Origin of the sequence: Ensifer sp. ENS09, from assembly GCF_014852425.1 — a bacterium.
In the GTDB taxonomy this organism is placed as follows: domain Bacteria; phylum Pseudomonadota; class Alphaproteobacteria; order Rhizobiales; family Rhizobiaceae; genus Ensifer.
The window spans coordinates 115344-173014 of the sequence record NZ_JACVBP010000003.1 but is presented as its reverse complement, the minus strand read 5'-3'; the positions used below and the strand labels follow the sequence as shown (position 1 = coordinate 173014).

At 62.5% G+C, this 57671-nt stretch carries 49 protein-coding genes and 1 riboswitch (1 of these 50 only partly in view); of the genes, 18 read left to right on the top strand and 31 right to left on the bottom strand.

What is annotated here, in order from left to right; translation table 11 throughout:
• The 4 genes from cysT to IB267_RS15775 all read right to left on the bottom strand — a co-directional run.
• On the bottom strand, window positions 1–741 hold the 5' portion of the coding sequence (gene cysT / locus IB267_RS15790) for a sulfate ABC transporter permease subunit CysT (RefSeq protein ID WP_192448458.1). Its footprint begins 81 nt before the window's first position; 741 of the gene's 822 nt are visible here — the first part of the coding sequence; the start codon lies at window positions 739–741; its stop codon lies beyond the left edge, outside the window.
• Window positions 742–824: 83 nt separating this feature from the next.
• Window positions 825–1811 carry a thiosulfate ABC transporter substrate-binding protein CysP gene (gene cysP / locus IB267_RS15785; protein WP_192448457.1) on the bottom strand — a complete coding sequence of 329 codons (987 nt, stop codon included), beginning with the start codon at window positions 1809–1811 and terminating at the stop codon, window positions 825–827.
• 180 nt (window positions 1812–1991) lie between these two features.
• Window positions 1992–2321 carry a type II toxin-antitoxin system RelE/ParE family toxin gene (locus IB267_RS15780; protein WP_192448456.1) on the bottom strand — a complete coding sequence of 110 codons (330 nt, stop codon included), beginning with the start codon at window positions 2319–2321 and terminating at the stop codon, window positions 1992–1994.
• Window positions 2318–2557, bottom strand: a complete 240-nt coding sequence (locus tag IB267_RS15775) for a type II toxin-antitoxin system ParD family antitoxin (RefSeq protein ID WP_192448455.1) — start codon at window positions 2555–2557, stop codon at window positions 2318–2320. The genes IB267_RS15780 and IB267_RS15775 overlap by 4 nt, the downstream gene beginning before the upstream one ends.
• An 18-nt stretch (window positions 2558–2575) precedes the next feature.
• Here IB267_RS15775 and IB267_RS33700 point away from each other — a divergent pair, with 18 nt between their 5' ends.
• The 3 genes from IB267_RS33700 to IB267_RS15765 are packed head-to-tail and all read left to right on the top strand — an operon-like array spanning window position 2576 to window position 3663.
• Window positions 2576–2698 (top strand): hypothetical protein, encoded by a 123-nt coding sequence (locus IB267_RS33700; RefSeq protein WP_256436944.1) that lies wholly within the window; start codon window positions 2576–2578, stop codon window positions 2696–2698.
• A 34-nt stretch (window positions 2699–2732) separates the two neighbouring features.
• Window positions 2733–3185 carry a hypothetical protein gene (locus IB267_RS15770; protein ID WP_043612036.1) on the top strand — a complete coding sequence of 151 codons (453 nt, stop codon included), beginning with the start codon at window positions 2733–2735 and terminating at the stop codon, window positions 3183–3185.
• Window positions 3186–3216: 31 nt separating this feature from the next.
• Complete coding sequence (locus tag IB267_RS15765; RefSeq protein ID WP_043612039.1) at window positions 3217–3663, top strand: MEKHLA domain-containing protein; 447 nt, start codon at window positions 3217–3219, stop codon at window positions 3661–3663.
• A 43-nt stretch (window positions 3664–3706) separates the two neighbouring features.
• Here the strand turns inward: IB267_RS15765 and IB267_RS15760 are convergent, their stop codons facing one another.
• The 4 genes from IB267_RS15760 to IB267_RS15745 all read right to left on the bottom strand — a co-directional run bounded on the left by IB267_RS15760 (window position 3707) and on the right by IB267_RS15745 (window position 12894).
• Entirely contained in the window at window positions 3707–5149 is a 1443-nt protein-coding gene (locus tag IB267_RS15760) for a TRAP transporter large permease (protein ID WP_192448454.1), read from the bottom strand.
• Entirely contained in the window at window positions 5146–5685 is a 540-nt protein-coding gene (locus tag IB267_RS15755) for a TRAP transporter small permease (RefSeq protein WP_192448453.1), read from the bottom strand. Before IB267_RS15755 ends, IB267_RS15760 begins: the two co-directional genes overlap by 4 nt.
• 39 nt (window positions 5686–5724) lie before the next feature.
• Window positions 5725–6780, bottom strand: a complete 1056-nt coding sequence (locus IB267_RS15750) for a TRAP transporter substrate-binding protein (protein WP_192448452.1) — start codon at window positions 6778–6780, stop codon at window positions 5725–5727.
• A 357-nt stretch (window positions 6781–7137) separates the two neighbouring features.
• The gene (locus tag IB267_RS15745; protein WP_192448451.1) at window positions 7138–12894 is read right to left on the bottom strand and encodes an alpha/beta fold hydrolase; all 5757 of its coding nucleotides are present in this window, start codon (window positions 12892–12894) and stop codon (window positions 7138–7140) included.
• Between the two features lie 315 nt (window positions 12895–13209).
• Here IB267_RS15745 and IB267_RS15740 point away from each other — a divergent pair, with 315 nt between their 5' ends.
• Complete coding sequence (locus IB267_RS15740; RefSeq protein WP_192448450.1) at window positions 13210–17220, top strand: AAA family ATPase; 4011 nt, start codon at window positions 13210–13212, stop codon at window positions 17218–17220.
• On the opposite strand, the gene IB267_RS15735 is transcribed toward IB267_RS15740, so the two are convergent.
• The 4 genes from IB267_RS15735 to IB267_RS15720 form a co-directional block, all read right to left on the bottom strand.
• Window positions 17221–17706 (bottom strand): NUDIX hydrolase, encoded by a 486-nt coding sequence (locus IB267_RS15735; protein WP_192448449.1) that lies wholly within the window; start codon window positions 17704–17706, stop codon window positions 17221–17223.
• A 219-nt stretch (window positions 17707–17925) separates the two neighbouring features.
• The gene (locus IB267_RS15730; RefSeq protein WP_043612049.1) at window positions 17926–18879 is read right to left on the bottom strand and encodes a substrate-binding domain-containing protein; all 954 of its coding nucleotides are present in this window, start codon (window positions 18877–18879) and stop codon (window positions 17926–17928) included.
• Between the two features lie 63 nt (window positions 18880–18942).
• Complete coding sequence (locus tag IB267_RS15725) at window positions 18943–19953, bottom strand: ABC transporter permease (RefSeq protein ID WP_043612051.1); 1011 nt, start codon at window positions 19951–19953, stop codon at window positions 18943–18945.
• 73 nt (window positions 19954–20026) lie between these two features.
• Complete coding sequence (locus IB267_RS15720; protein ID WP_043612053.1) at window positions 20027–21553, bottom strand: sugar ABC transporter ATP-binding protein; 1527 nt, start codon at window positions 21551–21553, stop codon at window positions 20027–20029.
• A gap of 162 nt (window positions 21554–21715) precedes the next feature.
• On the opposite strand from IB267_RS15720, the gene IB267_RS15715 reads away from it, so the two are divergent.
• Window positions 21716–22738, top strand: coding sequence for a LacI family DNA-binding transcriptional regulator (locus IB267_RS15715; RefSeq protein ID WP_043612055.1), 1023 nt, complete (start codon window positions 21716–21718; stop codon window positions 22736–22738).
• A gap of 138 nt (window positions 22739–22876) precedes the next feature.
• Window positions 22877–23176 carry a PRC-barrel domain-containing protein gene (locus tag IB267_RS15710; protein ID WP_043612058.1) on the top strand — a complete coding sequence of 100 codons (300 nt, stop codon included), beginning with the start codon at window positions 22877–22879 and terminating at the stop codon, window positions 23174–23176.
• 157 nt (window positions 23177–23333) lie between these two features.
• Here IB267_RS15710 and IB267_RS15705 read toward each other — a convergent pair whose 3' ends face one another.
• Complete coding sequence (locus IB267_RS15705) at window positions 23334–23726, bottom strand: helix-turn-helix domain-containing protein (protein ID WP_192448448.1); 393 nt, start codon at window positions 23724–23726, stop codon at window positions 23334–23336.
• A 215-nt stretch (window positions 23727–23941) separates the two neighbouring features.
• Here IB267_RS15705 and IB267_RS15700 point away from each other — a divergent pair, with 215 nt between their 5' ends.
• Window positions 23942–24391 carry a GFA family protein gene (locus tag IB267_RS15700; protein WP_192448447.1) on the top strand — a complete coding sequence of 150 codons (450 nt, stop codon included), beginning with the start codon at window positions 23942–23944 and terminating at the stop codon, window positions 24389–24391.
• Between the two features lie 72 nt (window positions 24392–24463).
• Here the strand turns inward: IB267_RS15700 and IB267_RS15695 are convergent, their stop codons facing one another.
• Window positions 24464–26050 carry a TolC family outer membrane protein gene (locus IB267_RS15695; RefSeq protein WP_192448446.1) on the bottom strand — a complete coding sequence of 529 codons (1587 nt, stop codon included), beginning with the start codon at window positions 26048–26050 and terminating at the stop codon, window positions 24464–24466.
• Between IB267_RS15695 and IB267_RS15690 the strand changes: the two genes are divergently transcribed.
• Both IB267_RS15690 and IB267_RS15685 read left to right on the top strand, forming a co-directional pair.
• On the top strand, window positions 26034–26243 hold the full coding sequence (locus tag IB267_RS15690; RefSeq protein ID WP_192448445.1) for a DUF2892 domain-containing protein: 210 nt from the start codon (window positions 26034–26036) through the stop codon (window positions 26241–26243). The two genes, IB267_RS15695 and IB267_RS15690, sit on opposite strands and share 17 nt — an antisense overlap.
• A complete protein-coding gene (locus tag IB267_RS15685) occupies window positions 26240–26758 on the top strand; it encodes an RNA polymerase sigma factor (RefSeq protein WP_192448444.1) in 519 nt (172 codons plus the stop codon). The genes IB267_RS15690 and IB267_RS15685 overlap by 4 nt, the downstream gene beginning before the upstream one ends.
• Before the next feature lie 47 nt (window positions 26759–26805).
• On the opposite strand, the gene IB267_RS15680 is transcribed toward IB267_RS15685, so the two are convergent.
• The 8 genes from IB267_RS15680 to IB267_RS15645 all read right to left on the bottom strand — a co-directional run bounded on the left by IB267_RS15680 (window position 26806) and on the right by IB267_RS15645 (window position 35482).
• Window positions 26806–28194: a HAMP domain-containing sensor histidine kinase gene (locus IB267_RS15680; protein ID WP_192448443.1), complete on the bottom strand. Its 1389-nt coding sequence runs from the start codon at window positions 28192–28194 to the stop codon at window positions 26806–26808.
• Window positions 28191–28862 (bottom strand): response regulator transcription factor, encoded by a 672-nt coding sequence (locus tag IB267_RS15675; protein ID WP_192448442.1) that lies wholly within the window; start codon window positions 28860–28862, stop codon window positions 28191–28193. The genes IB267_RS15680 and IB267_RS15675 overlap by 4 nt, the downstream gene beginning before the upstream one ends.
• A gap of 150 nt (window positions 28863–29012) precedes the next feature.
• Window positions 29013–29207, bottom strand: coding sequence for a hypothetical protein (locus IB267_RS15670; RefSeq protein WP_192448441.1), 195 nt, complete (start codon window positions 29205–29207; stop codon window positions 29013–29015).
• Window positions 29208–29296: 89 nt separating this feature from the next.
• Window positions 29297–30142 (bottom strand): DUF3313 domain-containing protein, encoded by an 846-nt coding sequence (locus IB267_RS15665; RefSeq protein ID WP_246810731.1) that lies wholly within the window; start codon window positions 30140–30142, stop codon window positions 29297–29299.
• A gap of 507 nt (window positions 30143–30649) precedes the next feature.
• Entirely contained in the window at window positions 30650–30997 is a 348-nt protein-coding gene (locus IB267_RS15660; protein ID WP_371742546.1) for a DUF1801 domain-containing protein, read from the bottom strand.
• 71 nt (window positions 30998–31068) lie between these two features.
• Window positions 31069–31920, bottom strand: a complete 852-nt coding sequence (locus IB267_RS15655) for a GyrI-like domain-containing protein (protein WP_192448438.1) — start codon at window positions 31918–31920, stop codon at window positions 31069–31071.
• 340 nt (window positions 31921–32260) lie between these two features.
• The gene (locus IB267_RS15650; RefSeq protein WP_192448437.1) at window positions 32261–34375 is read right to left on the bottom strand and encodes a carboxy terminal-processing peptidase; all 2115 of its coding nucleotides are present in this window, start codon (window positions 34373–34375) and stop codon (window positions 32261–32263) included.
• Between the two features lie 150 nt (window positions 34376–34525).
• Window positions 34526–35482, bottom strand: a complete 957-nt coding sequence (locus IB267_RS15645) for an AraC family transcriptional regulator (protein ID WP_210335889.1) — start codon at window positions 35480–35482, stop codon at window positions 34526–34528.
• 658 nt (window positions 35483–36140) lie between these two features.
• Here IB267_RS15645 and IB267_RS15640 point away from each other — a divergent pair.
• From IB267_RS15640 to IB267_RS15630, 3 genes are all read left to right on the top strand, one after another.
• Complete coding sequence (locus IB267_RS15640; RefSeq protein WP_192448436.1) at window positions 36141–41360, top strand: putative Ig domain-containing protein; 5220 nt, start codon at window positions 36141–36143, stop codon at window positions 41358–41360.
• A gap of 112 nt (window positions 41361–41472) precedes the next feature.
• A complete protein-coding gene (locus tag IB267_RS15635; RefSeq protein ID WP_192448435.1) occupies window positions 41473–43122 on the top strand; it encodes a SulP family inorganic anion transporter in 1650 nt (549 codons plus the stop codon).
• Window positions 43119–43736 carry a ParB-like protein gene (locus IB267_RS15630; protein WP_192448434.1) on the top strand — a complete coding sequence of 206 codons (618 nt, stop codon included), beginning with the start codon at window positions 43119–43121 and terminating at the stop codon, window positions 43734–43736. The genes IB267_RS15635 and IB267_RS15630 overlap by 4 nt, the downstream gene beginning before the upstream one ends.
• Window positions 43737–43767: 31 nt before the next feature.
• On the opposite strand, the gene IB267_RS15625 is transcribed toward IB267_RS15630, so the two are convergent.
• From IB267_RS15625 to IB267_RS15600, 6 genes are all read right to left on the bottom strand, one after another.
• Window positions 43768–44574: a class I SAM-dependent methyltransferase gene (locus tag IB267_RS15625; protein WP_192448433.1), complete on the bottom strand. Its 807-nt coding sequence runs from the start codon at window positions 44572–44574 to the stop codon at window positions 43768–43770.
• Window positions 44571–45008 carry a pseudoazurin gene (locus IB267_RS15620; protein WP_192448432.1) on the bottom strand — a complete coding sequence of 146 codons (438 nt, stop codon included), beginning with the start codon at window positions 45006–45008 and terminating at the stop codon, window positions 44571–44573. The genes IB267_RS15625 and IB267_RS15620 overlap by 4 nt, the downstream gene beginning before the upstream one ends.
• Window positions 45009–45019: 11 nt before the next feature.
• On the bottom strand, window positions 45020–45781 hold the full coding sequence (locus IB267_RS15615; protein WP_192448431.1) for an ABC transporter ATP-binding protein: 762 nt from the start codon (window positions 45779–45781) through the stop codon (window positions 45020–45022).
• Window positions 45778–46830 (bottom strand): iron ABC transporter permease, encoded by a 1053-nt coding sequence (locus IB267_RS15610; protein WP_192448430.1) that lies wholly within the window; start codon window positions 46828–46830, stop codon window positions 45778–45780. Before IB267_RS15610 ends, IB267_RS15615 begins: the two co-directional genes overlap by 4 nt.
• Window positions 46827–47843, bottom strand: a complete 1017-nt coding sequence (locus IB267_RS15605; protein WP_192448429.1) for an ABC transporter substrate-binding protein — start codon at window positions 47841–47843, stop codon at window positions 46827–46829. Before IB267_RS15605 ends, IB267_RS15610 begins: the two co-directional genes overlap by 4 nt.
• Before the next feature lie 149 nt (window positions 47844–47992).
• Window positions 47993–48186, bottom strand: a riboswitch (cobalamin riboswitch).
• Window positions 48187–48378: 192 nt separating this feature from the next.
• Window positions 48379–48702 carry a helix-turn-helix transcriptional regulator gene (locus IB267_RS15600; protein WP_192448428.1) on the bottom strand — a complete coding sequence of 108 codons (324 nt, stop codon included), beginning with the start codon at window positions 48700–48702 and terminating at the stop codon, window positions 48379–48381.
• Window positions 48703–48874: 172 nt separating this feature from the next.
• On the opposite strand from IB267_RS15600, the gene IB267_RS15595 reads away from it, so the two are divergent.
• Both IB267_RS15595 and IB267_RS15590 read left to right on the top strand, forming a co-directional pair.
• Window positions 48875–49576 (top strand): DUF899 domain-containing protein, encoded by a 702-nt coding sequence (locus tag IB267_RS15595; RefSeq protein WP_192448427.1) that lies wholly within the window; start codon window positions 48875–48877, stop codon window positions 49574–49576.
• Window positions 49577–49776: 200 nt separating this feature from the next.
• Window positions 49777–51255 carry a S41 family peptidase gene (locus IB267_RS15590; protein WP_192448426.1) on the top strand — a complete coding sequence of 493 codons (1479 nt, stop codon included), beginning with the start codon at window positions 49777–49779 and terminating at the stop codon, window positions 51253–51255.
• Window positions 51256–51327: 72 nt separating this feature from the next.
• Here IB267_RS15590 and IB267_RS15585 read toward each other — a convergent pair whose 3' ends face one another.
• Window positions 51328–51828, bottom strand: coding sequence for a DUF1801 domain-containing protein (locus IB267_RS15585; protein WP_192448425.1), 501 nt, complete (start codon window positions 51826–51828; stop codon window positions 51328–51330).
• A gap of 222 nt (window positions 51829–52050) precedes the next feature.
• Between IB267_RS15585 and IB267_RS33900 the strand changes: the two genes are divergently transcribed.
• The 4 genes from IB267_RS33900 to IB267_RS15565 all read left to right on the top strand — a co-directional run bounded on the left by IB267_RS33900 (window position 52051) and on the right by IB267_RS15565 (window position 56379).
• A complete protein-coding gene (locus IB267_RS33900; RefSeq protein ID WP_371742582.1) occupies window positions 52051–52599 on the top strand; it encodes a hypothetical protein in 549 nt (182 codons plus the stop codon).
• 684 nt (window positions 52600–53283) lie between these two features.
• Entirely contained in the window at window positions 53284–54372 is a 1089-nt protein-coding gene (locus tag IB267_RS15575) for a porin (RefSeq protein WP_192448423.1), read from the top strand.
• Between the two features lie 197 nt (window positions 54373–54569).
• A complete protein-coding gene (locus IB267_RS15570; RefSeq protein WP_192448422.1) occupies window positions 54570–55373 on the top strand; it encodes a GntR family transcriptional regulator in 804 nt (267 codons plus the stop codon).
• A gap of 376 nt (window positions 55374–55749) precedes the next feature.
• Window positions 55750–56379: a flavodoxin family protein gene (locus tag IB267_RS15565; RefSeq protein WP_192448421.1), complete on the top strand. Its 630-nt coding sequence runs from the start codon at window positions 55750–55752 to the stop codon at window positions 56377–56379.
• 30 nt (window positions 56380–56409) lie between these two features.
• Here IB267_RS15565 and IB267_RS15560 read toward each other — a convergent pair whose 3' ends face one another.
• Together IB267_RS15560 and IB267_RS15555 are read right to left on the bottom strand one after the other, a co-directional pair.
• Entirely contained in the window at window positions 56410–56847 is a 438-nt protein-coding gene (locus tag IB267_RS15560; RefSeq protein ID WP_246810669.1) for a helix-turn-helix domain-containing protein, read from the bottom strand.
• Window positions 56848–56959: 112 nt separating this feature from the next.
• Window positions 56960–57568, bottom strand: coding sequence for a substrate binding domain-containing protein (locus tag IB267_RS15555; protein ID WP_371742581.1), 609 nt, complete (start codon window positions 57566–57568; stop codon window positions 56960–56962).
• Window positions 57569–57671 lie beyond the last annotated feature (103 nt).

Genomic DNA, 57671 nt, shown 5'->3' with positions numbered 1-57671 from the left:
CACGGACGCGATCGCCGCCGCCGCCTGGTAATCGTATTCCTCCAGCCGAATGAAGATCAGCAGCGCGGTGATCTCGGTCGACATCGGCTGATTGCCGGCGATGAAGATGATCGCACCGAACTCGCCGAGCGAGCGGGCGAAGGACAGGGAGACGCCGGCGAGAAGTGCTGGTGTCAAGAGCGGCAGGATGACCTTGCGGAAGATCGCGATATCCGAGCCGCCAAGCGACTGTGCCGCCTCCTCAAGCGCCGGATCGAGATCCTCCAGCACCGGCTGCACCGTGCGCACGATGAAGGGCAGCGACGTGAAGCACATGGCGATCATGATGCCGATAGGGGTATAGGCGACCTTGATGCCGTAGTCCTCGAGGATCGAGCCGAACACGCCGTTGGTCGTGAACAGTGCGGTCAGCGAAATACCGGCAACGGCCGTCGGCAAAGCGAACGGCAGGTCGACCATGGCATCGACGATGCGGCGCCCCGGGAAGCGGTAGCGCACCAGCACCCAGGCGAGCGCCAGGCCGAAGAAGAGATTGAAGAGCGTCGCGCCAAGCGCGGCCGTCACGGTGACGCGATAGCTTGCGAGCGCCCGCGGCGACGAGACGATCTGCCAGTAATCGAGAGGGCCGAGGCTCGCCGCCTTGAACACGAGGGCTGCCAGCGGCAGAACGACGATCAGGCTCACATAGAGCAGCGTCACCCCCAGCGACAGGCGTAACCCGGGCAGGACATTGCGTCTCAAGCGTTCATTTCCTTGTCATGTCATGGTGAAACCCGGCAGACGGTTCGTCTGCCGGGCTGATTGATTGCGAGGTCAAAGAGCGATCAGCGGCTGCCGTAGAGCTTGTCCAGGATGCCGTCGGACGCGAAGTGCTCGGACTGGATCTTGCTCCATCCGCCAAAGACGTCGTCGACATTGACGAGGCGAATATCCGGGAACTGCGCCTTGAATTCGCCGGCAACCTTCTCGTTGCGGACGCGATGGCCGAATTCGGCGGCGATGCGCTGGCCTTCCTCGGTATAGAGGAAGTCGAGATAGGTCTTGGCGAGCGCCTGCGTGCCGTGTTTCTCGGCAACCTTGTCGACGACCGCGACCGGGAATTCCGCGAGCAGGCTGACCGACGGGATGACGGCTTCGACCTTGTCGGCGCCATACTGCTTGGCGATGCTGCGGGTCTCGGCCTCGAAGGTGATCAGGACGTCGCCGGTTTCGCGCTCGACGAAGGTCGTGGTCGAGGCGCGGCCGCCGGTGTCGAACACCGGAACGTTGTCGAAGATCTTGGTGATGTAGGCCTCGATCTTCGCCTCGTCGCCCTCATAGGCCTCCTTGGCCCAGGCATAGGCCGCCAGATAGGTGTAGCGCGCATTGCCCGAGGTCTTCGGATTGGGGAAGACCGCGTGAACGTCGTCACGGGCCAGGTCGGACCAGTCCTTGATGTTCTTCGGGTTGCCCTTGCGCACCAGGAAAGACGGGAAGGAATAGAACGGCGAGGCATTATTCGGGAACGCCTTCGCCCAGTCCTTGGAGACAAAGCCGTTCTTGGCCAGGAATTCGATATCGGTGGTCTGGTTGAAGGTGACGACGTCGGCTTCCAGGCCTTCGAGGATCGAGCGGGCCTGCTTCGACGTGCCGGCATGCGACTGGTCGATCGTCACGCCCGGATGCTGCTTGATGAAGGCCTCGTTCTCGGCCACGAAGAGTTCGCGCGAAACGTCGTAGGAGGCGTTGAGAAGCTTCGTCGGCTCCTGTGCCAGCGCAGGGGTCACAAAATGCGCGACAAGGGTGGCGCCGAGAATGAGGAGGCGTTTCATGCGGTTCTCCGGTGTTGATGCTGCCCCAGAACCTATCGGCAGGCGTGTGGGAGCGCGAGGGAACGCGGACCCTGGTTGTGCCAAGCCTTAGAAATTTCGTCTCGTTTCCGCTCAGTTTAGCGGAGTTTTTGCCTCAGCTTTCCAAAGGCAACCAATAGCTTATAGTCGGCGACTGACGTATCAGGACCCGTCGGGGCCTTGCATCCATTGCGGGATATCCCGTTTGGCATGCAGAACGCGCCACACGTCGATATGGTCGGCCTGCGGACGGTAAAAGACGATGTAGGGATATGTCCTCAACCCGATGCTGCGCAGATCGGGGAGTGTCAATTCGTAGGCATATCGCAACGATCCGGCCTCCGGATGGGTGCCGATCAGGTCGTACGCGGCCTGAAGCGCGTCGATAAATCCGAGAGCGACGTCCGGCCCCGCCTCGGTTGCGTAAAAATCGATGGCCGCGTCGACATCGTTGCGGGCCAGTTCGCGTGGAATGATCGGCTTGCCGCTCACTTCGGCCGTCGGCCGCCCACCCGGTCACGCAAGCCGGCAAAATAGTCGGCGTCGGCAGGCTCGGCCTGCGCGGAAGCGGCGCCGTCGAGCAACAGCCGGCGCAGATTGAGCCGATCCTGATCCCGGCGGATCAACTCCCGGATATACTCGCTGCTCGTCCCATAGCCTCGCCCGGCGACCTGCTCATCGACGAAGCTTTTCAGATGGTGCGGAAGGGATATGTTCATCGTGCTCATGGGGGAAGATTAGCGACCATGGCAAAATTTGGCAAGGATGACGGCTTTGTGGTCCTTCTCAAGCTCGCGCTCGCGACGGAAAGTCATTCCGGCGCCACCGATCTGGCATTCTGGGGACTAGATACATCCCTGGCGCTTTGACTAGATAGGCGTTCAAGGCAGGGTTGGCGATTCGATGACGATATACTTCAAGGCAGGAATTTCCGATGAAACGGCGCTCGGGATGATCGAGCGGTGTTTCTCCGATGCGAACGACTATGACGGCTATCTCGACATTTTTGCCGACTACACCGAAAAGACCGTCTCGTGGAGCAAGGGCAGATCCGTCGAGGAGTTCAAGGACCAGATCACCGAGGCGCTGCGCGCGGCCTGGGAAGCTTCGCCCTTCTGGCAGGTCTATGAGCGCCGCGAAGAGCGGGACGACGCTGGCACCAACGAAATTCGAAGGGCAGCGATCGCGCTGACCCGCACTTATGGCGGCGTGGTCGTGATCACCCTCAGCCTGCTTGGAAGGCGCAGCAGCGCGAATGACCTCGAACTGGTGTTCGTCTGTTTCCAGGAAGATGCGCAACGCCGGAATTTCCGGGTGCGTTATGACGGGAAGTTCATTCCGTCCCTGAATGCCTGACGCCACCCCCGGGTCATGGAGACGAAGGGCGATGACAACCGACTATGATGCCGATGACGCCTTCGCCCTGATCGTTGCAAGCTTCCGCCAGGTGACCGGCAAGGCGCTGGTCGACCATCCGTTCGACGGCCGTTGGCTTTACGAGAGCGCACCCTTTGCGCTTTTGGCGCACGACCGATCGGAGGACCCGCGTTTCTTCTACGCCAACAAAACCGCGCAGGCCTGCTTCGGCTACACCTGGCAGGAGTTCATCGGCATGCCGTCGCGCCTCTCGGCCGAGGCGCCGAACCGCGAGGAACGGCAGCGTCTTTTAGACAGCGTCTCCACCAAGGGCTTCATCGACAACTATCGCGGCCTTCGGATCGCGAAATCCGGACGCCGCTTCTGGATCGAGAACGCCATCGTCTGGCAGTTGGTGCGCGCCAACGGCGAACATGCCGGCCAGGCCGCCATGTTCCACAGCTGGAAGGATCTGTAAGCGCGCCGCCCCGAGGCGGAGGGTGCGCCTCGTCTGCTTCTTCTCAATTCAACAGCCGGACCAGTGCCAAAGCAACACCGGGCGACAGCGTGATGATCGCCAATCGGATGAGGTCGGCAATGACGAAGGGCATGACGCCTCGGTAGGTCTGCACGATCGGGACATCCGTCGCCAGCTTGTTGATGATGAAGACGTTGAGGCCGATCGGCGGGGCGGAAAGACCGATGCCGACGACGATGAGGACGAGAATGCCGAACCAGATGGCGACATCCTCGGTCGGCATGCCCAGATCCAGTGTCAGGATGATCGGAATGAAGACCGGCAGCGTCAGCAGGATCATCGCCAATTCGTCCATGACGGCGCCAAGCACGAGATAGGTGACGAGCATGCCGCAAATGACGACATAGGGCGGCAGGCCCGACTGTCCGACCATTGCGGCAAGCGTCGCCGGCATCTGCGTCAGCGCCAGAAACGCGCCGAAGACTTCCGCGCCGAGCAGGATCAGGAAGATCATTCCGCTGGTTTCGGCCGTCTGCAGCAGAGCGTTTTTCAGGGCGCCGAGGCTCAAGGTCCTTTGCAGCAGGCCGACCAGCAGCGTTACGGCAGCCCCCACCGCGGCACCTTCCGTCGGCGTGAACACCTCGCCATAGATGCCGCCGACCACCGTGACGGCGACGACCGCCGCCGGCACGATCGCAAAGTCCGCAGCCAGCAGCAGCAGGCCGAATATCGCCAACAGGATCCCGCCGACCGTCCCGAGCGAGCCGAGCAACCAACCGATGACACCACCGGCCAGGATGATCAGACCCAGCGGCCTCGCCCAGAACGGACGAGGCGTTCGAACCGTCTCGGTCGCCGTCACCGGCGGCGCGAGATCGGGCCTGCGCCGCACGACGATCGCAATCGCGATCAGGTAGAAGGCGGCCGCCAATAGCCCCGGCACCAGGGCTGCCTGAAACAGCTTGGCGATGTTCTGCTCGGCGGTGATCGCATAGACCACCAGGATCACGGATGGCGGAATGAGGATGCCGAGGGTGCCGCCGGCGGCAATCGTCCCGGTGCCAAGCCCGACGTCGACCCGGGCTCGGCGCAGTTCCGGCAGCGCCGCGCGTCCGAAGGTCGCCGTGGTTGCGACCGACGAGCCGCAGATCGCGCCGAACCCGGTGCAGGCGGCGATGACGGCCATCGGCATTCCGCCCTTGAAGCGTCCGAAGCCCCGCTCGGCGACGCGAAACAGCGTTGCGGCAATGCCCGACTGCTCGGCGAGCGCGCCCATCAGGATGAAGAGCGGGATGACCGAAAGCGTGTAGCTGGCAAACTGGCTATAGGTGTTGGTCTGCAGATAGTAGACCAGCGCATGCGGGCCGGAGAGATAGGCATAGCCGGCAGCACCGACCGCAAGCATGGCAAGAGAGATCGGCATCCGGATGGCGATCAAGAGCAGCATGGCCGCAAAGCCGACGAAGGCAATGGCAAAACCGCTCATCGGCCGCCTCCAATTTTCAAGAGGGAAACGGAAAGTCCGATGACGGCCGCGAGCGCCGCGAGCGCGGCACAGGTCAGATAGACCGGCCAGATCGGCCAGGGCAGCTGGATGAGGGTCGTCCCGTATCCCCTCGCCTCCAGGCCACCGGTAAACAGCCCCCAGGCAAAAAACGCCAGGCAGCCGGCCAAAAGCAGGTCCCACAGGCCGTCGATGACCCGGGTGACGCGTGCAGGAAGAGCCATCGTGAAGGTATCGACAGCAATATGGCCATTGCGGGCCTGCGTGTATGCGAGAAAGGAGAAGGCGGCGACACCGACCGCCACCTCCACCAGTTCGTAATCGGCCGGCACCGGCCGATTGAACAGCCAGCGGCCCAGCACGCTGACGGTGACCAGTCCCGCCGCAAGGCAAAGAAGCGTGCCGCCGATGAGTGCCAAACCGGCCGCGAGGCGTTCGACTTCCCTGCGTCGCGGCACCCTCACCGCATCCTCGTATCCTACGTCTTCCATTGTTGAGGCCCCGAGCTGTTGGTTCATGCAGCGGCGCGTTCAGGCGCCACGTTCACGGCAGTGCGCTCAGGCGCCCGAATATTTCTGGACGAGCGCTTGCGCTGCGGCGATCAGCGCCTTGCCGTCGAGGTCCTTGGCCTTCATGTCCTCGATCCACTTGTCGTGGACGGGCCTGGTCGCCTCCACCCACTTCGCTTTTTCGTCCTCGCTGATCGTGCTGATTGTGCCTTCTCCGGATGCCTCGATCGCGGCGCGCACTTCTGCGCCGACACTGTCCCACATCTCGCCGGCCTTCTTGGCGAAGGCCATGCCGCTGTTGGCGTCCAGCACGGCCTTGAGGTCGGCCGGCAATGCCTCGTACTTGCTCTTGTTCATCGCCAGGAAGAAGGTCGCGGTATAGAGCGTCGGCGAGCCCGGGATCTCGGTGTGGAACTTGGTAAGCTCGTTCACCTTGATCGAAGGCACCACTTCCCACGGGAGTACGCAACCGTCGATAGCCCGCTGCGCCAGTGCTTCCGGCACCTGCGGAATGGGCATTCCGACCGGCGTCGCACCCAGTGCCGCCAGTGCCTCACCGGCAAGGCGTGTGGGATTGCGAAGCTTGAGCCCGGCGAGGTCCGCACTGGACGTCACTTCCTTGTTGGTGTGGATCAGGCCTTGGTCGTGCGCCCAAAAGCACAGGAGCTGGGTGTCGCCGGTTTCCTTCAGCACATGCGTCTGGCCATATTCCTGGCAGGCCTGTGCGTTGACGGTCGCCTCCTTGGCGGCGACGAACGGTAGTTCGAACACTTCGGTGGATGGGAAGCGTCCAGGCGTGTTGCCGGGCAAGGTCCAGACGATGTCGACGACGCCGTTCGACGCCTGATCGTAGAGCTGCGGCGGCTTTCCGCCGAGCTGCATGGCCGGGAAGATGTCGACCTTCAGCGCGCCACCGCTTTGGTCTGCCAGCGATTTCGCCCACGGCGTCAACAGCCGCTGATGAACGTTGGATGCCGGCGGCAGGAAATGGTGCAGTTTCAGCGTGATAGTTTCCTGGGCGCCCGCCACACCCATTTTCAGAACGAAGGGCGCGGCAAGCAAGGCACCGCCGGTCTTCATCATATTCCGTCTGCTCAGTTTCATAGGTTCCTCCCTGTCGACCCCATATTCACGCGCGGCGAACATCGCATGCCCGCGCCTGATCCTTCACGTCACATGAAGGTTATCCGGCGGGCAGATCTCCCCGGTCGCTTGAAACTTCCCTTTGCTCCTCATCGGAAAGCCTCAATCCATTAACATGTTAAGTTTATTTTGAACCGACTGTCAAGCGACGGCATCGGGCGACAAGGCCGCATGAAGTGACCGCACGGACACGTCCTCGTGAACGTGCCGGGTCGAGCTTTCGTTTAAGGATTCAAGCCTGAAGCACGCAAGCACACGGCGCCCGCGAAAAGGCGCTCTGAAGGTGCCGATCGCACACCTTTGCACCTGGAGATGCGATCAGAGCGTGAGCGTCTGCACAGTCCCCGCATATTCGCAGTCGAGCTTCCAATCGGCGCCCTCCTGCCGGACGCGCAGGAACGTCGCCCCATCGCCGGGATCGGGCCTCGTCGCATTGACGATGCAACGATAGCGCGTGGCGTTGTAGTCGAACTCGAAGGTCTCCTGTTCGACGATGTCCTCGTCGATGCCGTTTGCAAAGGGATAGGGCGCATACATCGCCGCCGTATGGATCGAATGAACGGTCGTGATCGGTGTCCCGTCCATTTCCGTCAGCTTCGCGGTTGCGATGCAGCCCCGATGCTCATCACCGGAGAGCAACACGACATGCTTGATCTTTCCGGCGGCGATAACCCCAAGCACGTCGCGCAGGCTGTTTGGATACCCGTCCCAGCCGTCGGAGCGCAGCGCGCTCAGATTGTCCGGACTGAGACTTGTGTCCCGTTGAACCGCACGGCGATGACGCGGCAGGAACATCGATGGCGACGCGATGAATTTCGGGCCTGCGGCCGCAAGCCACGCCACAAGCTTGCCCATCGTCTGGCCGACGGCCAGCCCCGGGTCGAACAGGGTCGCGTTGGCAAGCCCGGCGCCGACCTTGCGGTGCGTTCTTTCTGTCCGGGTGTCGAGCAGGAAAAAGTGAAAGCCGTCGTAGTCGAAGGTGTTGTGCTGAACGTTCAGCTTGGTGTCCAGTCCACGCTGGTACTTCTCGAAAGCCGCAAAACCATCCTTCTTCAGCGTTGCATTCGAATCGATATCTTTCGGAGACGCGAGCGGCTCCCAATTGTCGTCAATCTCGTGGTCGTCCAGAAGCATGAACGACGGAATGCGGCGCAACACCTCGCGCACGTTGCGTTCGCGCAGCCACGCCTCGTAAGGCAGCCGATATCGGTCGTCGTTTGTCGCCGGATCATAGAGCCCGGCGGTCGGATCGACATAGACCTGATCGCCGACGAAGAGAGCAAACTTCGGCTGGATCCCCGCCCCTGCCCCGATCCTGTCGGCAACGCGCCCGTAGGAGCGATAGGCAACCTTGCCGTCGATGAAACCGGCCGGGTACTGGCACGAGCCCAGAATGAAGCTGGTACCGGCGGGCGAAGGGAGCGCCGCAGGAACGAGCGGAGAATCATAAGGGATCACGCCGTCCATCAGCCCCCGATCCTGCTCGATCAGGTTTTCCAGCGCCGCATCGCCCATCAGGAAGTTGAGCGTCATCGACGTACTGGCAGACGCCGTTGACTGCGGAACCGCGTCAACCGTCAAATTCGTCGTCGGTGTCATGCCCTTGTAGACAAGGCGGTTCGGCGAGAATTTTGTCACCTTGCCCGGATTGATGTCGGGCAACGGCGCCTTCATCGCATCCGATATTGCGCTCGATATCTGTTCGAAGCGCTCGTAGCGCAAATCTTGCAGCTTCTCTTCCGGGTTCGCGTTCGAATGCCGAAGGGCTGCTCGGTAGACGATACCGTCCTTGGCTAGTGCATAGTATTGGGCTTTTACCGCCCCGGGAGGCGCCAGAGTATCTTCCTCCGCGTAGGCGAGCAGGACGAGCAACGCGTTTCCCGGATAGTTCGGATCATACCCCGGCATTGACGTCGGGAGGGGAGCCTGGAACGCGTCCCAGCGATTGTCGCGCAACTCGGGCGACCAATAGACCATCATGTGGCTGAGGGCATAAGGCAGATCCCAGGGCAGGCCATCGGGACGAAGAATATCGTCGCCACTTACCTGAACACGCAGCATGATCACGCCCTCGGTCTGGCGGAGCGCCGGCAGCGAGCCGACGCGAATGACAAGATCTCCGAATTCCTCAGTGATGATCGGCCCGATCCAGGGCGGGTAGGCCGTCATCGTGGTGGCCGCGGCGACCGGCTGCTGCGTTATGTTCTTGTCGAGAAATGCTTCGATCTTCTGCAAGGTCGCGTATCGCGTCGTTCCGATAAGCGCGTCCTGGTGGCCGGCACCCGGGTTGAGATAGGGTTCCAGGTAGACACGCCCCGCATCGTCGAAGACGCGGCGCATGCGGTCGACGGTCGCGGGATCCGTCAGACCGTTGCCCGATCCGTGGACGCTGAAGGTGGGGAATTTCCAATTATCCCGCAGGAGTTCCCGCGACACCAGCCGGTTTTGCCCCCTGTAGTCGGTGAGCATGGCGTTGCGCACGAAATGCACTGTCGTGGAAACCGTATTGAGGCTGAGCGCGCCGAAATGCTCGTTGATGAAGCGCAGCATCTCCGGCTCCATGTTGGCGACGTTGAAGTCGCGTCCATAGAGCGCGTCCATCCGGTGCCGGGTCCTTGTCCACGGCGTCCGCTTCCAGGGCCAGACCGGGTTTTCCACGTCGAATTCCTCGACCGGGTAAGGAAGCGTTGACAGCACGCGGTCCCAAAGGTCGTCGGCGAGCGTCGGTTTATCCGGATTGAAGCTATAGCTGTCAGGCAGGAAGCCGAGAAGGTAGCGCACCGCATAGGCGCGGAAGATGTTGGCGGGCGTAAAGACCACCAGCGGACCGACCTGTGTGAAGGCCACCCGATCGACGAGATCGGTAATCTTGCCCTCCAGCGTGGCGATGCTGAAAACCATCGTGCCCATGCAATGGGCGATGACGTCGAGCTTCGGCGCGCCGGTCTGTGTGGCGATCGTCCGCAGGACCAAGGGCACGTCTTCCTTGCCAATTTCGTCGAAGCTCCAGGCAGCACTTGCGGTCGGGTGCGCCGGGCTGGTCCTGAGGTCGGCGATCCAGACCTCGCGCCCCGTCTTCCAGAAATGGCTCGCGAAGTTGGGATTGACGGCGTGGTGGGCAAAGGTTGTCCCGCCGGCGCTGTATCCGTGGATCATCACCAGCGGCCGCTTCGTCGTGCCGGGATGGGGATAGCGGGTCAGCAGGACTTTCCCGAGAACCGGCGGGCCGCCGAGTTGAGGCTTGGTCGTTCCGACGACGAGCGTCTGTCGCTGCGCTGCGACCGTGCCGCCTCCCTTGATCTTCAACTGCGCCGGCGGGCGGAAATCCACCACGTCGTTCGCCGGGTCCTTGTCCTTGTCGGGTGCACGGAAACTCCAGATATGCATGCCCAAAAGCAGCCGGAGAAAATACCCGAGGAAAGTCAGAAGCGCTCCGATCGCGGCGACGCCGTCGCGCTGTTCCGTGATGCGCACGAGCGGCACGCCGATGCGGGCGAGATAGTCGAGGTCGAGCGTCAGCACGCGGCCGCCGGACGCGGCCTCCAACCCCGGAAATTGCTCCAGCGCGACCTCCATGAGCTGACGCCAGGGATTGGAGCGCCGATCATAGGTGAAGCGCTTGGTGCCGACGATCCGGTCGCCCACAAGGGAGATGCCGCCGGTGATCGGGTCCGGCGTGCCGATCTTCAGATCATAGACAAAGGCGCGGACTTCGCCGGACCGGCTGGCGATGGCAAGACCCGAGCGGACGCGCTCAAGGAAGCCGGGCCCACCATCGCCATCGACGATCGCCTGATAGCTGTCGCGCAGGCCGCGATTGAGGACCCAGGCCTTGCCGGCACGCCAGATCCTGCCGCCGACCCACGTCGACTGGCGTTCGAGGACCCGCAGGCTGCCGGTCAGGGGCGCGGTAAAGGTGGCGATCGCCTCGAGCTTCTGCTCCTTCAGGCCGGCAGGCGCCCATGTCTGATGGAGATTGTCCCACTGATCCGCAGGAAAGATGCGGACCATGCTCCGGGCCAGCGGCGCTGTGGCATCGGTCGCGACCTCAAGCGTTCCATCGCCACCATTGCTTGGCGCGAGATCGGCCAGCGCCTTCGGTTTGAAACGCAGCGTGAGCTCGACAACTCGAGTTTCAACGGCTGTCCCGGCCGCCGAAAACCTGACCCGGCCGGCAAGGCGCTCGATGATCTCGGCATCGGCATCAGGGGCAGATGCGGCGGCATCGGTTTCACGAAACACCGGGCGAACCAAAGCAAGGCCGGGCGCAGCAGGAGCCGGGGCGACATAACCCCAGGCTGCTGCGAGCGTCTCCGAGGCGCGCAGGGCCACTGCCGCAATGGTGAGCGCCGGATTGGTGCCAAGCGCCGTCGGAATGATCGAGCCGTCGAGAATCACAAGACCATTGTGGAAGTCGTTCGGGAACTCCGATTTGAAGACGCGCCCCAGATGGTCGACGACGCCCGTCGCACCGGTGTTGCCCATTACGCAGCCGCCGAGCGGGTGCACGGTCGTAAGCGGACCGCGCTTGTTCTGTAGCAGCCAGTTCAGGCTGGCTGGAAGTAGCTTCCAGACGGGATTGGCGATAATGCGACCGCCCGTATTCTTCGCCAGCCGCGCCAGCGCCTCGACCTCGGTGTCGAAGACCGGCAGGGACGGCAGGTCGTCCCAGCGCATCCGCGCGGTGCCGTCGTTGTCGTCGGAAGCCGAACCATCCAGTTCCATACGCCCGGCGGCACCGTCATCGGCCATGACGGCATAGACAGCGGAATGTTCTATCCTGCCGGTCGGCGCCACATAGGCGTCATCGTCCGGGAAGCCCCGCGTATGCGTCGACCAGTCGATCCGGTCGAGGCCGTGAAGCGTGTTGAGCGTCGCAAAGATCTCGGTAAAGGCAAGGCGCAGGCCGGCTGGAACAGAGAGTTCCTCGATCAGGACGCCGGCCGTCTTTCGAAGATCGAGCACGCCGGTGATGGTGGGACCGATCGCGCGCCTGGAGGGCTGCACGGCCTCGTCCGAGACGGTATTGACTGGATTTGATGTGGCATAATCGGTCACCAGCATGTCGCCATTGGTCGAGCAGTGATTGCCGAAATGCACGGAGAGGCTAAGGCCCTTGGCCTGTGAGCGCTTCAGAATTTCGAACGAGCCGAGCGTGCCCGCCGCCAGCACGACCTTGCCTGCGCGCACCTGCAGCACCTCGCGGTCGCGTCCGCGAAGGGCCGCGTCGGTATAGACGCAATCGACGATCCAGTTGCCGCCGTCCGGCTTGACGCTGAGCACGGTCGCGCCGCTGAAGATTTCCGCCTCGTTGCGCAGCGCCGTCACGAGCAGGTTGACGTCGAGCGAGTTCTTTGCGCCGAAATTGCAGCCTGTCGCACAGTCGCCGCAGCGCACGCATTTGTTAAGCTGGACATTTCCCGAGCTTACCGTGTCGGTCATGGCGACCGTAATCGCCGCCTCGCGGAAACCCGTCGATGCGATGTTGCGGAAGGATTTGTGTTTCTGGGGTATGCCGTCGGGATGGTTCGAGATGGAGTTCGGGACACCGTTTGCGGTGCCACCCAGAAGCTCGCTTGCACGATCATAATACTGCCGCCAGGTCGTCAGGTCCTTGAGGTCATCGGGCCAGCGCGTGTGAAACACGTTCTCGTCGGGAACCTCCATGACGCCGGCATTGATCAGCGAACCGCCACCGACGCCGTTTGCGACCACCGTGACGACCTCCGGGCCGATCCGTACGTCGACCAGCCCCTCCTTGTTGCGATCGCGACGGATATGGCGGGGCAGCTCGGCAAGGCCCGTCGGAAACGAGCCCGGCAGATACTCCTTGCCACGTTCGAGCACCCCGACCTTGACCGGGGCGCCGCCCTTCGTGCGGCCGGCCATAGTGGCGGCAGCAATCGCGCCGCCATAGCCACTGCCGACGATGAGGACGTCGAAGTGGAGTGCGGCCGGCGCCTTTCGAACCCGGTCGACCAGCCTTTCGAACCCCTGGGAAATCCAGGCTGTGTGCGAGGTGTTGTCGAAATCAGCGCCGGCCATGGTCGCCTCCGGGACGTTGGTCTCGGGCACAAGGCGGGTATCCGTAGTTCCAATCGGACATAACGCTCTCCATAAGATGCGTCTGACGCCTGAACTCGGTGTGCGAGCCGCGATGGCTCATGTCTTTCGGTGCCCCCAATAGGAGGCGTCGACATCCGGGAAGAATGCAAAAATCCGAAGCGTGTGCGGTTTCCGCCAATGCCGATCCATCGAAGTCGGCTAGCCCTCTTAGCGATTGCTAAATAATATGCGAGAGTCAGCAAATCGGCGAGGGATAAATGCACTTCTGCGCGAAAAGAGCCCCTGTTTCGCGCATTTCGTGATCAATCACCGCGCGAAGGAAACATGGAGAAGGTCGCAAAATCGCTCGAAGGGTTTTTGCCGCTGAACCTGCTTGGCCGACTTTACGGCTCTGACGGAGAGCGGCCGGCGGCGGTCGAGTTTCCGGCTGCCGTGATCTTTGTCGACGTGTCGCGCTATACGGCCCTCGTCGAGCAACTGGCGCGACGCGGCAAGGAAGGGCTGGTGCAGATCCCGAAGCTGCTCGGCCTTTCCTATGCGCGCTGTGCCGACCATATCTGCGACCGCGGCGGTGAAGTCCTCCTCTTTGCGGGCGACTCGCTGCTGGCCTATTGGCCCGCCGACGAAACGGGTCTGGCGCGCGCGGTCAAAAATGCGGCCGAGTGCGCCGAGGCTATCTGCAAGGAGAGCCGCGAGCGGCGAGATCCGGGCGCAGGCGAAATCGGACCGACGCTGCATATCGGTATCGGCGCCGGGCAACTCTGGGCGGCTGCCATCGGCGGCCAGCCGGTATGGAACCTTGTCGCCGGGGGTGATGCCGTCGTCCAGGCGGCAAGCGCGCAGACACTCGCCCACCGCTGGGAAGTCGTTCTGTCGCCAGAGGCGGCAAAGACGCTGACTGATGACGACGAAACGCGTGCGCCCGTCGTCGCACCAGCGCACGCGCTAATCGCGCACGAATGGCTCGTCGCGTTCCTTCCGATGCAGCTTCAGGAATTGCTTGGCCCCTCGCCGACGAACCCGGCAAGAGAACCCCCATCCCCCAAAACCTCGGCCGAAGGCAATCTCCGTCGCGATGCGCGGCTCGACACGCTTGCGGAGATCAGGCCGGTGTCCGTCGTTTTCGTGCGGATCATCGGTCTCCAGCACCAGGATGCCCAGGCGCTCGTCCGGCACCAGAACCTCTGCGTCACGCTTCAGGCGATTTCGCACCGGTGCGGCGGCCCGCCGGGCGAGCTGCTCTTCGACGACAAGGGGCTCGTCTATCTCTGTGTTTTCGGGACACGCGGGACGTTTCACCGCGACGACCCGGCCCGCGCCGTGGATGCCGCCCGCGCCATCGGTCGCCACATCGCCGAGATGGGGCTTGCCGTCTCGGTCGGCGTGGCGACGGGCGAGGCCCTGTTTCGCGTGGTCGGCAGCGCGCGCCGTCGGCAGCTGATGGTTCTCGGCACGCCGGTCAATCGCGCCGCGCGCCTCGTCACGACCGTCTCCAATGATGTGCTGTGCGATGCGCCGACCGAAAGGGCAAGCCGGACATCCTTCGATTTCGAGCAACGCGGAACCGTCCAATTGGCGGGCCTGGGCGACGTGGCGCCCGTCTTTCGTCCCCTCGAACCGCGGTCGCGGGCCCTGCCCGCAACAACGCTGATCGGCCGCGAGCGGGAACTCGCCTTCCTGCAGCATGCTTTCGAGGAGACGCGCGGCGGATCGAGCCGCCTTGTCGTCATCCTGGGCGAACCGGGCATCGGCAAGAGCAGGCTGGCGGCCACCTTTACCGACAATCTTCACGCAGCCGGCGTTGCGATCGCCGTGACGCTGGCCGAACGGGACGACCGGCGAAGCTCGCTTCTGGCCTGGCGGCGCGTCCTTGAAACGCTGTTGGGACTGCCTGCCGAAAGCGATGGCATCGTCCTGCTCGAAAGCATCACCGCGCGCATCCGCACGGCGTCATGGATCGCCGACCGCCTGCCCCTCCTCAACGACCTGCTCGCGATCGAGATCGAGCAGAACGAGGGAACGCGCCACCTGGAGGGCGCCCACCGCGCCGATGCGACCATGCGCCTTCTCGGCGATATCCTCGGCGTCCTGGCGCCTCGCCCGTTCGCCCTCGTGCTCGAAGACAGCCAGTGGCTGGATTCTGCCTCCTGGCGACTGGTCGAATGGGTGCTCGGCTCCGTGCCGTCGCTGCTGCTGGTGCTTTGCGTGCGCTCCGAAGAGGTGCCCGAGGATCTGAAGCAATTGCGCCGACGGGTCGAGGCGGCAGGCGAGACCGGGACCGAGGCGGAGGAGCCGGCCCGACGCTACCGCATCCTCGAACTTGAAGAACTCGACGATGGTACCGTTTGCGAACTCGTATCGCGCACACTTGGCGAGGTGCCGCCGCAACAGGAACTCGCGCGCAGGGTCGCCGCCCTCGCCGGAGGCAACCCCTTCTTTGCCGAGGAGATCGCGCTGACGCTGAAGAGCGAAGGCCTGATCGCCGTGCGCGACGGCCTCTGGCGCTCGATCCGCCCGCTCGAGGACCTGCAGTATTTCGAGGGCGTCGAGCGCGTCATCCGGGAGCGGGTCGATCGCCTCGACTCGATATCGCAGGACGTGATCAAGGCGGCGGCCGTCATTGGGCGCTCGTTCACCTTTGCCGAGTTGGAGGCGTTGCTGAAGGACGAGCTGAACGCAGAAGGGCTCGGCTCCGCCGTCGAAAGGCTGGTCGATGCCCATCTTGTGCGCCGGCTCGGTCAAGCCGGAAGCTACGAGTTCCGCCACGACCAGACGCGCGACGTGGTCTACGGATCGATGCCGGGCGACCTGCGCAGCCGTCTTCACGCATCGCTCGCCCACTGGCTGGAGCGCAGCCGCATCGAGGCGATGGGTGGGGATCTGGCCGTTCTCGTCCAGCATTTCGAGGCGGCGGACAACAAGGAGAAGGTCGTAAAATATGCGGATCTGGCGGCGGCCAGAGCGCTGCAGGTCGGCGCCTTCCGGGAGGTCGAGTCCTTTCTCGGCATTTGCATGGCGCACGAGCCGAAGCCGCAGGACTGGACGCCGGAACAGCGGCTGCAGGCGGTTCGCTGGCGGCGCAAGCTGGCCGAGGCGCACTACAGCCGCGGCGACATTCACGCACAGGGCATTGCCGTCAGGAACGCGCTGAAGGCAGCCGGCCAACCGGTCCCTGTCTCTTCGTCCGCGACCCTGATGCGGCTTGCCGCCCGCAGCCTGCGGCTTGCGGTGCAGCAGATGCTGCCCGAAACGGCGAAGCTTGCCCACCGCGAGGACCGGTTGTCCTGGGAGAGGGAAATGGCGCGTTGCCTGAACCAGGCAGCGCTGGTGGATTACTTCGAGCTGCGCTTCACCCGCGGAATGTGCAATCTCGTCGGCGCGGTCGCGCGCGCGGAACGGACCGGACGGACGATCGAAATGGCGGTTGCCGCCTCGCAGCTCGGCTGCGGCTTCGGGATGATGGGCTGGCGCTCGGGGTGCCGCTATTTCATGGAAAGGGCCGAGCGGATCGCGACCGAGCTGGCAGACACCGCCATCCATGCGCATGTCTGCAATCTCGACGCGCTCTGGCAGCTCGGGCGCGGCGAATGGGCGGGGGTGGACGCAAGGCTGGAGCAGGGCCAGCAGTTCTGCCTTCGGGCCGGCGATCAATTGCGGTGGTGCAATGCCCAGGGCATGCGCTTCTGGTCCCTCTATTATCGCGGCGAGCAGGCCGCGCTCGAACCGACGACGACCGCCCTGCTCTCGCGCGCGCAGAATGCCGGCAACATCCAGCAGGAAATCTGGGCGTTGCGCTGCAAGGCGTTGTGCGTGCTGCACACGGATCAGCCGCGCGAGGCGGTCGACATTCTCCGACTAATCACCTCGGCAATGCTCGGGTCGGTCGATCTGGCGGCACAAATATCGGCGAAAGGCGCCCTTGCACTGGCGCTCGCGCGCACCGGACGGCATGCGGAGAGCGTCCAGGCGGCCGCTGAAACCTTGCAACTGGTAAAATTGATGCGCCGGCCCTCGTCCCACAGCACCTTGGTCGGCATCTCCGGCGCCGCCGAGGTTTTCCTGCGCGGCCGGGAAGCCGGGCTCGCCCATGCTTACGAGGAATGGCCACGATGGGAGGGCCAAGCGCTGCGCGAGCTCAAACGTTATGCCCGAGCTTTCCCGATCGGCGTGCCGCAGCTTGCGCTTTGGTCGGGCGTATCACTCTGGCTGGAGGGCAAGGAGGCGGGCGCGATGTCCGTGTGGAAGGACGGCATGACGGCCGCGCAGCACCTCAGTCTTCGGCGCGACGAGGCCATGATCGCCGCCGAACTGCGCCGCAGGCGGGACCGCACGTGACTAACCGGCGCAACGCGCGAGGTTGTCGTCTCCACGCTCGCCCAGCCGTTCGGTGAGGAGGGTTCTAAGGCCAGGCTGTCCGACAAGCGACGCCGCAAGGGATGCCGGCACCCACCGCATCGTGCGCGCACCTTTTTCCGGAAAGTCGGGCGCCATCGACGCAACGGCGATCAGGTGAACCTGGACGTGATAAACGGCGGTCTTGCCGACCTTGCTGTAGGTGTAGCCGCCGATTTCGCCGGTCAACGCCGTTCCGATGACGCCAGCCTCTTCGAACGCCTCCCGGACGGCAGCGCGAAGGGTGTCTTCGCCATATTCCAGGTGCCCTTTGGGAATGCCCCAGAGCCCGGTGGTGCGGCCGCAAATGAGCAGCACTTCAAACCGGTCCCCATCCGCTTCCTTGCGAAAGCAGATCGCACCAGCCTGGTCGACGACGACCGGCTCAGCGTCGGAAACGGCAATCACGTCAGATGACAGACGTGACACAGCGCATGTTTGCATCATCGTTCACATATTGAACTGACTGGAGGCCAAGTGAGGGTTAGGCGGCTATGTGACAGTTTTATGACGAGTGAGGGTGAAATTCAACAGGACGCTAATGCAATTAAACGGCCGGAAAGACAGCATTCCGCGAGGCAACATTTTTAGAGTTTGTGAAGCTGATGACGGCCCGCAAATCGCGGGCCGCCTTCGCATGAAGCTTAATCAGAACGGCGAATCCGGGAAGTAGAAGTCCTTCGCATTGTCCTTGGTCACGAGCGTTGCATCGATCGTGTAGACGCCGCGAACCGGAACCTGGCCGTAGAAGTTGGCGACGGTCATTTCGAGTGCCGTGCCGACCATTGCCGGCGGATAGAGCACGTCGACCGGGATCATCTTGTCGCCGTCCATGACCTTCTTGATCATTTCCTTCGAGCCGGCGCCGGCAACGACATACTGGATGTCGGTGCGCTTGGCCTGCTCGATCGCCTGCAGCACGCCGACGGCCATGTCGTCGTCCTGGCACCAGACAACATCGATCTTCGGGTACTTGGTCAGGTAATCCTGCATGACCTTGAAGGCGTCGTCGCGGTTCCAGTTGCCGTACTGGCGGTCGAGAACCTTGACCTTGGAGCCTTCGATGCCCTTGTCGAAGCCGTCCTGGCGCTGCTGGTCGATCGGGATCGGCAGGCCGCGGATGACGACGACTTCCGCTTCCGGCGTCGTAGCCTTGATGTATTCGCCGGCAACCTGGCCAAGCGCCGGGTTGTTGCCGGCAACGTAGAGGTCACGCACCGAGTTGTCGTTGACGCTCGGCGCACGGTCGACGAGAGCGACGAAGGTCCCCTTGCCCTTCACTTCCTTGATGGCGTTGACCAGCGGATCCGGATCGGTCGGCAGGATGACGAGCGCGTCGATCCCCTGCGTCTCCAGATCCTGCACGGCATTGGCTTGGCTTGCCGGATCCGGCGAGGTCTTGACGATCACATTCAGGCCGGGATTGCGCTCCATCAGGATCTTGGCGACCCGTTCGGCATGGAATACCACACCGGCCGTCCAGCCATGGTCGGCAGCCGGGATCGACACGCCGATGGTTACCTTCTTTTCCTCCTGCGCGTGCGACACGCCGGCAAAGGCGGTCATCGCCGCAAGGGTCAGGCCGAATAGCTTCTTGTTCATTAAGTTCCTCCCAAATTTCAGGTCAGCCTGTTCAAGGCCGGGAGACCTGTAGGCCCGGCCGTCTCACGACTTCCGCACCAGCGAGCGCTGGACGAGCATCGCAATGATGATGATCGCGCCCTGGATGGCACCGATCAGGTATTCGCTGATGAAGTTGGAGAGCAGCATGATGTTGCCGACCAACTCGAGGATGAACGCGCCGCAGATCGTACCCCAGACGCGGCCCGCACCGCCTTTGAGCGCCGTGCCGCCGACGACGACGGCGGTGATCGCCTGCAGCTCCCACAGAATGCCTGTCGTCGCCGAAGTCGAGCCGAGGCGCGGCACGTAGAGGAGAACGGCGACCGCCACACAGAGCCCTTGAATGACGAAGGCGATGGTGCGCACGCGATTAACGGAGATGCCCGAGTAGCGGGCAACGTCGCGATTGGAGCCAACGGCAACGACGTGGCGGCCGTAGCGCGTACGGTAGAGGATAAAGGCAGCAACAGCAGTCACCGCAAGGATGACGACGATCGGAACCGGCACGCCGGCGATCGTGCCGAAATAGGCCGGCCGATACATTTCCTGAAGCTCAGGTTCCTTGAGCGTGATGGCGCCGCCCTGCGAGAGCCAGGTCGTCAGCCCGCGATAGATGCCCATGGTGCCGAGTGTGGCGATGAAGGGCTCGATTTTGCCGACGGTCGTGATGAGGCCGTTGGTGAGGCCACAGAGTGCACCAGCGACGATGGCGAAGAGAATTGCCGCCAGGAGCATGAGCACCGGATCGGCGATGACGCCGGAGTTCATGAACAGGATCATCAGGCTGGCGATGAAGGCGACCATGGCGCCCACGGAGAGGTCGAGATCCCCGGATGAAATCACGAAGGTCGCGCCAACCGCGATAATGGCAATGAAGGCGCTTCGGGTCGCGACATTGGCGAGGTTGGTGATGCTGATGAAGTTGGGATTGACCAGCGCGCCGACCAGGAGAAGCAACGCCAGCGCAACGAACGGCGCCACGGCCCTCAGATCGATGTCACGCCAGCTGCGGCGGCGGATGGCTTCCTGGCTGCCTTCCTGGTTCACGCTCATGTCCAATCGAACCTCCCCCATCTGTCGGGATTCTTGTTGTTGTCGTTGCCGGCGGCCGCGCCGCTGACGCGGCTCAAGCCGCCGTCTTTTTCTTCAAACCTGCGGCGTAGCGCATGATCTCCTGTTCGGAGATCTCGTCGCCTTCGAGAATGCCGGCTATATGGCCTTCCCGCATGACCGCGACGCGACTGCAAAGACCGATGATCTCCGGCATCTCGGAGGAGACGACGATGATCGAGCGGCCGTCCCGGGCGAGCGCCGAGATGAAATGATAGATCTGCTGTTTCGTGCCGACGTCGATGCCCCGCGTCGGCTCATCGATGATGATGATGCTGGGGTCGGTTTCCATGACCTTGGCGAGAAGCAGCTTCTGCTGATTGCCGCCGGACATGCGCCCCGCGACGATCCTGTCGTCCCGCACGCGAATGTCGAAACGACGGCGCGCCTTGACGAGGGCTGCCTCTTCGCTGCCGGGGTCGAGATAGCCAAGACGGCTGTGCCGGCCGAGCGATTGCAGCGTCAGGTTCGCCATCATGCCGGCATTGAGCAGCAGACCCTTGGCCTTGCGGTCCTTGGTCATATAGGCAAGACCGGCCTTGTTGGCCGCATGGACGTCACCGGATGGCACAGGCTCGCCGCGAACCAGCACCTCGCCGGCCGTGCGCGCACGCAAGCCGACAATCGCCTCCATCAGCTCCGTCCGGCCCGAGCCGATCATGCCGGAAAAGCCAAGGACTTCGCCGCGACGGACATCGAAGCTTGCGTCGCGAACATAGCCGGTCGAAATGGCATCGACCCGCAGAACCACCTCTTCGTCGACATCGGGCTCGTTCTTGGCGGGATAGAGGCTCGACAGTTCGCGCCCGACCATCAGCTGGGCAATTGCCTCGCCATCGAGAATGGATGTCGGCGACGTCTTGATCCACTGGCCGTCGCGCAGCACCGTCACGCGATCGGTCAGTTCCATCACCTCGTCGAGCTTGTGAGACACGAAGACGAAGCTCGTTCCCTTGTCGCGCAGCTTGCGCACCAATCGGAACAGGAAGTTCGTCTCCTCGCGCGACAGTACGGCCGTCGGCTCGTCCATGAACACGACGCGCGCATCGCGGCTGATGGCCTTGGCGATCTCGACCATCTGCTTCTCGGCGATCGACAGCGACCCGATCATCGCGCTCTCATCGACATGCGAACCGAGGAGATCGAGCACACGACGGGTCTCGGCGCGCATGAACTTGCGGTCGAGCACGCCGAAACGGGTTACCTCGCGGCCGAGAAACAGGCTCTCTGTGACGGTCAGATGTTCGGCCAGATTGAATTCCTGGTGGATGATGACGATGCCGAGCGCTTCGGCCGCACCATTGGCCGGCAGCTTCGTCGACTTGCCGTCGAGAAGGATCTCTCCCGAGGTCGGCTGTTCGAATCCCGACAGGATCTTCACCAGCGTGGATTTGCCAGCGCCGTTCTCGCCCATGAGCGCATGAATCTCGCCCTGGCGAAGCTCGAAATCGACGCTGAAAAGCACCTGCACGCCGCTGAACGACTTGCTGATGCGGCGCGCCGACAGTACGACGGGAGCCCCGTCGACATGCTCCGTGCTCATTATCCCCTCCCTGCGGCCTCCACCGCTATTTCAATGATGTAAACCTTTACACTCGCCGATGTAAAGGTTTACATCATGCTTGCTCGACAATTTTTTTGGCTTCTTCGTTTGACCGTCGGGCGAACCTGTGTAACGTCCACGCAGCAAATTCCGAGGCCAAGCGTGTCCAATTCCCAGCCCGCAACCATTGAAGACGTCGCACGCATCGCCGAGGTGTCGATCGCGACCGTATCGCGGGCCATCCACATGCCGGAAAAGGTTGCCAAATCGACCCGCCTCAAGGTTAACCAGGCGATCGCGATCACCGGCTACACACCCAATGCGATGGCGCGCAGCCTGCGGCTCGGCCGCTCGAACATGATCCTCGTGGTCGCGCCCGATATCGGCGACCCGAACTTCTCCAGCATTCTGGTGGGTCTCGAAAACGAAGCGCGCGCCCATGGTTACGGCGTGCTGATCGGCCACACGCAGAACGACGCCCAGCGTGGCCTCGAATATCTGAAATTCTTCAATTCCAACCAGGCCGCGGGCATGATCCTGTTTACGGGTATCCTTCCCTTTGGCCATCAGACGCTGACGGCCCGCCTGCCGCCGACGGTCGGCGTCTTCGAGCCGGTCTTCAACGGCGGCATCCCCTATGTCGGGGTCGATGACGTCGAGGGTGCGCGCAAGGTCGTCGACCTGCTCATCTCCGAAGGGCACCGGCGCATCGCTTTCATCGGCGATTCCAACACCCGCCTCGCCTATGGTCGGCGGCGGCAAGGATATGAAGCCGGGCTTGCGGCCGCCGATATCGCCATCAATCGGCGCCTGATCATGGAAGGGGACGGCACCGTGGAAAGTGGCAGGCTGGCGCTCGAGCAGCTGTTCATGCGCGACGACCTGCCGACCGCCTTCATGTGCGTCAACGACCAGACCGCGCTTGGCGTGACGCTTGGCCTGCGCGCCCGCGGCTACGATATCCCCGACGATTTTTCCGTCACCGGCTTCGATGATGTCCCGCAAGCAAGTTTCATGACGCCTTCGCTGACAACCATACGCCAGCCCCGCACCGCCATCGGCAAGCACGCAATGGCGCTGCTTCTGGAGCTGCTCTCGGACCGCGCAGCCTCCGAAACGGAAATCCTGCTGCGACCCGACCTGGTGATCCGCAACTCCGTCGGCCCGCCGCCGGCACGGCGATGACGCGACATTCCCATCCGTTCTGAAAACGGCTGCCCGCGCTTTCGACGATGATCCACTGCCCCCGCGCCTGTGACGTCGCGATGGAACCGTTTGCGCTCAAATCGGTTCTCCCCGTGTGAAGTCAAAGGAGCAACGAAGATGGATCACACTGGTCACGTACGCCTCGCAGCCACCGAACTGACGCCGGCGATTTTGGAAGGGGCGACCGTTTACGGAGCGGACGACGATAAGGTCGGCACGGTCGACCACATCCACGGCGTCGGTACGGCGAGCACCGTCATCATCGACGTCGGCGGCTTCCTGGGCATCGGCGCAAAACCCGTGGCCGTGCCGCTTGCCGATCTCGATTTCATGCGTGACGAAGACGGCGACGTCCACGCCGTGACGACGTGGACCAAGGATCAACTCAAGGAAATGCCCGAGCATTACGACTCGTAGCTTGGCTCATACACACAGGCCTGGCAGGGAGACCTGAGCTTTCCAGCCTGTGGAGTTGTACAAGGAGTGCGGCGGCGGTCAAATGCATCCCTGGCCGCCGCATACGGCAGGACACTCCATCCCGCAGCGCGGTCTCCGCTGGAACCGACCCACCTCATCACGCAACGATAACAGTCTCATCGTCGGCGGGGATCCGTGAACCGACGTCGCCGCGTCCTTCGCCCTTTGCGGCAAGCCTTGCCTCATGTTCCCTGCCCCAGGCCGACAGGACCGTGACCGCGTCGTTGAGGGTCTTGCCAAACTCCGTCACCGAATACTCGACCCTTTGGACGGCGCCCGGGAAAGCTTCGCGGCGAACCAGGCAATCGGCTTCCATTTCGCGAAGTTGCTGCGTCAGCACCTTTTCACTGATCCCCGGGAGGAGCCGTCGCAATTCGCCGAACCGGCGCGGCTCGATGTTGACCTCCCACAATATGAGCGTCTTCCATTTGCCGCCGATGGCATTCAGCGCCGATGCAAAGCCACATTCATCCTGCTGCAACCGTTTCACGCGCCATGCTCCACTTCCGGCTTACCGCTTACTTTAAAGTGCGTAATTTACAGGCTCCGAAAACCGCTCCTATTAGACGGCAGCTTTCAATCGGAGTTGTCGTTCATGATCAATATAGGTGTTGCAGGCGGTGGGCGCACTGGCCCCGCGCGCGCCCGGATATTTGCAGCAAGTTATCCGCTGGATGAACTCGTGGTCTTGGCGAGGTATGCGCCATGACCACAAGCGAGCGCCGGCAAGACAATGGACGGCCGCAGGACACGGAACGCGCCGGCAAGAGAACGGCAAGCTGTGCCTGCGGCGGTCTGAAGGTGACCGTTAGCGACGCCCCTGCCCGCGTTTACGCCTGCGCGTGCCTGGAATGCCAGCGCGCGACGGGATCGGGCTTCGCCTACCGCGCCCGATATTCCAGGGCGACCATCGCCATCGAAGGGGAACGCCGGGTATGGCGACGCGGCAGCGACGCCGGCCGCTGGGTGGACCAGACCTTCTGCCCGACATGCGGAACGCTCGTCTACATGGAAGCGGAGGCACTGGCGGACGCGGTGGTGATCTCCGCGGGCTGCTTTGCCGATCCGGACTTCCCGCCGCCGGCCGCCATCTTCTGGGCCTCGCGCCGGCACAGCTGGTATGATCTGACAGAGGGTATCGAGACATTTGGATAGGCGGTCGATCACGAAACACGCGTCCAGCCCGTCCGCCGCGGCCAAGGCCACGGCGTAACATCGGCGAGCCGTTCAGCGCGCCTCGGTATCCGCACGTCGGGCCACAAGCCCTAAGTCCTTGGCGCCGAGCTTGCCGATGGCGGAAAGGATTCGGTAACCTCCGACCACCGTGTCGCGCTCGGCATTGGCGAGTCTTACCTGGGCCTTGATCAATTCAGCTTGGGCTTCGAGTACGTCGAGGAAGGTGCGCTGGCCGATTGCTTGTTCTGCCATCATGCCGTCCTTGGCCATTGTTGCCGCTTTGACGGATGCACGGTTGGCGGACGCGGTCGCAAGGGCTCCCTGGTATTGCGCCCAGGCCGAGGCCGCCTTCGCCTGTACTTCGGCGTGCTGAACGTCGACGGTGAAGTTCGATTTGCCAAGGTCTTCCTTCGAGCGCCGTATCTCGGCCTCCACCTTCCCTCTCTGATAAATGGGTACCTTGAGCTCGATGCCCGCCTTTTGCTCGGTCGCCGATCCATCGAACGCCATTGCGTCGAGCGCGCTGTTGCGTTCACCTCTGCCGATCCCGATCGAGCCCTTCACGGTCGGCAGGAGCTTTCCCTCGCTGACGGCGACATTGAACACGGCGCCTTCGGCGAGGTGCCGTTTCGCCAAAAGAGCGGGATGCTGCTTGGCGGCGATCGCCAGCGCCTTATCGAGATTGGCGGGCAGCATTTTCACGGGAACTTTTCCGCCCGTGAGCTTGCCCGGTTCGTCGCCGATGATCTGCCTGTAGGTCGCCTGGACGCGCTTGGCTTCGGCATAAGCGAGGCTCAGTTCCGCCTCGGCCGCGGCGCGGCGTGCCTCGGCCTGCGCGATGTTCGTTCGGGTGCGTTCGCCGGCCTGCTGGCGGGCGATCTCGGATCGCGTGAGTTCCTTGAGGAAATCGAGATCCTGCTTGCGCAGCACAACGATGCGGCGCGCCAGCACCACGTCCATATAGGCCTCGGTCGCCTCGAACAGGATGTTTTGCTCGGTGTTGCGCGTGTTCTCCTCGGCGGCGCGCTGCCGCGCCTTGTTGACCTCGACATTATTGGTCGTCTGCAGTCCGTCGAAGAGCGTCTGGTCGAGCACGATGCCAAACGTGCCGCGATTGGTGGCCGCGCTCGAATCGTAGCCGATCCCACTGCGCCAGGCGATTCTTGGATGCATCGCCGACCGGGCGATGTCGACGTCGTACGCGCTCGCCCGTGCTCCGGCGCGCGCTGCATTGAGCGTCGGATTGTTGCGGTAAGCCTTCGCCAAGGCACTTGAAAGCGGCTCGGCATGAGCCTCAGCCATGGCAATCGGCGCAATCATTGCAACCAGGGCCACCAGTATTCGTTTCATCGAACAGAAATCTCCGTTGGGAAGCCGGATCGCCCGCCAGCAGGCGAGACAATCCGGATCGAGGGCCCGCAGACGCTCGTCGGGCGGCGTCAAGAGACGGCCAGCAACCGAGCGGCGTTTGGCCGACGGGATCGGCAGGGACGGCGCCGCTAGAATTTGTCGCCGCCGGACCCCTCGCGAAAAAAATATCGTGCCGCCGCGAATCCTTTTTCGGGTTCGGCGCCTCTTATGACTGAGACGACGGGTCTCGGTTTTGCACCGGAGGTGTTGCATGGCATTTTTTCGCAAGAATATCGGTAGAGCGCAGCAGACAGTGCGGATTGGCCTTGGGATCGGTGCCGCTGTGCTGGCATACAGTTTCCTGAGTGGTTGGATCGCCCTGCTGGTGGGCGTATCGACCCTCACCTTCGTCCTCACCGGCCTCATCGGCTACTGCCCGGCCTGCGCCGTTGCCGGGCTCCACGATCGGAGCAAGCCATGAACACCAAGGCGGTGACGACCGAAACGTTCGAAGCCGCCCGCCACGGCGATCGCAATGCGATCGTCCGGCTGCTCGAGCGGACCCAGCCTGACATTCGCCGCTACGCCCGGGCAACTTGCCGCACCGCCGATGTCGACGATGCGACGCAGGAGACGCTCTGGCTTCTGTCGCGCCATGTCGGCGCAATCCGGGCACTCGCGACCCTGTCGAACTGGTTGTTCAGCGTGGTCCGGCGGGAGTGCCTGAGGCTCGCCCGACGCAGCGGTTTGGTCGCCGCCATCGATGAAGACGCGCTTGAAACAAGCCTGGTGCAGCGGCCGGAACACGTGCTGCGTCTCGATCTTGCAGCGGCGTTCGAGGCACTGCCGCCGCAGTATCGAGACGTCGCTCTGATGCGCGACCTCCAGGAGATGACGATCGACGAGATCGCCACGACGCTTCATCTTTCGCGACAGGCGGTGAAGGCGCGACTGCACCGCGCACGCCTGCTACTACGAGAATATTTGGCGGGCTGACCACTCAGGAAGACTGCTGCGTGGTCAGCTCCGGAAAGCCAGGCACGTCACGCTGCCGCGGTCTCCTTCGCGATTTTCGGAAACGCCAGATCTACCACCAGGCCGCCGGCCGCTGCTTCTGCGAGTTCGACGGAGCCACCGTGCGCCATCATGATCTGGGTAACGATGGCCAGCCCCATGCCTGTTCCCTCGCTGGCGTTGGTGTTCCCGCGCACAAACGGCTTCAGCATTTTCTCGCGCTCCGCGGCCGGGATCCCCGGCCCTTCGTCGGTGACGCGCACGATGCGGGCTTGGAGAACCTCGACCATGAGCACCTCCGTCCCGCGTGCGTGTCGCATTGCATTGATGATCAAATTATCGAGGGCCACGCGGATAGCCGGCTCGGAACCGGAGACCATGACCCGCCCTTCCGCCTTGAGCTCTATCTCCATGCCTTGCTTCATCGCCAAGGGCACATGTTCGGCAATGACCACACGCGCAATGGCTGCGAGATCTATCATGGTGAAAGTCAATGCCTGGCCGGACAGACGCGCCAGCTGCAACGATGTCGTGACGATCGACCCAAGGCGCGCCGTGTCGCGAACGAGGACCTCCCTCACCTCCGGGTCCTTCACCAGGTCGAGCTTCAATCGCAGCTTGGTCAGCGGCGTCCGCAGCTCGTGGGATGCATTGGCAAGAAAGTGTCGCTGCGCTTCGAACGCGTTGTCGATGCAACTGAGCGCGTTGTTGAACGCGGCCACCATCGGCTTCAGTTCTACGGGCGTGTCGCGGTCCGATATCCGGCGACCACCGGGGAGACCATCGATCTGCTCGGCTGAATCGACAACCCTTTTTACCGGGATTGCGATGGTGCGCTTGACGGCGAAGACAGCAATCGTGGCCGTGGCGACGAGAACAATACCCAGAAGGTGGTAGAGCCCCTGCGGCCAAATTTCGCGCAGGATCACGAGCAGCGTTTCAGCGTTCGAAAATGTCACTCCGCCGATAACAGCCAGTTTGGGGGGATCTTCTGCGTTCAGTTTTCGCAGACCCAGAAACTGCTCACCGCCCTTCTTATAATAAAACTGAGAGGAAAAGACCTGAGGAGAGGTCGTTTCGATGATGTTTCGCGCCGTCTCCGGCACGGTGCCATGTACGATCGATTGCTTTCCGTCACTGAGAAAATACCAGAACTCGGGTTGCTCTTTGGAGAGCCTGAGGATCTTCTCGACGATGACCCCATCCACCTCAAGAACAAATTTCCCCGTATGGTCGTAACTCACTCCGTCCTGGAGAAGTTTGACGACGCTGTCGAGTGCGACCTGTTTCCTGCTCTGCGCATCCATCAGCAGGAACACCGCGATGGTAAGGACAGTGCTGATCACCATCACCAGCACCATGCCCAAAACGAGCACGGTCGCCACCGGAAAGGCGATCGAATTTTGGCGTTTCATCATTCCTGCACCAGCATGTAGCCGATCCCGCGAATGGTCCGGATCGTTGCGTTGCAGTTGCTCTCACGCAGCCGCTTGCGGAGCCGCGAGACATGGGAATCGAGCACGTTGGACTCGATCTCCTCATCGATGTTGTAGACGGCCGCTTCCAGGTTATCGCGCTGTACGACGCGGCCCGCTCGCCGGATCAGTGCTTCCAGAACGGCGAGTTCACGCCTTGGCACACACAGTGCATTCTCACCGATCATGGCGGAGCGGTTGACGAGATCAAACGACAGATTGCCGAACTGCGTGGAGCCGGTCTCATCCAGGCTATAGCGGCGAAGCACGGCGCGCGCCCGCGCAATCAACTCCATCGGCTCGAAGGGTTTGCCGACATATTCGTCTGCGCCCTTGTCGAGCGCAGACACGATATCGGTCGGGTCGTCCAATGCCGTCAGAACGAGCGTTGCCGGCCTCGGACGGATCTGTCGCAGCGTCGGCAGCAGCGACAGGCCGTCCCCATCAGGAAGGTTGCGGTCGATGACGACGAGATCGAACTTGAAGGCAAGCAATGCCGCCTCGGCATCCGCAAGCGTCTCGAACACATCCGCAACGCCGATCGCGGCTTCCAGCATGGCCTTGAGCGAAGACGCCAGTTCACGATCATCTTCTACGATCAGAATTCGCATGTTGCCTACCAATATCGACTAGAATTGAGTACTGAAGGCGCAAAGCTTTTTTAAAGGAAACAAAAGAGAGCTCTAAACAATGTGCCATAGGCCATGTCGCAGTCGCCCAATTGAAACAGTTTTCTCTAAAACAGCTGGCATCCCTGCGGATTAATCGTAAGCATACACCGGAGGATCGTAATCGCGTCCCCTGCGGCGTTCATCGGACATATCAAGACGTTGCACGCAATTGGCGTAAGCATCGGTTCCCGGCACGAATCCGTACTCCGCACAGCGGTTTTTGTATTCTACGGTTTCGCATCCCGCCAGCACGATCAGCAGGCCTGCTGCAATAAAAAGACGCATGAAGTGACCTCGGTTATTTCTCATTTTGCGGGTGCCTAGATCCCACTGCCACCTTGTGACAATGTTACGAGACGCAAGTGCAGTCCGCCTCAACGGCTGCCAATGGAAGGCTTTGTTCTTTCGGCAGAAACGGCTGCATCTGTCGCAGTCACGGGGAGCTTGCCTCCCTTGTCCGTCCAGGACGGAGGCGCGCCGATCGAAGCGCCGATCATGCCGACGACACCCGGCGCACGGCCGAAGTTCTCGCAGATCGCAGAACCGGGTTTCCCGCCAAACGACGTGCGAATGTCGTAGCCGGACGGCAGGTGCAGATCGAAATTTCCGGGTTCTTTGCCGGCGACGACCATTCTTGAGAAATCTTTGCCGAACGCGCCGGCCAGGTCGTAGGCGTCGCCAACCGGCGAAACGCGCGCTTCGCTTGTAAACGAGTTGGCGCCCTTCGACCAAACGATCGCCGCCCTTTGCTTACCGTCTCGATCCACGGCTTCCGCTTCGACCGCGAGCCCGCCAAGCCCGAAGGGCAGTCGCGGTATGCCGACCGGCAGAGCCAGCGAACTGCCGATGGAAATCGCCTTGGCGGCACCGGCGACCGACGGCTCGGTCGGGACGATGTCCGTAACGGCCGTTCGAACCGTCAGATCCGCGGGCGTGCCGAACGGGACGATCTCATACTTCTCGCTCATGGTGATGCAAATCGCGCGGTCGATCGCGTTCGTTAAAAGGAGGCGGTCCTTCTGCTTCTCGACACGCTTTTGCGCAGCCGGGGCCAAAGCCGTCGGTGCGATGCTCACGGTCTTGACGTCCTTCAGGCCGTCCTTGCTGAAGTAGACCCTTTTCTTCTCGAACTTCCCCTTGGGCGCGCTGAGGTTGCTGTAGGAAGTCAGCGTCCCCGCTTCCGTCAAAGGAACGGTCGTACATCCCCCAAGCACGAGCATGATCGGCACCCATATTGCGATCCCCCGACCGCCCGCCGCATGTGCCCTTTTTCTAGCAAGCTTACCGCTGTTCTTCGTCTCACCACACGTCATTTGCCCGAAACCCTCGTTGTCGAAAACGAGCGCCGATTGGGGCCCTGCACCTTGTGAAAACATTACGAATTCAGATCGAGCAAACTGACGTCCACCTGAATTCGATATCCAGAATTCAGAAAATCAGCCCTCGGACAGCGTAATGTTCCTGCAAGAGAACAATAAGACAAAGATGAACAATGATTTTTACCCGGAGTATATTCATGTGCCTCTTCATGTTTTTTAGCGCGCTGATCGTATTCAGCATATTATTTCTGAGTGCATGCTCTATTTACTTGGAACTCAGCGACACCAACGCGCAACGACAAGCATACCCCATCTGGCAGGACTGATGAACGTCTCGCCATCCTGGGCATCGGATGTCTCGGACGGCGAGAATCCATGTCGGCGGCAGGAAACCACCGACGGCACTTCTTACAGAAACCCGGCCTTCGACCGATGATAGGTCAGGGCTGCGCGCAAGCAGAGCATCAGCGGCTCGCGCGATAGTGCGCCCGTGGCGGGCACGATGAGGGCGCGACTGCCCTCGAATGCGAAGTCATCGGCAAAATGGGCCCGGAACGTCTCAACAAGCGTTGTTTTGCAGTTGAAAAGCACCGCGCATTTGTCCGGTGCCGATTGGGTGGTGCCCAGCCTGATGGTGCTCCCGCTCTTTCTTGCCTCGGTCAGATAGGCCGGCTCGCCCCATTTGAACGTTTCGGTGAGCGCCCCGATATCTTGCGTTTCTGCGGCTACCGAAAATACAATCTCACGGATCTCCAACAGACGCGCTCGCACCGGTTCGGGGTAGCGCGATAACGCTTCGGCAACGGGTCGGGGGACAGGTGGCGCCTTCATGACACGGCCTTGAGGGGCAGGTGAATATCGGTGTGCAGTTCGTTTTGCGGCACTTCGCGCGGGTCGTTGAGATAGGCTTCGAAGATCGGCGCGTCGTCCGGCTCATAACCAGATGCAGGCAGCCACACGCCCAGAAGCCACCGATAGGCGCCTCGCATATCGGCATAGGGTCCCTTGTAACGCAGCTTCGCATATGGTCCGCCGCGCAGAACCGTCTCCACCAGTGGCGCATCGATCGTGACGGACGTTGCCACAGGCAGGCAGGCGCGCGAATACAACTCCGCCTCGGGCCCAAGATCAGGATCGTCGAAGAACACCCCGAGCATGGCGGGCTCTGCCGGCAGGGAATGGCGGTCGACAAGCTCGGCAAAGAGCCGACCCATGGCGTGGTCGATTTCCATGTAGGAACCGATGTGATCGATTCCAGCGCAGCGGCGTTCCGGCAAGCTCTCGATCACGACAGGGAAGGCATCTGTCTCGCTGGTAGCATTCGCCGCCCTAAAGGCAGCGTGCGAGCCTGCCTCACGGTAGGCGGCCGGGCTCACGCCGAAGGCGCCCTTGAAAGCCCGGCCGAATGTGTCGGTCGAGCTATACCCGGCACGCGCACTGACCGCTTCGATTTCGAGGTCAGAATTGGCCAACCGATCGGCAGCGCGCTGGAGCCTCAGCCTGCGGATCGTCGCGACAATGGTTTCTCCGCGCATGGCCGAATAGATGCGGCTCCAGTGATAGGACGAAAGGCAAGCGACTTCCGCCAGCCGATCGAAGGAAAGATCATCCTCAAGGTGGGCATAGACGTAATCGATGACCCGGTTGAGGCGTTGGTTGTAACTTTCCTGGTTGCGCATAAGGGCCCCTTGTCATGCTTGAAATCATAGAAAGTCTTGCACGGCACGGGCAGGCAAATCCTGCGGAAATGAAACACGTCTAACGATACTGAGAGTTGAGCGGCTATGCCTTCAATTAGAGGCAGGACGGTTGTACAAATCAATAGAGGTGAAGCCTGGCTCGCCCAGACACTCGAACGCGTGCCAGGTCGAGGCCCATCCAGCGGAGATACTGACGCGCTCATGCCAGGGAACCACGCCGCCTGAACGCCAAAAAAGAAACAAAAAGGCCGACAAAACGAATGTTTTGTCGGCCTTTGCTTTTGTGCCTGCGCATCGCCGCGGCCATCGGCCGGGCAGATTATTTTCCGGTCGCGCTTGCAGGTGGCTGCGTGACCGCCTTCAGCTCGCCTTCCTGAAGATCCGCCTCATCGGCAAGAATGGCTGTCGCCTCCGTCAGCAGGACATCCTTTACGTTCTTGCGGGCTTTCTCCATGGCGATATCGGCACTCAGGCTGCGCTCGTCGGCGTTCAGACCATCGTCGTCACCGGCATCGTCCGCGTCGCTTCCCTGCCGAGACTTGAGCCGCGCTTCGCGATCCTTCATCTCCTTGCGACGTTCGGCTTCGTTGAGGGAGACAGTGCCCTTTTCGCGCTGCGCCTTGATGTCGGCGATGTCTTCCAGCAGGCGCTGGAATTCCGGGTCGCTTGCAACACGGGCATCATGACGACCTTGCAGCGTGGGCAGCAGCGCCGTGACGGTGTTGGCGGGCGCATAGTCTGCCGGCTTGATCTCCGACCACGGCAGGGCATTGTCGTAGCTCGTCTCGCCGAAGCGCGTCGGGTCGGAAAGCCCCGGCAGGCTGATATCGGGCGTTACGCCGTGCAACTGCGTGGTGCCGCCATTGACCCGGAAGAACTGGGCGATCGTCACCTTGAGCTCGCCGAATGCGGGTTTGCTGTTGCGAACCATCTGGTCGAGATCGACGACGGTCTGAACCGTGCCCTTGCCGAAGCTGGGTTCGCCGATGACGACACCGCGACCGTAATCCTGGATCGCCGCGGCAAAGATTTCGGAGGCAGACGCCGAGCCGCGGTTGATCAGGACCCCGACAGGCCCCGTCCAGATCGGCTCGGGAAACTCCGAGCTTGAGACCACGACCTTGCCGTCGCTGCTGCGCTGCTGAACGACCGGACCAGAGCCAATGAACAGGCCGGTCAGGGCAATCGCCTCATCCAGCGAACCGCCGCCATTGTTGCGCACGTCGATCAGCACGCTGTCGACCTGTTCCTGCTTCAACTCTTCGAGAAGCTTTGCGACGTCGCGGCTTGCGCTGCGATAGTCTTTCTCTCTTTTGCGTCGGGCCTCGAAATCCTCGTAGAAGGCCGGCAGGGTGATCACCCCGATCTTGCGCGTGGCATCGCCCGCCTTCACGGACAAGACGGTCTTCTGCGCCGCCTGCTTTTCGAGGCTGATCTTGTCGCGCACCAGGGTGATGATGCGATGGGCGGCATCTGCTCCGGCATCCGCCGGCAGCACGTCCAGACGCACGACCGATCCCTTTTTACCCCGGATCAGTTGCACGACTTCATCGATGCGCGTGCCGACCACTTCCTTTATCGGGCCGTCGTGGCCCTGCCCGACGCCGGTGATGCGGTCTCCGACCGCAAGCTTGCCGGAAAGCTGCGCCGGCCCGCCGGGCACGAGTTCGCGGATCGTCGTGTAGTCGTCGCGCTCCTGCAGCACCGCGCCGATGCCGACCAGCGAAAGCTTCATCGCGATATCGAAATCGGCCGAGGCGCTGGCGCCGAAATAGTCCGTATGCGGATCGACCGCGGTCGTATAGGCGTTCATGAACGACTGGAAGACGTCGTCGCTCTTATACTTGTAAGCGCGCTCGAGCGCATTGGCATAGCGCTTGTCGAGCGTTTCGCGGATGGCGGCATCGGCCTTGCCGCTGAGCTTCAACCGCAGCCAGTCGCTCTTCACGCGCTTGCGCCATAGTTCGTTGCTCTCGGCTTCCGATTGCGGCCAGGGCGCCTTGTCCCGCAGCACGGAGTAATCCTCCTGCTTCGTGAAATCGAAGTCCTGCTTCAGCAGCTCGCGTGCGTAATCCATGCGGTCGACAACACGCTTGCCGTAGACGTTGAAGATCGCAAACGGGATCTTCAGGTCCTTGTGCTTGATGGCATCGTCGATCTCGTTGCGGTCAGGCTTGAAACTGTCGATGTCGGCCTGCAGGAAGAGCCCGCGATCCGGATCGAGAGAATCGATGAAGCTGTCCATGATCTTGGCCGACAGGGCGTCGTCGAGCGGAACCGGCTTGTAGCTGTAGCGCGTCAGAAATTTTGCGCTCAACTGTGCGGCCTGTGCCTGCTGCTTCAGCGGCTCCAGAACAGGAGGCGAGGCAACGTCGGCATAGGCGGACGGCACGATTGCAAGAAATGCACCAAGGAAGACGTGTGAAATGCGCATTCAGCGTTGACCCAATTCTTAATGCCGAGTGTCGAAGAGGGATCTAGGTGAAGCAATTATGGTTTTTTGGCAACCGGGCACGATCTCCCGGCCATCAAAAGAACGTTAAACGATCCACGACGACGAAATGCCTTGGCGCCTAACGCCGGCCTAGTGGAAAGAATCCGTGGCGCGAGATTCTCCCGGCGCCATCCCGTAGATGCCGGCGAAAAGGCGGTAAAATGTGGCGAGGCTGTCGAATCCGCAGGCATAGGCGACCTCGGTGACCGACATGGCAGGGGCAGCGACGAGAAGCCGCCGGGCCTCGGCAATGCGCATCGTTGCCAGCGTGCGGGCAAAGGTCAGTTCGGCGTGTTCGAAAATCACATGCAGCTGGCGCACCGAAATGCCCAGTTCAAGCGCGACCTTTGCCGGCGTCAGTTTCTGCTGGTGCTTGTCGCGCGCCATGATCTCTTCGGCCGCATAACGCAGGCCGGAGCGAAGTGCGGCCCGCACCTCGGGCATGCCCGGCGCCAGCCGTTTGCGGGCGGCAAGCGCCAGCCGGGTGATATGCGCCACCTCGCGCTGAGGGTCCGAGAGCTCGCCATGTCTGGCGCTGACCGCGTTGAACAGCGCACGAAAGGCGCGCGCGAATGCGGCATCGTCCTGATAGCGGGTGGTGAACAGGTCGTGCGTCGGCCGACCGAGCATCACGTCGTGGTCGAAGGGCACGGTGAGCACCCGAAAGTGGAAGCTGTCATGACCGCCGGGCGTCGCATGATAGGGCAGGTCCGAGTGGCTGATCGCCATGTCTCCGTCCTTGAAGACCTGCGCGCGGTCTCCCCCCGTATCGAGAAGCCCGCCGCCCTTCACCTGAAAGGCGATGCAAAGGCTGTTGCCGGCGACACGGGCAATGTCAGCCTCGGTGCGGCTGACGCGATAGGCCGAGGCCCGCATCTCGGAGGCGACAGCGCTACCGACCCGGCACGACTGGAACGAGCCCCGGAAGGTGCTGCGCTTTGCCGCCGGCAGTTCGATCGTCACACCGAACAGGCTCTTGCCGCGCACCTCGCGCCACTGGTCGAAACGGTCTTGCGGAGCAATATCGTCGGTTGAGAAGCGGATCATGGTGTTCCGGCGTGTTCCCCTGCGCCGGTTCGCGCCGGCTGCCCCGTTGGTATCGCGCCGCCAACGCGCGAATCAAGCGCGGCAAACTCCCGCTAGGCGTGCAATTCGGGCGCTCTTCGCGCACGCAGGACGAGGTCGCACATGCCTGCCGCGTCCGACGAGCCTTGGCAAATCCGTCCATTCCGAGCACGCATACGTCGATCTGCAGCGCGGGTTCGGGGCGGCCAGAACCAATCCTCCATTTTTGGGCTGAAGGCGAATTGTCCGGGAGCTTGGTTTGTCAGGCTTTTCCCCAGGCGGTACAAGGGCTTCCGCCGCCTGACCGCATGAGTGCCTTCCGGCGCCGGGCCTGCGATCGTTGCGCCTCTGCGCTGAATGAGAAGCGCCGAACCACGGCACGCGGTATGGCGGTGATGACATCGTGGATTCGATCTTCGATGAACGGATGAAAGAGGCGATCTGGGACGCGTCCTCTTGCTCCGGCCCGGACCGTGGTCCGGCAGGAAATTGGTGACTTATTTTTTTGCAACGCGGCGGCGGCTCGAAACGCGGATGCGCGGCAGCGATGACTATTGAGGGGGCTCTCCGCAGGGGAGCGAGTGGGGTCGGCATGCATTTCATTGCAAGCGGTGCATCTTGCGCCGCAGTTTTTTTGCGCGTGGCAGTTTCCATCATTTTCGCAGCGCTCCTCGTGCGCGGTGAAAAGGCGTCTGTGCGCATCGAAACGGCCTGCGGGCATGTCTTTCGGGTCGCGGCGACCATACTTCTGTTGGTGTCGTCGGTTCTGACACTGCCCGACAGCGCCCGCGCGGCGTCCCCTCCCTTGATTACGGCGAATCCCTCCAATTCGACGATCTGCGCCGGAGCCAACACCAGCTTTAGTGTTACCGCATCCAACGCCACGAGCTATCAGTGGCAGGTGGATCAAGGATCCGGGTTCACGAACATCAACAATAGCGCGCCCTATGCCGGCGCAACCACAGCAACGTTGTTCATCACCGGCGCGACGGCGGGGCTGAATGGTTATGCCTATCGCGCCATGGCGATAGGTGCGGCCACGCCCGACGCCGAATCAAATCCCGCGACGCTGACCGTCAACAGTTCCCCCCAGGTTACGGGGCACCCGTCTGCTTCGACAATCCATGCCGGCGGCAACACTACGTTCGGCGCCACGGTTGCCAACGCCACCGGTTACCAGTGGCAGGTGGATCAGGGAGCCGGTTACACCAGCATCACGAACAACGCCCTTTATTCCGGCGCGACATCGGCAACGCTGTCCATCACCGGCGCGACCACGGGCATGAACGGTTACGTCTACCGCGTCATTGCCGTCGGCGTATGCACGCCGGTTACGGCCTCGTACGGTGCGGCCCTCACCGTCACACCGCCGCCGACGGTGACGGGCGTCAGTCCCTCAAGCGGTCCGACCGGAGGGGGAACGAGCGTCATCCTCACTGGCACCGATTTTACCGGCGTGACGGCTGTCACCTTCGGGGCGACGCCGGCAGCGGGTTTCACGGTTATCAGCGGAACCCAGATCACCGCAACGGCGCCTGCCAACGCTGCGGGCACGTTCGACATCCGGGTTACCACTGTCGGCGGAACGAGCGCGACCTCAGCGGCGGATCAATACACCTATGTTGCGCCCCCGACGGTGACGAGTGTCACTCCTACGAGCGGACCCATGGCGGGCGGGACAACCGTCATCCTGACCGGCACCAACTTCGTCGGCGCCACCTCGGTCACCTTTGGAGCAACGATGGCATCGGGCTTCACGGTCAACAGCGCAACTCAGATTACCGTCACCTCTCCCGCGCACTTCGCGGGCACGGTCGATATCCGGGTGACGACCGCTGGCGGAACGAGTGCGACCACGGCGGCGGACCAGTTTACTTATGTCCCGTCGCCGACGGTGACCAGTGTCACTCCCACGAACGGGTCAACGGCGGGTGGCACGAGTGTTGTCGTGACCGGCACCAACTTCAGCGGCGCAACCGCGGTTACCTTCGGAGGAGCGGCGGCAACGGGCTTCTCGGTGGACAGTGGAAGCCAGATTACCGCCACCGCTCCCGCGGGCTCCGCAGGCACTGTCGATGTCCGGGTGATCACCGTCGGCGGGACCAGCGCGACCTCGGCGGCAGACCAGTTCACCTATGTGGAACCGCCGGTCGCCAATGCTGCCTCCGCCACCGTCGCTGCCAACTCGACGGCCAATGCGATCGCGTTGAACATCACAGGGGGAACGGCCGACAGCGTTGCAATCGATGCCGTCGCTACCCACGGGACGGCAAGCGCTTCGGGCACGACGATCACCTACACCCCGACGGCAGGCTATTCGGGAACGGACAGCTTCACCTACACGGCCACCAACGTTGCCGGCACGTCCACAGCAGCGACGGTGACGGTCACCGTAACGCCGCCGGTGCTTGACCTGACGCCGGCCTCGACGCCAAACGGCGTCGCAGGAACGCTCTACAGCCAGACATTCTCGGCTTCCGGCGGGACCGCGCCCAATACCTTCGCGTTAATCGCCGGCGCGCCCCCTCCGGGCGTGAGCCTGGATCAGAGCACCGGCGAACTTGCCGGCACGCCGACGGCGACAGGCACGTTCAATTTCAGGATCAAGGCGACCGATCACTACGGCGCGACCGGCGACAGAGCCTATCAAATAACCACCGTCTGCCCGGCCGTTGCCTTCACGCCGTCGAGCGGAACTGCTTTCAGCGGCACCACCGGCGTGCCCTATAGTCAGGTGTTTTCGGCCTCCGGAACGATGGGGGGATCATCCTTCACCTTCAGCAGTAACGTGCCGCTTCCTTCCGGGCTGACCTTCGACCCCGCAACCAACACGCTCTCGGGCACGCCGACACAGCCTGGATCACTCAATTTCGCGCTTGATTTCACCGATGTGTACGGTTGCCCCTTCACTGCATACTATTCGATCAACGTGGCGTTTCCAGCGATCACTCTGGCCCCGGCGGCTAACGGGTTGCCCGGCGGAGAAACCGGCGTGGCCTACAGTCAGACGATCACCGCTTCCGGCGGATCCGCCCCTTATACCTATGCTGCGACGGGAACCTTGCCGACCGGAGTGACGTTCGATGGAGCAACCGGCACGCTCAGCGGTACCCCGACGGCGACGGGCAGCTTTAGCTTTACGATCATCGCGACGGATGTCTATGGCGCGGCTGTAGGCGTGACATACACACTGCCCGTCACGCACCCGGCGGTCAACCTAACGCCGGCGGCAGGCGCCCTGCCCGGCGGCACGACCGGCATCGCCTACAGCCAGAGCATTTCCGCGTCCGGCGGAACCGCACCCTATAGCTATGCCGCAACCGGAACCTTGCCGACAGGCGTGACACTTGACGCGGCAACAGGCACACTCGGCGGCACGCCGACGGCAACCGGGACCTCCAATTTCACCGTTACCGCAACGGATGCCTACGGTGCATCGAGCAATGCAGCTTATTCGCTGAGCGTTGCCTTTCCTTCACTTGCGATGACGCCCGTGGCCGGCGCTCTACCCGGTGCCACGACCGGTCTTGCCTACAGCCAGACCTTCTCGGCGTCCGGTGGATCCGCACCCTACAGCTATGCAATTTCTGTCGGAATCTTGCCTTCGGGACTGGCGCTCGACGGCGCGACAGGCACTCTCAGCGGTACCCCGACGGCGACCGGCAGCGCCAGCTTCACGGTCACCGCAACAGATGCCTACGGCGCATCGAGCAATACAGCCTACTCGCTGACCGTCGCCTATCCGACCATAGCCGTGACGCCGGCGGCCGGCGCGTTGCCCGGTGGCACCACCGGGACGGCCTACAGCCAGGCGATCTCCGCTTCGGGTGGAACCTCACCCTACAGCTACGCGATCTCGGGCGGATCTCTTCCGGCCGGACTGACGCTCGATGGCGCAAACGGCGCAATCAGCGGGACACCGACAACGGCTGGCAATGCCAGCTTTACGATCACGGCAACCGACGCTTATGGCGCAACCGGCGCCGCTGCCTATGCCTTGACGATCGTCCCCGGCCTGCAGGCGCCGATCGCCAACGCGGTCTCGACAACGGTCGCCGCCAACTCCTCGGCCAATGCGATCCCGTTGCAGCTCAGTGGTGATACCCCCGACAGCGTTGCGGTCGCCAGTGCGCCATCACACGGCACGGCGAATGCCTCGGGCACGACGATCAACTACACGCCGACGGCAGGCTATTCCGGCCCGGACAGCTTCACCTACACCGCCACCAATGCGGCGGGCACGTCCACGGCCGCGACCGTCAGCATCACGGTCACTGCACCCGCCTTCACGTTCTCGCCGGCGGCTGGAACCCTTGCCAGCGCGATGGCGGGCGAGGACTACCGGCAGCAGATCACGGCGCTCGGCGGTCGCGCACCGATGCTCTACAGCATCGCCTCCGGCACCCTGCCGCGGGGCATGGTGCTCAACATCTCGACCGGCGAGCTCACCGGCCCGCTCGATGCGGCGAGCGAAGGTGACTACACATTCACGATCCGCGCGGAAGACAGCAACGCCGCGACCGGAAGCGCGACCTACGGATTGAAGGTGACGCCACGCCAGACCACCGTCACCGATCAGGTCGTCGACGTGCCCGCGGGCTCGACCCCAGCCGACGTTTACCTCAACCGCGGGGCAACCGGCGGGCCGTTCACGGACGCCGAACTGACCTTCGTTGAGCCGGCAAATGCCGGCACGGCGACGATCATTCGCGGTCAGCTCGCCCAGGCCGGGCCGGTCGGCACACCCATCGGCTGGTACCTGCAGTTTACGCCGAACCCCGGCTTTTCCGGCAGGGCAAAGGTGGGCTTCCGCCTGACGAGCGCGCTCGGCGCCTCCAACACTGGCACCGTCACCTACAATCTCGGCTTTGCCGCAGCGCAGGTCGCAGAAGACATCGACGGACTTGTTCGGGGCTTCGTCTCGACCAGGCAGAACCTGATCAGCGAAAGCATCTTCGTGCCGGGGCTCCTCGAGCGCCGCCGCATGGGTGGGGCAACAGACCCGGTGACCGCGCGCATGACGCCGTCCGATGACGGCATGACGGCAAACCTAAGCACCAGCCTCGCACAGCTCGATGCGGCCCGCGACAGCGCCGACGGGGTAACCGGCGCGCAACTTCGCGCCTTCAATGCCTGGATCGATCTCGCCTTCCTCGCCCATAACCGGGACGAGAACGACAGCCAATGGGGCAGCTTCGCCATGCTCAACGTCGGTGCCGACTATCTGGTCTCGGAAAAGGCGCTGATCGGCCTGTCCTTCCATTTTGACCGGATGACCGACCCGACCGATGCCGATGCGGAACTGACCGGTAACGGCTGGCTCTTCGGCCCCAATGCGTCGCTGGAACTCGGCAAGGGTGTGTTCTGGGATACAAGCCTGCTCTATGGCGGCTCCTCCAACGACATCGACACCACCTTCTGGGACGGAACGTTCGACACCACACGATGGATGGTCGACACGGCGATCAAGGGCCAGTGGAGCCTCGACGAGGCGACGGTGCTGACACCGAAGCTCCGCGCCGTCTACTTCTCCGAAACGGTCGACGACTACACGGTGCACAACAGTGCGGGCGACAAGATCACCATCGATGGCTTCGACGAGGAGCAGTTCCGCGTCAGCCTCGGCGCCGAGGTCGAGCGATCCTTCACGCTCGACAACGGCTCGACGGTGACCCCGAAGCTCGGAGCAACGGCCGGCTATTCGGGGCTCGACGGATCTGGCGTCTTCGCCAACCTGACGGCCGGGCTCTCGCTTTCGACTGCAGACCTATGGCTGCTCGATCTCGGGCTGCTCTTCGACATCGAGGAGGGCGGGCAAAAATCCGTCGGCGGACGCGCCCGCGCGAGCCGTCAGTTCTGACTTCTGGGGAGACCGCCGAGGCATCGCCTCGGCGGTCGGCTGGCAAGCCCGCGACATGCTCGGGCCGCGCTATGGATTTCAGATTGCATTCCGCTAGAGTCTTTAGGAAAACATGGCGGAAGAGGTTGCGACGAGCGTGGGCAACAGGGACTGGATTGCGGGTCTGTCCGTCGCCGGATTGATGCTGCCCGAAGCTGTTGCCTATGCCGGTATCGCCGGCCTGCCACCGCAGCACGCCGTCGTCGCGGCTATCGTCGGTTGCCTGACCTATTCCATCCTCGGCCGCAGCCGTTTTGCCATCGTGTCCCCGACATCGTCGTCGGCCGCCATTCTTGCGGCGACAATCGCGGCGCTGCCCGGTTCGACGGCGGACAAGATGGCGCTGGTAACGGTGATGGTGGCGCTGACGGGTCTGCTCTTCGTCGCGGCCTCCCTGCTGCGGCTTGGAAACCTCGCAAGCTTCATCTCCCGCCCCGTCCTTCGTGGCTTCGCCTTCGGGCTGGCGGTCACCATCATCGTCAGGCAATTGCCCACCGTTACCGGCGTCGAGGTGCCGGCAACCGACATCATCCATCAGATCGCCGGGCTTTTTGCGGCGCTGCCCCGGTGGAACATGGTGAGCATTGCCGTCGGCGTCGCGGCCCTTGCCGCCCTCCTGTTGCTGCGGCGCGCTCCGTTTCTTCCCGGCGCTTTTCTGGTCCTTTGCGCCGGCATCCTGGCTTCCAGGCTGCTGGACCTTGCGGGCCACGGCGTGGCGGTGGTCGGGCCGTTGTCGATCTCGATGACCTTGCCGTCGCTCTCGCTCGTCGAATGGAGCCAGATCCGGCAGCTTGTGCCCTACACCTTGCCGCTCGTTCTCATCCTCTTTGCCGAATCCTGGGGCACGATCCGGTCGCTTTCATTGCGTCACGGCGAAAGCGTCACCGCCAATCGAGAACTGCTGGCGCTCGGCGCTGCCAATGTCGCCTGTGCTATCGCGCAGGGCATGCCCGTCGGCGCCGGTTTCTCGGCGGGCTCCGCGGCCGAAGCTGCTGGTGCACAAACCCGAATGACGGCGCTCGTCGCCGCGGTCGGCCTTGCGCTGCTCGTCGTCCTTGGCGCCGATCTGCTTCAGAGCCTTCCCGAGCCGGTCCTTTCTGCTGTCGTCATTGCCGCACTGGCGCATGCGCTCGATCCTCGGCCGCTTTTGCGGCTGTGGAAACTGAAACACGACGTTGTCATCGCCTTGGCGGCGGCAGTCGGGGTCATCGCCTTCGGCGTCGTCAACGGCATCACCATAGCTGTCGCACTTTCGCTCGCCGTCTTGCTGCACAGGCTGGCCACGCCCTATGTCGCCTCCCTTGGTCGCCTGGGACAGGGCCATGACTTCGTCGACGTCGCCCGCCACGCGGACGCGCAAACGATGCCGGGCATCGCCATCTGGCGTCCGGCGCAACCGCTGTTCTTTGCCAATGCGGATGCCATCTTGACCGAGACGGCCGCACGGATCGGCCACGACCAGACAGCACGCGCCGTCATCCTCAGCCTTGAGGAAAGCTTCGACCTCGACAGCACCGCGCTCGATGCGCTGATCGAATTCGACACGCTTGTGCGCGCCCAGGGCAAGCACCTCTATTATGCACGGGTGCATGACCGGGTCCGCGACATGATCGCCCTGGCCGCTCCCCCGCTTCTCACCTATCTCAGCTACAGCGTCGATGATGCCGTAGCTGCCGCCTCCCAACCCGAAACGACCGCGTCCCTGCCCGGAGCCGTTCGATGACCCCAAACTATGAGCCGCAACTGCAACCGATCGACATCGCCGAACTTCGCCCGACCCAGATCACCGTCGGCTTCCTCGAAGTCACCGAAAAACGACGCGAATGGCGCAAGACTGCCAAGCGGCATGGCGCGGAATTCCTGGGACATCATATGGTGCCGGTCGTGCTCGGCCCGAAGGAGCGACCGTATCTGGTCGACCATCATCATCTCGTGCGCGCCCTGCACGAGGAAGGCGTCGCGCATGTGCTGACCAGTATCGTGTTCGATCTCAGCCACCTGTCAAAGGACGAGTTCTGGTCGGTCATGGACCACCGCCACTGGATGTATCCGTTCGACGCACAGGGCCTGCGGCGATCGCACCAGGACCTGCCGCGCACGATCGCCGGCCTCGCCGACGATCCCTACCGGTCGCTTGCGGGCGCGCTCCGCCGCGCCGGCGGTTACGCCAAGGACGCAACGCCCTACAGCGAGTTCATGTGGGCAAACTTCCTGCGCTCGCGCATCGATGCAAAACGCATCGCCAATGATATCGACAAGGCCGTGCACGACGCGCTCGATCTTGCCCACGGCAAGTCCGCCAGCTTCCTGCCGGGTTGGTGCGGCGTCACCGATTAGACCGGCGCCTCGCGGTTCGGGGCGCTGGGGTCTAGCGCGCGGCCGACGAATGTGCGGTCAGGATGAAGCGCCTGTAGACGAAGGTGCGGAGGCAGTTTCGCAGGTTGGCCGACTTGCGCTGGGCACGAGCGACCGGCGCATGGGACATTTTCTCGATTCCTTTGAAGCCCGCCTCCTCCAACAGACCGGAAAGCTGCTCGAACCGCAGTCCGCGACCGAAAGGCAGGGCACGCATGATCTCCGCATGGCGTTGGCTCAACGACCCGTCGTAATAGGGATCAGGCCCGGAAAACCTGTCGATCAAGGCCACCAGGCGTTCGGCGAGACGCCCGATCGGAGAAGGCTGCGCCCAGTTCCCGTCATAGATCACCAGCTTCCCACCCGGTCGCAGCAGCCGATGCCACTCGCGAAAGGTCGCCTCGGGCTCGGTAAGCGTCCAGACGAGGTGGCGACAAACGATCGCGTCATAGGCGGCGTCCGGCTCCATGGTGTTTTCGGCATCGGCAAGGATGAAGCGCAGCCGCGGTTTGCCGGCGTGTTTCGCCTTGGCGACGGAAAGCATTGCTTCGGAGAAGTCCAGCGCCGTGACGTCGTGACCGAGATCGTGGATGAGCCTTGTGACCTCGCCCGTGCCGCAGGCGAGTTCGAGCACGCGCAGCGGCTTCACGCCAAGGGTGGTGCGGATCGGTTCCTGCCAGGCGGAAAACTCGGCTGCGGACAGGATACCGTGGCCGAAAGCGAGATCGAAGGTTCTCGCGCGCTCCGACCAGTAGCTGCGGATCGCTTCCTTCAGATGAAAATTCGCGCGCCCTGCCCTTTCTTCGGTGTCGTTCGTCACTTTCCGAAACCGTTCCTGGCAAGGATCTCGTCAAACCGCTTGCGCGCCCGCGCCGGAACCTTGGCCGCCGCAAATCTTGCATCGACCTTCGCATCGCCGACACGGATCACCATAACCATTCCCATCGCGAAATGGGGCGAACACTTGATCCCGTAAAACCCTTCCGCGTCGAGCGTGACCTCGATCTCCTCGTTGATCCCGCCCTTGAAACCAGCGGTACCTTCGGGAACCATGCCGTCGACCGTCGCCGCGTTGTGGCCGCTGGTGGCTGCGATGAATTTCACCGTGTCGCCGGGGGCGACCTGGAGGAAGTCAGGCTCATAGACCATCGGTCCCGAAGCGTTACGGTTGAGCATCTTCACCTCGTGCATTTCGGCTTGGGCGAACTGGAAAGCGGTGAGAAACAGGGACAATCCGAGGAAAAGCGCGCGCATGTAAATCCTTGCTAGGCTGAATGAAAGCGGAAGATGGAGGTTCCGTCCTCGGGGTCGACGACGATGCTCGCACGAACACCGAAGACGGCGGCGATCCGTTCGACGGTCAGGACTTCACGCGGCGGCCCCAGCGCCACCAGCCGGCCGGCGGACATCATGCCGACGCGGTCGCAGCCGAAGGCCTGGTTGAGATCGTGCAAGGCGACCACGGAGGTTATCGGCAGGTCAGCCACCAGCCTCAGGATCGAAAGCTGGTGCTGGATATCCAGGTGATTTGTCGGCTCGTCGAGCAACAGGACCTGCGGCTGTTGCGCCAAGGCACGCGCCAGGTGAACCCGCTGGCGTTCCCCGCCGGAAAGTGTTGCCCACGAACGGTTTTCGAAGCCCGCCATATCGGTATCGTCGAGCGCTTGCCTGACGATCCGGTCGTCTTCGGCCGACCAGGGCTGCAGCGGCGTGAGCCAGGGCGTGCGGCCAAGTTCGACCGCATCGCGAACCGAGATCGCTTCCGTCGTCTCGGCTTGCTGCTCGAGGAAGGCGATCAATTGGGCAGCCTGGCGGCGCGGCATGGCGTGCAGCATCTGCCCGTTGATCCGCACCCCGCCCGAGGTCGACCGGACGATGCCGGCCAGCAGCCGCATCAAGGTCGATTTGCCGGAGCCGTTGGGGCCGACAAGGCCGAGTGTCTCTCCCTGCCGCACGGTCAGATCGACATGGGAAACGATCGCCTTGCCGCGGACGGACCAGCCGAGATCGCGTGCTTCCAGGATCATGATCGGCGCCTCCCGCGGATAAGGATCAGGGCAAAGGCCGGTGCCCCAACCAGGGCGGTGATCACGCCGATCGGCAGCACCTGGCCAGGAACGATCGTCCGCGACAGGATATCCGCGGCGATCAGAAAGACCGCCCCGATGAGAGCGGTTGCCGGGCCGAGCCGCCCGTGGCGCACGCCAACCAGGAACCGGGCCGCATGCGGTATCACGAGCCCGACGAAGCCGATGGAGCCGACAATGCTGACCATCACGGCCGTCACCAGCGCGGTAAGGCCGATCAGCACCATCTGGACGACGCGCACGGGTACGCCGAGCGACGCGGCGGATTCCGCCCCGAAGGAAAAAGCGTCGAGCGCACGGGCGTACCAGATGCAGGCCCCGAGCCCGACAAGGGCCACGGGCACGGCCAGCCAGACGTCCGGCCACCGCGCACCGCTGAGGTTGCCGAGCAGCCAGAACATGATGCCCCGCGCCTGCTCCGCATTGGCCGACTTGGTGATGATGAAAGAGGTCAGTGCGTTGAACAGTTGCGATCCGGCGATGCCGGCAAGCACGATCTGCCCCGTTCCGCGCAGGGTGACCCCGCCACCGGCGGCACGGGCGAGGATCGCCACCATGAGGAAAGCCGTCACGGCGCCGACAAAGGCGCCGAGCGACATGGAGACCGCGCCGGCCCCGAGGCCGGCGACGGTGACGGCCACTGCGCCGGTCGAGGCGCCGGCGGAAATGCCGAGAAGGTAGGGATCCGCCAGGGCGTTGCGCAGGAGGGACTGGAGCACCAGGCCCGAAACCGCGAGGCCCGCCCCGCAGCAGGCGGCAACGATCGCCCGCGGCAGGCGGTAGTTCCAGATGATCCCGACATCGATGGGATCGAGCCCATAGGTCGCGCCGAAAATCTTGTTCGCCAAGGTCTGGAGAACGGTCAAGACGGGTATCGGCGTTTCGCCGATGCAGGTTCCGGCAAGAACGGCGGCAAACAGAGCCAATGTCCCCGTGGCTGCCCGGCCAAGCCGGGAAGCAGGGACGCGCCGCGAGAGGCTGGTCTTCACTTCGCCAACCCGAAATCCTTAAGCGCAGCCGAGAGAACTTCGATGCCGGCGACCGTTCTGATCGTGGCGTCCATCGCGTGCGCATCCATGACGACGATGCGGTTGTTCTTCACCGCGTCCATCTGGCTGGCAACCGGATCGGTCTTCAGGAACTCGATCTTCTTCAGGTAGTCGTCGGCCGGAAAGCGCCGGCGATCCATCTTGGCGATGACGATCATGGTGGGGTTGGCCTTGGCGATCGTTTCCCAACCGACGACCGGCCATTCTTCGTCCGAGCCGACCACGTTGCGGATGCCGAGCTTATCCATCATGTAGGCAGGCGCTCCCTTCCGACCTGCCACATAGGGATCGATGTCCATCTCCGCGCTGGAGAACCAGAAGGCCGCAGACACATCCTTCAAATTGAGCGCCTTGGCCTGCTCGATGGCGTCGGCCTCACGCTTGGCGAGTTCTGCGACGAATGCTTCGCCTTTGTCTTGAACATCGAAGATCTGCGCGAGTTCACGCACGCCCTGATGGATGCTGTCAGTCGAGAAGAGCGCGCTTCGCGTGCCGTCCACACCCACCGAGTTGTCCTTGGCGACGCAGTCGGCCGGAAGGACATAGGTCGGAATTCCCACTTCGTGGAACTGGGTTCGGGTCGCAACGATCCCTTCGGGGCCGACGTGCCAGACGAACTGCACGGCGACGAGCCCCGGCTTCTTGGCGACGACGCTTTCAAAGCTCGGGTCGTTGTCCGCCAGGCGCGGAACCTTGGCATTGACCTCGGCAAATTCCGGCAGCACGTCATTGAACCAGACCGACGTGCCCGTAACCTTGTCGCCGAGGCCGAGCGAATAGAGAACCTCGGTTGCCGCCTGCCCGACGGTCGCCGAAGTCGCCGGTGCCTTGTCGAAGGTGATCGTCTCGCCGCAATTGTCCAGGGTCAGCGGATAGGCGGTGGGTTCGGCAGCAGCGGCGGTGGCGAAGAAGGCGAAGCCAGAGGCGGCAAGCAGGAAACACGAAGCGGTCATGGCACATTGTCTCCGATCTGTTGATCGCGCGGATCGGAGGGGACGAGCCAGGACGCAATGATCGAACCGATGTTCAAGAGAACATCGACAGCCGGCACTTGTGGCGCGACCAACGACATCGACAACCTCCCCGGACACCCCGCCCGGCTTGTTCAGTTACAGGTGTCGGTAGGTCTCCTGACTGACGGGTCTTGGCTCCCTCTCGGCCTTCCCGGACCATCGCCCAGTGGCATTTTCGAGAGAGGACTGGCCGCCTACAGTTGCGGGGGCAGTTTCGTTTCGCGGCGAGCCGCGGCGAATTCCCTGTTATTTCCTTTCGGAAACCGACGAGAATTCCCTACTCAACGAACGAGTGGAGCGCAAGCATGAAAGCGGCGCTTTCAAAACCACCTGCCAAGAAAGGTAGATATTCTTTCGCGTCTCGTAATTTCACTAAACATCACTCCCCTCAAATAGGGAGAACATTGGCGATTGTCGAAAACTATACACAAATGAACACTGTTTAAGCGATCCGTAATTCACGCCATCTTCAGACTTACCTTTCGAGATCAGCCTTCAGCCTGTCGAGAATAGTCACGACATGGGCGGCATAGTCGCTGATCCAGCGGTCGTGAATGTGCTTGATCGGCAGCGCATTGAGATAGTTCCAGCGCTCGCGTCCTGCCCGCCTGACGATGATCAAGTCGGCGTCCTCCAGCACCTTCAGATGCTGCATCACGGTGCAGCGATCCATGTCTGAAAAGGTCGCGCAGAGCATGCCCGTGGTCTGCGCCTCGCCCTTGAGACGATCGAGCATCGACCGCCTGCGCGGGTGAGCCAATGCCTTGAAAACCAGATCTTCGTCCTGCTCGCTTGACATGTTATGTTTTCACAACATATTGAAACCGGACGCAACGGAGACGGCGCCGATGAGACCGGTTTGCGAGCTTTCGCGAGCACTCCAACCGAGCCTGGTGGCTGGATGCCGTCGATCGGAGTTCAGCCTTGCACCGACACCTCAAGCAAACCGCCCAAAAGGGAGATGATTGAGAATGCTGCCTAAGATCGTTTCAATGGACGAGTGGCAAGCCGCACTCGAACAACAGATTGCCAGAGAGAAGGCACTCACCCGCGCACGCGATGAAGTGAGTGCCGAGCGCCGGCGCTTGCCGATGGTCAGGATCGACAAGGACTATTCGTTCGAGGGGCCTGAAGGCACGGTAAGCCTCGCCGACCTCTTCGACGGACGGCGGCAACTGATCGTCTATCACTTCATGTTCGCGCCCGGATGGAAGGCGGGCTGCGACGGCTGCTCCTGGGTCGTGGACGCGATGACCCATCCGGCGCATCTCAATGCACGCGATACGTCCATCGTGCTGATTTCGCGTGCGCCGCTGGAGACGCTGCAGAAATACCAGGCCCGGATGCAGTGGCAGCACCCGGTTTGGTACTCTTCCATGGCGAGCGACTTCAACCACGACATGGGAGCCACGGTCGCCGATCCGGATGACCCGACAAGGACCAGCGAGCGCCATGGCGTCAGCGTCTTCCTCAGGGAGGGCGATCATATCTACCGCACCTATTTCAACGGTGCGCGCGGCGTCGAGTACCTCGGCAGCATGTGGACCTATCTGGATCTGACGCCCTACGGTCGCCAGGAAACATGGGAAGCCTCTCCCGCGGGATGGCCGCAGACAGAACCCTACGTCTGGAACCGGCGGCACGACGAATACGGGACCGAACCGGCCTCCTGATTTTCCGCGGCGGCGAGCATGGAATTGTCGAGCCACCGTTCCTACGTCTTGTCTGGCCGATCGCCAGACCTGCGTCATTGCCGCGCGCCCCCGAACAGGGATCGCGGCAATGCTGAAGGGATGCCGCCGGCCCGGCAGGGAGCGCCGAATGTGGGGATGGATCGCGCTTCTAAGAGGCGCGCCGATGGGGGCGGCAATCGATGGGAAACGAGACGCAAAACCGCAAGGACGGTCCGGCACCGAGCGGCAAGAGGTTTTGGCGGCGACGCGGCGTTCGGATTGCATCGATCACGTTGGCCGCCGTGCTTCTCCTGGTGGTCGCGCCGCTTGCCGTCATTCTCTACCCAACACTGAAGACCTATCCCCGGAGCGACTTTCCGGCCGCAGCTTCGCGACTGGAACGCAACAGGCAGGACCTTGCCCATCTGCGGCGCCTGATCGAGGTTGACCGAAGCTTCTCGCCGGCCGCCCAGGCGGCGTTTACGGGCTCCCTTGATGCGATCGAACAACGGGCCGGCGATCTCGACCGCGCCGGTCTGGCGATGGCGGCTGCAAAGGCGGTCGCGCTCGCCGACAATGGGCCCACCAGTGTCGTCGGGCTTGTCGGCGGCCACAGTTTCAATGCGGTTCCGATCCGCCTCGGCTGGTTTGCCGAAGGCCTGTTCGTGATCGCAGCGACAGGCGACCAATCGCACCTTCTGGGCGGAGAGATCCTTGAGGTGAATGGACGGACGACGGAGGCCTTTGTCGATGCGCTGCGGCCCCATTTCGGCGGACCCGCCAATCTCGCCAGGGAATTCGTCCCCAATATCGCAATTTCGCCGGAACTCCTCCATGCCGCCGGCCTTGCCGACAGCTCGCAGGAAAGCGCCTATCTCATCCGTCTTAAGGATGGAAACGTCGCGCAGATCCCTCTTCTTGCCACGCCCGGCGCGCCGGAACCGTTAAACGCCCATGTCTGGCCGCGCCGCGATTTCAGTCCCCTGTCGCAGACCGATCGCGACGCCGCGTGGCGGCACGTGCTCGACGACGTCACGCTGCCGGCCTATCTCACGCGCCCCGACGCCAATTATTGGCACCACTACCCCTTGCCCGATCTGCTCTATGTCCAGATCAACCGCATCAGGGATGCCACGCCGGAGAGCCTGTCGCAGGGGCTCGCCCAGATGCTGGATGAAGCGGAGAAAAAGCCCATACGCAATGCAGTCGTCGATCTGCGGTTCAACAATGGCGGCAACTACGAATTGACCGCCGATTTCTCGCAAAGGCTCCCGGCCATCCTGCCGCCTGACGGACGGCTGTTCGTGCTGACCAGCGCAAACACGTTTTCGGCCGCGATCAGCACGGCGGCGCGCCTGAGGCATTTCGGCGGCACGCGCACAGTTCTTGTCGGCGAGCCGATGGGAGACCGGCTGCAGTTCTGGGGTGAAGGCGGCCGCACGGTTTTGCCGAACTCGAAGATCACTATCCGCTATTCGACGGCCTATCACGACTGGGAGCACGGATGCAGCCTGTCGGAGATCAGGACCTGTTTCCTCTTGAATTACGCCTATGACGTTCCGGCAGGCCCGCTTCAGCCGGACATCCCGCGCTCGACGAGCTTTGCCGACTATGCCGCCGGCACCGACCCTGCAATGACCGCAGTCATGCAGGTCCTCATGGTGGGCACCGCCGATTGAGGTGCCGCCTGTGAGGAGGCAAGCCACGCCTGGCCATTCCGGGCGGCGGCGGCTTCGCGCTGCGGCGACGCTTTACATTTTTTCGCCCGGTAGCTCGCTGGCTTGTTTGACCCAGTCCAGGAACTGCGCCTCGTCGAGTTCGTCGGCCTCATAGATGTCGAGATAGCGCACATCCGGCTGTTTCGACGTGCCGGGCGGCATGGGGCTGAACTGCGCGCCGCGGAAGAAAGCGACCTTCACGTATTTCGTCATGCAGTGAAAGCCGAGGAACCAGACATCCTTTTCCATGCCATAAAAGGGAGAGTTCCATTTGACCGCCTTTTCGACACCGGGAACGGCCTCAACGATCAGCCGGTCAAGACGCTTGCCCAGATCGCTTTTCCACCCCGGCATCGCAGCGATGTATTGCTGTATTGGCGCGTCTCCATAGCCCTTGGCGATCTGCGGGTTGCCGCCGGTCAGGAGGACGACGCCATCGGCCGACTTTGTCGGCGGCGTCTTGCGTCCGCTCGTTGCCCTTGGCGCACCGGAAGCAGCTTTCGATGCGTTCTTTCCGACTTTCTTTTCAGACATGCGCGGACCTCGACTGTTCCGTCAGTTCGTCGCGGGTCGGATCCTCCGACACGGTCACGGAGCCCATACCCGAATGGCTATGCACGACACATAGCCACCCAGCTATGGATCGGTCAAGGATGAACCTTCAGCTTCAGCTGCGTTGCGGACTGCAACTCGATCCGCAAGCCGCTTCGCCAAGTATTGGCAATCGGCACGGCATCTCTCCATCGCCGTAGGGTCATGGCATGCAGAAGGTCGGGATCCCTGCGATCCCGGACATGTGCAGCAGCGGCTCGTAAAGAGCCACCATTCGGGATCTCGAGCGTGCTCTCCATCAACACCTTGACCGCCGGACACCACCTTGATGCCGTCATCCTCAGAGTGCTGAAAGAACGGATTACCGTTGCAACGGCGAACGCGCGCCGACCGGTCGAAGCGCCGGACAAGCTCGTCGACCACCTCCTCGACCAGCACCGCCTCAGCCTGCACTTCCTGAGCCTGCACGTGTTGACGGCCGCATCGCCTCGCCGCGAAGCCCTGCTTCTCGCCATCGATCGGCCGGGCTTCCGCAAACATCTCCGACGGCTTCAGGGCATCGTCGGAGGTATCATCGAGAACGGCGTCCGCGACGGCCACTTCAAGGCACAGGATCATCGTCTGTCTGCCGATCTTTTCACGGCGCAAACGAAGCCGATATGGGATCCCATAGCCATCGTCGCGCGCCTGCAGGGATCCGAATGCTACAGCCCCTATGAGCACGCCCGAATGGCCGTAGACCGCCTGGGCTGAAAAGACGGCTTCCGCCCACACGGCTGCGGTTGCAGTCGTGTCCGGGCGTTCGCGCTCCACCAGCACACCGCCTGCCCGATCCCGAAACTTTCCGATTAGAACCGGCACAACCGTTGCGGAAACCGGACGCCATCTTTCGGGCAACTCTTGCTGCCTGCCCTCGTCGATCTGCAGCGTCGGGCGATGGCCAGAGCCGTCCCCTGCCGCCCGCATGCGCCGCTCCAGCAACGTACCAAGGCGAGGCGATTCGCGTTGCCGCGGAACCAAAGCGAACGCCGCCAGTCGCAGGGATGGACTGGCGGCGTTGACCACTTGGAGATCGCCTTCTTCTCAAGGCAGCGTTCTTCTAACACCGCACGATTTAAAATCAATACATAAACATAATAATCTCAATTGCGATTGGAGCCACGATGAAAGCAAAAGCCTCACCAGCGAAATTCAGTGTGGCGAAACGCTAATATGTAGCAATTTTGCAATATGGATCGATCATGCTGCAAATTTGAATTGAGATTATGAATTTTATGAATTCACTTTTGGAAAAATCGTGATACCCGATTGCATGCGCTGGCCAGCCGAAGATCGGGTGGCGTCAACAACCACAGCGCGAAGCAAGCAGGTCGCGGATCCACATCGATGGGGTAATGCGGCCGTCTTGCCTGATCGAACAATGAGAGGGATTTTCCCATGACGATGAAAAGCATACTTTTGGGATCGGCTGCCGCGATCGCGGCGACGTCCAGCGTCCAGGCGGCAGACGCAATCATAGCGGCCGAGCCGGAACCGACGGAATATGTCCGTGTCTGCGACGCATTCGGCACCGGCTTCTTCTACATTCCCGGAACCGAAACCTGCCTGCGCATCGGCGGCTATGTACGCTTCCAGACGAACTTCGGTCCGCGCGAAAGCGCTGGTCGCTGGGAAGGCAAGCAGTCGACTTCCGACTGGGATGCTTTTGCCCGCGCGCAGCTGATCCTCGAGGCGAAGAACGATACGGAATACGGCGCGCTCACCAGCTACATCGCCATTCAGGCCGATACCGACAACGACGCCCACAACAACTTCAAGCTCGACGAAGCCTACATCCAGCTCGCGGGCTTGCGTGCTGGCCACTTCGCCAGCTGGTGGGACAAGGGTCTGAACGGCGAAACCGACATCAGCGGCAACGACACGACCGTCTTCAACTCCATCTCCTACACCTATGACGCCGGCGCGTTCCAGGCAGGTATCGCCATCGACGAGCTCGAAGGCCTAACCTCGAAGAACAACGGGGTTGGCGTCGAAGGCATCGTTTCGGTCTCGCTCGGCAGCGCATCCTTCGACCTGCTCGGCGGTTACGACACCGAGGTGAAGCAGGGCGCCATCCGCGGCCTGGTGTCGGCAGATCTCGGCCCGGGCGTGCTCCAGGGCTTTGCCGTCTGGTCGTCGGACCCGAACTCCTACTGGTCCACGTCCAAGTGGAGCGTTGCGGCCTCCTATCGCCTCAACGTCACTGACAGACTGGCGATCACGCCCGGCGCTCAGTATTTCGGCGATCTGCGCCGGAACGTTCTCTTCAACGCGGCCTGGAGAGGCGCTGCATCGCCCAACGAAAGCTTTGGCAACGGCAATGCGTGGAAGGTCGGCGTCACGGCAGACTATAAGATCACCGAAGGTCTTGATGTCCGTACAACCGTAAATTACGTCAAGGTCGACTACAATGACACCTTCAAGGACAGCAAGTCCAAGAACGACGACTACGTGTCGGGCTTCGTCCGCCTGCAGCGTAGCTTCTAACGGAAGAGAGTAACTAAAGACAATATGCCCGCAATCTGTATCGGTTGCGGGCGTATTTTCGTTGACCTTTCAGCAAAGCTTCCCGTGTTTGGCCCGTTCACTCGATCCGAAATCACGCCGCCTGGATAGTCTTCCTCCCATCTCGCAATCGGAATCCATCGATACAGTTTGGCGCAATACATCCGACAGCGATTGATTTGCTGCTGCTGAACCATGTAAAGCTTATCGAACGCCTTACGGAAATCGGGTCCCGGATGCCAAAGTTCAACTACCTCTCTCCCGCCTTGCAGAGCGAAGATGCCGCATTGATGCAAAGTACATCCTTGAGTGGCATCGAGGCGAAGATCCACGTTGACCTTTGGAACGCCATCATCGACCGCAAGCTGAAGCCAGGTGTCAAGCTGGAAGAGCTCGTGATGTGTGACATCTACGGGATCAGCCGCACGGTCATGCGCAAGGTTCTGATGATCATGGAACAGGACGGGCTGGTTTTCCTGCCGCCCAACAAGGGCGCCTACGTCGCATCCCCATCGCTGCAATCGGCTTTTGAAATGCTTGAAATGGGCGAGGCGCTGCAGACATTCGTCGTCGAGAAAATCGCGACGAACCACGCATCCATCGCCGCCTCCCAGTTCGACCGGATCGCGCAACACGCCAAGGCGGAAGAAAAGGCCGAGGCGGCCCATGATTTCCGACTTCTGCGCCGGTTCGACATCGAGTTTGGAAGCCTGCTTTGCCTGGTTCATGGCAACGGGACGCTTGCCAGAGAATGGGAACGAAACGCCTCCTGCCTCGCGCTCGCACTTTCGCTTCACCAGAGCGTGCAACCGGCAGGCAGGCAATCGGATTACTCCAGGCAGATCCTCGCGCGCCTGACAGATGGAGATGCGGCACGCGCACTTGCCCTTGTCCGCGAGCGGATAGGCCAACTGAAAGCGTCGCTGGACACCCAGTCCGATGGAGAGAATGTGAACCTGCGCGAGATCCTGGGCCTGAATTGAGCCCCATGGGGCGAACGCGGCGCCCCCCGCTCGCATCCGCGGCCCCTTCTTGCCATTTGCTCCGGCAGCGATCGGCTGGCGCTCGACAAGGGCGGGCAGCTCGCCACGATCGCCGAGGTCCGGGAACGAATTTTTCCCGGCGCCCTACCCGGCATGTGTCGAACTGGCCGTCGCGGAACTGAACCCGGAGGGCGGCTTGGTGGAAATCAAGGCGACCGCCTTTGCCCCGCTTTCACGCGGAACCGAATAGCGGAAGAGCCCGCGACATAGGCACCCCAAGGTGCGTACTTGTAAGGCGGCCCCTGCGCCCGATACGCCTGCAGCAAAGCCCTGGAGTTTCACTTTCCAGCTTACCCGCTGTTTGAGGATGATATCGATGAAGGCAATGGTTCTCTGCTCCAGCCCGCGACGCGACGGAAACTCGGCGACAATGGCGAATGCCGTGGCCGAAGGCCTACTGGAAGCTGGCCACGAGGTCGAGACGGTGCGGGCCGACGACATTCTGTCAGCGCTGCTTCGAGACTGTCGCCAGTGTCGCATGCCCGATGGCGAGTGCGGGATCGACGACGGTTTCCGGCGGGCGTTCTTCGGTTCCTACCTACCCGCTGACGGCTTCATCGCCGCAAGCCCGATCTACTGGTATGGCGTCTCTGCGCAGTTGAAGGCTTTCTTCGATCGAATATTCTGCTACGTCGCTGCGTCGCATCCGCAATCGGCGTCCGTGGTCGCGCAGATGACCGGAAAACGGATCGGTCTCGTCCTCAGCTCGGAAGAGACCTACCCCACCGTTTCGTCCGGTCCGCAGCATCAGTTCCAGGAATTCAGCCGCTACACGCGCTCGACCTTCGTTGGCGTGGTGCACGGCCATGGCAACGCACGCAGCGACATACACCGCGATCCAAGCGACCCGATCGCGCGGGCGCGCCTCTTCGGCCGGACCTTCTTCAGCGCTCACACCTCCGACTACCAGATCGACACGCCGCGATCGGGCCGCGTGTGGGCATGAGCCGCCTTCGCGGCGCGCAATATCCTTCCGCTACGGCAAGCGAATCTTGCGCCGCCTGGCTGCCTTTGCCTCGCTCGCGGCCGTATCGTATTTTTCCCTGAAGCGGTCCAGCTCCGGAAAGTTCCGCTCCGCCCATCGGTCGAGGTTGATCAGCGTTTCGCTGAGAGACAGGCCAACCGCGCTCAGGCTGTATTCCACATGCGGCGGGTTCGTCTGCTGATCGTGACGCTGCACCAACCCGTTGCGCTCGAGGTCCTTCAGCGTCTGGGTCAGCATCTTCTGCGAAATGCCCTCGACCTTGCGCAGCAACGCGCCATTGCGCATCGGACCCGCCGCAAGCGCAGACATGATGAGGATCGCCCATTTCGTCGATATCAGTTCGAGCGCGTGCCTGGCCGAGCAGGAAGCGTCGAACACGTCGGGATGGCTTGCAGACGAAGCGCCGGCTTGCGGGGGCAGTTTCATCATCACCTCAAGGACATGCCGTTGCGGCGGCCGCTTTCACGCCTCACAGGTAGTGTGCGCGATGGCAGCTCACAAGTTGCGAGCCGCAAAGCCGAAGGCAGGACGGCGTCCGGGGTTATGCCCAGGGCGCACCGGCCGCCCATTCCGCCCGAATGGCCTCGATGAAAAGGCGGACTTTTGGAGAAACATGCTTTCGCGTCGGATAGACGACGCAAACCGGCGGCTCGTCGCGCTCGAATTCTTCGAGTAAGGGCACAAGCCTGCCTTCCCTGATGTCGCGGCCCACCAGGAATGCACCCAGTTGCGCAACACCCATTCCCGCGAGGCAAGCATCGCGAATGGCTTCGGTGTTTCCGAGACGCAAGTTTCCCTGAACACCGACGTCCCGGTCTTCGCCGCCCACCTTGTAGTGCCACGGCACTGGTCCGCTTGCGTGCTTGAAGCCGATCCTGTCGTGGCGCGTCAGCTCGTCGATCGTGCGCGGCGTTCCGCGTTGCCGCAAATAGTCAGGCGCGGCGCAGGTTATGAGCCGATGCGAGGCCAGGACCCGCCGCACGAGGCGACTGTCGGTCGGCCCGCCGATACGAACGGCAATGTCGATGCCGTCGCCGACGATGTCGCGATACTCATCCGAAAACGAGACCTCCGCGTCCACCTCGGGCCAGCGGTTCAGGAAGCGCTGGAGAACGGGCAGGATATGCAGCCTGCCGAGGGCGATCGGCACGTCGATGCGAAGGCGCCCTGTTGGCGCCTGGTGGCGTTGTGCCAAGGCGGACTCCGCGTCGTCCACTTCCGACAGGATCCTGATCGCATGCTCGTAGAAGAGC

Excerpts from the sequence above, each read along its gene's own strand:
- IB267_RS15585 (WP_192448425.1), bottom strand. The coding sequence starts at position 51,828 with ATGTCTGAAAAGAAAGTCGGAAAGAACGCATCGAAAGCTGCTTCCGGT.
- IB267_RS15755 (WP_192448453.1), bottom strand. The coding sequence starts at position 5,685 with ATGAACCAACAGCTCGGGGCCTCAACAATGGAAGACGTAGGATACGAG.
- IB267_RS33900 (WP_371742582.1), top strand. The coding sequence starts at position 52,051 with ATGGCATGCAGAAGGTCGGGATCCCTGCGATCCCGGACATGTGCAGCA.
- IB267_RS15615 (WP_192448431.1), bottom strand. The coding sequence starts at position 45,781 with ATGATCCTGGAAGCACGCGATCTCGGCTGGTCCGTCCGCGGCAAGGCG.
- IB267_RS15565 (WP_192448421.1), top strand. The coding sequence starts at position 55,750 with ATGAAGGCAATGGTTCTCTGCTCCAGCCCGCGACGCGACGGAAACTCG.
- IB267_RS15775 (WP_192448455.1), bottom strand. The coding sequence starts at position 2,557 with ATGAGCACGATGAACATATCCCTTCCGCACCATCTGAAAAGCTTCGTC.
- IB267_RS15600 (WP_192448428.1), bottom strand. The coding sequence starts at position 48,702 with ATGTCAAGCGAGCAGGACGAAGATCTGGTTTTCAAGGCATTGGCTCAC.
- IB267_RS15685 (WP_192448444.1), top strand. The coding sequence starts at position 26,240 with ATGAACACCAAGGCGGTGACGACCGAAACGTTCGAAGCCGCCCGCCAC.
- IB267_RS15635 (WP_192448435.1), top strand. The coding sequence starts at position 41,473 with ATGGCGGAAGAGGTTGCGACGAGCGTGGGCAACAGGGACTGGATTGCG.
- IB267_RS15760 (WP_192448454.1), bottom strand. The coding sequence starts at position 5,149 with ATGAGCGGTTTTGCCATTGCCTTCGTCGGCTTTGCGGCCATGCTGCTC.
- IB267_RS15730 (WP_043612049.1), bottom strand. The coding sequence starts at position 18,879 with ATGAACAAGAAGCTATTCGGCCTGACCCTTGCGGCGATGACCGCCTTT.
- IB267_RS15690 (WP_192448445.1), top strand. The coding sequence starts at position 26,034 with ATGGCATTTTTTCGCAAGAATATCGGTAGAGCGCAGCAGACAGTGCGG.
- IB267_RS15630 (WP_192448434.1), top strand. The coding sequence starts at position 43,119 with ATGACCCCAAACTATGAGCCGCAACTGCAACCGATCGACATCGCCGAA.
- IB267_RS15700 (WP_192448447.1), top strand. The coding sequence starts at position 23,942 with ATGACCACAAGCGAGCGCCGGCAAGACAATGGACGGCCGCAGGACACG.
- IB267_RS15725 (WP_043612051.1), bottom strand. The coding sequence starts at position 19,953 with ATGAGCGTGAACCAGGAAGGCAGCCAGGAAGCCATCCGCCGCCGCAGC.
- IB267_RS15680 (WP_192448443.1), bottom strand. The coding sequence starts at position 28,194 with ATGATGAAACGCCAAAATTCGATCGCCTTTCCGGTGGCGACCGTGCTC.
- IB267_RS15665 (WP_246810731.1), bottom strand. The coding sequence starts at position 30,142 with ATGCTCGTGCTTGGGGGATGTACGACCGTTCCTTTGACGGAAGCGGGG.
- IB267_RS15645 (WP_210335889.1), bottom strand. The coding sequence starts at position 35,482 with ATGATCCGCTTCTCAACCGACGATATTGCTCCGCAAGACCGTTTCGAC.
- IB267_RS15675 (WP_192448442.1), bottom strand. The coding sequence starts at position 28,862 with ATGCGAATTCTGATCGTAGAAGATGATCGTGAACTGGCGTCTTCGCTC.
- IB267_RS15765 (WP_043612039.1), top strand. The coding sequence starts at position 3,217 with ATGACAACCGACTATGATGCCGATGACGCCTTCGCCCTGATCGTTGCA.
- IB267_RS15590 (WP_192448426.1), top strand. The coding sequence starts at position 49,777 with ATGGGAAACGAGACGCAAAACCGCAAGGACGGTCCGGCACCGAGCGGC.
- IB267_RS15655 (WP_192448438.1), bottom strand. The coding sequence starts at position 31,920 with ATGCGCAACCAGGAAAGTTACAACCAACGCCTCAACCGGGTCATCGAT.
- IB267_RS15710 (WP_043612058.1), top strand. The coding sequence starts at position 22,877 with ATGGATCACACTGGTCACGTACGCCTCGCAGCCACCGAACTGACGCCG.
- IB267_RS15575 (WP_192448423.1), top strand. The coding sequence starts at position 53,284 with ATGACGATGAAAAGCATACTTTTGGGATCGGCTGCCGCGATCGCGGCG.
- IB267_RS15770 (WP_043612036.1), top strand. The coding sequence starts at position 2,733 with ATGACGATATACTTCAAGGCAGGAATTTCCGATGAAACGGCGCTCGGG.
- IB267_RS15750 (WP_192448452.1), bottom strand. The coding sequence starts at position 6,780 with ATGAAACTGAGCAGACGGAATATGATGAAGACCGGCGGTGCCTTGCTT.
- IB267_RS15740 (WP_192448450.1), top strand. The coding sequence starts at position 13,210 with ATGGAGAAGGTCGCAAAATCGCTCGAAGGGTTTTTGCCGCTGAACCTG.
- IB267_RS15720 (WP_043612053.1), bottom strand. The coding sequence starts at position 21,553 with ATGAGCACGGAGCATGTCGACGGGGCTCCCGTCGTACTGTCGGCGCGC.
- IB267_RS15620 (WP_192448432.1), bottom strand. The coding sequence starts at position 45,008 with ATGCGCGCGCTTTTCCTCGGATTGTCCCTGTTTCTCACCGCTTTCCAG.
- IB267_RS33700 (WP_256436944.1), top strand. The coding sequence starts at position 2,576 with ATGGCAAAATTTGGCAAGGATGACGGCTTTGTGGTCCTTCTCAAGCTC.
- IB267_RS15650 (WP_192448437.1), bottom strand. The coding sequence starts at position 34,375 with ATGCGCATTTCACACGTCTTCCTTGGTGCATTTCTTGCAATCGTGCCG.
- IB267_RS15560 (WP_246810669.1), bottom strand. The coding sequence starts at position 56,847 with ATGATGAAACTGCCCCCGCAAGCCGGCGCTTCGTCTGCAAGCCATCCC.
- IB267_RS15670 (WP_192448441.1), bottom strand. The coding sequence starts at position 29,207 with ATGCGTCTTTTTATTGCAGCAGGCCTGCTGATCGTGCTGGCGGGATGC.
- cysP (WP_192448457.1), bottom strand. The coding sequence starts at position 1,811 with ATGAAACGCCTCCTCATTCTCGGCGCCACCCTTGTCGCGCATTTTGTG.
- IB267_RS15595 (WP_192448427.1), top strand. The coding sequence starts at position 48,875 with ATGCTGCCTAAGATCGTTTCAATGGACGAGTGGCAAGCCGCACTCGAA.
- IB267_RS15605 (WP_192448429.1), bottom strand. The coding sequence starts at position 47,843 with ATGACCGCTTCGTGTTTCCTGCTTGCCGCCTCTGGCTTCGCCTTCTTC.